The 56,834-nt window shown below is 62.6% G+C and carries 50 protein-coding genes, 1 pseudogene and 1 riboswitch (1 of these 52 running past the window's edge); of the genes and pseudogenes, 31 read left to right on the plus strand and 20 right to left on the minus strand.

The window, feature by feature from the left end; genetic code table 11:
• Positions 1-375: pseudogene (locus HMPREF2943_RS12375) on the minus strand (beta-ketoacyl synthase N-terminal-like domain-containing protein); the annotation flags it as partial.
• A gap of 484 nt (positions 376-859) precedes the next feature.
• On the opposite strand from HMPREF2943_RS12375, the gene HMPREF2943_RS05415 reads away from it, so the two are divergent.
• Positions 860-2,020: an RtcB family protein gene (locus tag HMPREF2943_RS05415; protein WP_070645764.1), complete on the plus strand. Its 1,161-nt coding sequence runs from the start codon at positions 860-862 to the stop codon at positions 2,018-2,020.
• A 137-nt stretch (positions 2,021-2,157) separates the two neighbouring features.
• Here HMPREF2943_RS05415 and HMPREF2943_RS12495 read toward each other — a convergent pair whose 3' ends face one another.
• Positions 2,158-3,435, minus strand: coding sequence for a Fic family protein (locus tag HMPREF2943_RS12495; protein WP_070645765.1), 1,278 nt, complete (start codon positions 3,433-3,435; stop codon positions 2,158-2,160).
• A gap of 390 nt (positions 3,436-3,825) precedes the next feature.
• A complete protein-coding gene (locus HMPREF2943_RS05425) occupies positions 3,826-12,801 on the minus strand; it encodes a type I polyketide synthase (protein ID WP_070711016.1) in 8,976 nt (2,991 codons plus the stop codon).
• A gap of 300 nt (positions 12,802-13,101) precedes the next feature.
• On the opposite strand from HMPREF2943_RS05425, the gene HMPREF2943_RS05430 reads away from it, so the two are divergent.
• The gene (locus HMPREF2943_RS05430; RefSeq protein WP_141754778.1) at positions 13,102-14,100 is read left to right on the plus strand and encodes a hypothetical protein; all 999 of its coding nucleotides are present in this window, start codon (positions 13,102-13,104) and stop codon (positions 14,098-14,100) included.
• Here the strand turns inward: HMPREF2943_RS05430 and HMPREF2943_RS05435 are convergent.
• On the minus strand, positions 14,097-15,836 hold the full coding sequence (locus tag HMPREF2943_RS05435) for a long-chain-fatty-acid--CoA ligase (RefSeq protein ID WP_070711018.1): 1,740 nt from the start codon (positions 15,834-15,836) through the stop codon (positions 14,097-14,099). The genes HMPREF2943_RS05430 and HMPREF2943_RS05435 overlap by 4 nt on opposite strands.
• 168 nt (positions 15,837-16,004) lie before the next feature.
• Positions 16,005-17,714 (minus strand): long-chain-fatty-acid--CoA ligase, encoded by a 1,710-nt coding sequence (locus tag HMPREF2943_RS05440; RefSeq protein ID WP_070711019.1) that lies wholly within the window; start codon positions 17,712-17,714, stop codon positions 16,005-16,007.
• 76 nt (positions 17,715-17,790) lie between these two features.
• Between HMPREF2943_RS05440 and mshA the strand changes: the two genes are divergently transcribed.
• From mshA to HMPREF2943_RS05460, 4 genes are all read left to right on the plus strand, one after another.
• The gene (mshA, locus tag HMPREF2943_RS05445) at positions 17,791-19,056 is read left to right on the plus strand and encodes a D-inositol-3-phosphate glycosyltransferase (protein WP_070443953.1); all 1,266 of its coding nucleotides are present in this window, start codon (positions 17,791-17,793) and stop codon (positions 19,054-19,056) included.
• A gap of 89 nt (positions 19,057-19,145) precedes the next feature.
• Positions 19,146-19,895, plus strand: a complete 750-nt coding sequence (locus HMPREF2943_RS05450; protein ID WP_070645831.1) for a phosphoglyceromutase — start codon at positions 19,146-19,148, stop codon at positions 19,893-19,895.
• Positions 19,896-19,970: 75 nt separating this feature from the next.
• Complete coding sequence (locus HMPREF2943_RS05455; protein ID WP_070443950.1) at positions 19,971-21,236, plus strand: sensor histidine kinase; 1,266 nt, start codon at positions 19,971-19,973, stop codon at positions 21,234-21,236.
• A complete protein-coding gene (locus HMPREF2943_RS05460; protein ID WP_070443947.1) occupies positions 21,233-21,931 on the plus strand; it encodes a response regulator transcription factor in 699 nt (232 codons plus the stop codon). Before HMPREF2943_RS05455 ends, HMPREF2943_RS05460 begins: the two co-directional genes overlap by 4 nt.
• Here the strand turns inward: HMPREF2943_RS05460 and HMPREF2943_RS05465 are convergent.
• Positions 21,928-22,809 (minus strand): DUF3109 family protein, encoded by an 882-nt coding sequence (locus HMPREF2943_RS05465; RefSeq protein WP_070645773.1) that lies wholly within the window; start codon positions 22,807-22,809, stop codon positions 21,928-21,930. The two genes, HMPREF2943_RS05460 and HMPREF2943_RS05465, sit on opposite strands and share 4 nt — an antisense overlap.
• A gap of 33 nt (positions 22,810-22,842) precedes the next feature.
• Here HMPREF2943_RS05465 and HMPREF2943_RS05470 point away from each other — a divergent pair, with 33 nt between their 5' ends.
• The 5 genes from HMPREF2943_RS05470 (at position 22,843) to HMPREF2943_RS12180 (ending at position 26,296) form a co-directional block, all read left to right on the plus strand.
• A complete protein-coding gene (locus HMPREF2943_RS05470) occupies positions 22,843-23,772 on the plus strand; it encodes a Ppx/GppA family phosphatase (protein WP_012714802.1) in 930 nt (309 codons plus the stop codon).
• 9 nt (positions 23,773-23,781) lie between these two features.
• Positions 23,782-24,594, plus strand: a complete 813-nt coding sequence (locus HMPREF2943_RS05475) for a hypothetical protein (protein WP_070443938.1) — start codon at positions 23,782-23,784, stop codon at positions 24,592-24,594.
• Between the two features lie 175 nt (positions 24,595-24,769).
• Positions 24,770-25,561, plus strand: a complete 792-nt coding sequence (proC, locus tag HMPREF2943_RS05480; protein ID WP_070443935.1) for a pyrroline-5-carboxylate reductase — start codon at positions 24,770-24,772, stop codon at positions 25,559-25,561.
• 200 nt (positions 25,562-25,761) lie between these two features.
• Complete coding sequence (locus tag HMPREF2943_RS05485; protein ID WP_010189818.1) at positions 25,762-25,950, plus strand: helix-turn-helix domain-containing protein; 189 nt, start codon at positions 25,762-25,764, stop codon at positions 25,948-25,950.
• 244 nt (positions 25,951-26,194) lie between these two features.
• On the plus strand, positions 26,195-26,296 hold the full coding sequence (locus HMPREF2943_RS12180) for a 30S ribosomal protein bS22 (protein WP_003855542.1): 102 nt from the start codon (positions 26,195-26,197) through the stop codon (positions 26,294-26,296).
• Positions 26,297-26,415: 119 nt separating this feature from the next.
• Here HMPREF2943_RS12180 and HMPREF2943_RS05490 read toward each other — a convergent pair whose 3' ends face one another.
• On the minus strand, positions 26,416-27,636 hold the full coding sequence (locus tag HMPREF2943_RS05490; protein ID WP_083313810.1) for an HNH endonuclease signature motif containing protein: 1,221 nt from the start codon (positions 27,634-27,636) through the stop codon (positions 26,416-26,418).
• Between the two features lie 197 nt (positions 27,637-27,833).
• Here HMPREF2943_RS05490 and HMPREF2943_RS05495 point away from each other — a divergent pair, with 197 nt between their 5' ends.
• On the plus strand, positions 27,834-28,412 hold the full coding sequence (locus tag HMPREF2943_RS05495) for an LURP-one-related/scramblase family protein (RefSeq protein ID WP_070711020.1): 579 nt from the start codon (positions 27,834-27,836) through the stop codon (positions 28,410-28,412).
• Here HMPREF2943_RS05495 and HMPREF2943_RS05500 read toward each other — a convergent pair.
• Positions 28,409-29,425, minus strand: a complete 1,017-nt coding sequence (locus tag HMPREF2943_RS05500; protein WP_070711021.1) for an HAD-IB family hydrolase — start codon at positions 29,423-29,425, stop codon at positions 28,409-28,411. The two genes, HMPREF2943_RS05495 and HMPREF2943_RS05500, sit on opposite strands and share 4 nt — an antisense overlap.
• Positions 29,426-29,531: 106 nt before the next feature.
• Between HMPREF2943_RS05500 and HMPREF2943_RS05505 the strand changes: the two genes are divergently transcribed.
• The 9 genes from HMPREF2943_RS05505 to HMPREF2943_RS05545 all read left to right on the plus strand — a co-directional run bounded on the left by HMPREF2943_RS05505 (position 29,532) and on the right by HMPREF2943_RS05545 (position 38,734).
• Positions 29,532-29,771, plus strand: a complete 240-nt coding sequence (locus tag HMPREF2943_RS05505) for a glutaredoxin family protein (RefSeq protein ID WP_070447908.1) — start codon at positions 29,532-29,534, stop codon at positions 29,769-29,771.
• Positions 29,772-29,876: 105 nt separating this feature from the next.
• Positions 29,877-31,253: a glutamyl-tRNA reductase gene (locus HMPREF2943_RS05510; protein ID WP_070711022.1), complete on the plus strand. Its 1,377-nt coding sequence runs from the start codon at positions 29,877-29,879 to the stop codon at positions 31,251-31,253.
• A complete protein-coding gene (hemC, locus tag HMPREF2943_RS05515) occupies positions 31,254-32,144 on the plus strand; it encodes a hydroxymethylbilane synthase (RefSeq protein WP_070447912.1) in 891 nt (296 codons plus the stop codon). It begins immediately after the preceding gene.
• Positions 32,145-32,323: 179 nt separating this feature from the next.
• The gene (locus HMPREF2943_RS05520; RefSeq protein ID WP_070447915.1) at positions 32,324-34,006 is read left to right on the plus strand and encodes a bifunctional uroporphyrinogen-III C-methyltransferase/uroporphyrinogen-III synthase; all 1,683 of its coding nucleotides are present in this window, start codon (positions 32,324-32,326) and stop codon (positions 34,004-34,006) included.
• A gap of 85 nt (positions 34,007-34,091) precedes the next feature.
• Positions 34,092-35,069: a porphobilinogen synthase gene (gene hemB, locus HMPREF2943_RS05525; RefSeq protein ID WP_070645783.1), complete on the plus strand. Its 978-nt coding sequence runs from the start codon at positions 34,092-34,094 to the stop codon at positions 35,067-35,069.
• A 10-nt stretch (positions 35,070-35,079) separates the two neighbouring features.
• Entirely contained in the window at positions 35,080-35,778 is a 699-nt protein-coding gene (locus HMPREF2943_RS05530) for an MFS transporter (RefSeq protein WP_070645785.1), read from the plus strand.
• On the plus strand, positions 35,775-36,272 hold the full coding sequence (locus tag HMPREF2943_RS05535; protein ID WP_070711023.1) for a tellurium resistance protein TerC: 498 nt from the start codon (positions 35,775-35,777) through the stop codon (positions 36,270-36,272). Before HMPREF2943_RS05530 ends, HMPREF2943_RS05535 begins: the two co-directional genes overlap by 4 nt.
• A gap of 38 nt (positions 36,273-36,310) precedes the next feature.
• Complete coding sequence (gene hemE, locus HMPREF2943_RS05540) at positions 36,311-37,351, plus strand: uroporphyrinogen decarboxylase (protein WP_070645787.1); 1,041 nt, start codon at positions 36,311-36,313, stop codon at positions 37,349-37,351.
• A complete protein-coding gene (locus tag HMPREF2943_RS05545; protein ID WP_070711024.1) occupies positions 37,352-38,734 on the plus strand; it encodes a protoporphyrinogen oxidase in 1,383 nt (460 codons plus the stop codon).
• On the opposite strand, the gene HMPREF2943_RS05550 is transcribed toward HMPREF2943_RS05545, so the two are convergent.
• The 5 genes from HMPREF2943_RS05550 to HMPREF2943_RS05570 all read right to left on the minus strand — a co-directional run bounded on the left by HMPREF2943_RS05550 (position 38,731) and on the right by HMPREF2943_RS05570 (position 42,508).
• Positions 38,731-38,985 carry a Txe/YoeB family addiction module toxin gene (locus HMPREF2943_RS05550; protein ID WP_070645789.1) on the minus strand — a complete coding sequence of 85 codons (255 nt, stop codon included), beginning with the start codon at positions 38,983-38,985 and terminating at the stop codon, positions 38,731-38,733. The two genes, HMPREF2943_RS05545 and HMPREF2943_RS05550, sit on opposite strands and share 4 nt — an antisense overlap.
• Positions 38,986-38,990: 5 nt before the next feature.
• Positions 38,991-39,248, minus strand: a complete 258-nt coding sequence (locus HMPREF2943_RS05555) for a type II toxin-antitoxin system Phd/YefM family antitoxin (protein WP_070645790.1) — start codon at positions 39,246-39,248, stop codon at positions 38,991-38,993.
• A 68-nt stretch (positions 39,249-39,316) separates the two neighbouring features.
• Complete coding sequence (locus tag HMPREF2943_RS05560) at positions 39,317-40,828, minus strand: ABC-F family ATP-binding cassette domain-containing protein (protein WP_070711025.1); 1,512 nt, start codon at positions 40,826-40,828, stop codon at positions 39,317-39,319.
• Positions 40,829-40,913: 85 nt separating this feature from the next.
• Positions 40,914-41,930, minus strand: coding sequence for an ABC transporter permease (locus HMPREF2943_RS05565; protein WP_070711026.1), 1,017 nt, complete (start codon positions 41,928-41,930; stop codon positions 40,914-40,916).
• A complete protein-coding gene (locus tag HMPREF2943_RS05570) occupies positions 41,930-42,508 on the minus strand; it encodes an ABC transporter ATP-binding protein (protein ID WP_070711027.1) in 579 nt (192 codons plus the stop codon). The genes HMPREF2943_RS05565 and HMPREF2943_RS05570 overlap by 1 nt, the downstream gene beginning before the upstream one ends.
• Positions 42,509-42,894: 386 nt before the next feature.
• On the opposite strand from HMPREF2943_RS05570, the gene HMPREF2943_RS05575 reads away from it, so the two are divergent.
• The gene (locus HMPREF2943_RS05575; protein ID WP_210388760.1) at positions 42,895-43,416 is read left to right on the plus strand and encodes a Fic/DOC family protein; all 522 of its coding nucleotides are present in this window, start codon (positions 42,895-42,897) and stop codon (positions 43,414-43,416) included.
• Positions 43,417-43,477: 61 nt separating this feature from the next.
• Here the strand turns inward: HMPREF2943_RS05575 and HMPREF2943_RS05580 are convergent, their stop codons facing one another.
• Complete coding sequence (locus HMPREF2943_RS05580) at positions 43,478-44,317, minus strand: NAD(P)-dependent oxidoreductase (RefSeq protein ID WP_070711062.1); 840 nt, start codon at positions 44,315-44,317, stop codon at positions 43,478-43,480.
• Between the two features lie 25 nt (positions 44,318-44,342).
• Positions 44,343-44,413: riboswitch (guanidine-III (ykkC-III) riboswitch) on the plus strand.
• An 11-nt stretch (positions 44,414-44,424) separates the two neighbouring features.
• On the opposite strand from HMPREF2943_RS05580, the gene HMPREF2943_RS05585 reads away from it, so the two are divergent.
• Positions 44,425-44,739: a DMT family transporter gene (locus HMPREF2943_RS05585; protein WP_070711028.1), complete on the plus strand. Its 315-nt coding sequence runs from the start codon at positions 44,425-44,427 to the stop codon at positions 44,737-44,739.
• Between the two features lie 33 nt (positions 44,740-44,772).
• On the opposite strand, the gene HMPREF2943_RS05590 is transcribed toward HMPREF2943_RS05585, so the two are convergent.
• The 4 genes from HMPREF2943_RS05590 to HMPREF2943_RS05605 all read right to left on the minus strand — a co-directional run bounded on the left by HMPREF2943_RS05590 (position 44,773) and on the right by HMPREF2943_RS05605 (position 48,951).
• Positions 44,773-46,068, minus strand: a complete 1,296-nt coding sequence (locus HMPREF2943_RS05590) for an ABC transporter permease (RefSeq protein WP_070711029.1) — start codon at positions 46,066-46,068, stop codon at positions 44,773-44,775.
• The gene (locus HMPREF2943_RS05595) at positions 46,065-46,739 is read right to left on the minus strand and encodes an ABC transporter ATP-binding protein (RefSeq protein ID WP_070711030.1); all 675 of its coding nucleotides are present in this window, start codon (positions 46,737-46,739) and stop codon (positions 46,065-46,067) included. Before HMPREF2943_RS05595 ends, HMPREF2943_RS05590 begins: the two co-directional genes overlap by 4 nt.
• Positions 46,736-48,346: a permuted SH3 domain-containing protein gene (locus HMPREF2943_RS05600; protein ID WP_070711031.1), complete on the minus strand. Its 1,611-nt coding sequence runs from the start codon at positions 48,344-48,346 to the stop codon at positions 46,736-46,738. The genes HMPREF2943_RS05595 and HMPREF2943_RS05600 overlap by 4 nt, the downstream gene beginning before the upstream one ends.
• A gap of 125 nt (positions 48,347-48,471) precedes the next feature.
• Positions 48,472-48,951: a hypothetical protein gene (locus HMPREF2943_RS05605; protein ID WP_070711032.1), complete on the minus strand. Its 480-nt coding sequence runs from the start codon at positions 48,949-48,951 to the stop codon at positions 48,472-48,474.
• A 203-nt stretch (positions 48,952-49,154) separates the two neighbouring features.
• Here HMPREF2943_RS05605 and hemL point away from each other — a divergent pair, with 203 nt between their 5' ends.
• From hemL to HMPREF2943_RS05640, 7 genes are all read left to right on the plus strand, one after another.
• Positions 49,155-50,489 (plus strand): glutamate-1-semialdehyde 2,1-aminomutase, encoded by a 1,335-nt coding sequence (hemL, locus tag HMPREF2943_RS05610; protein ID WP_070711033.1) that lies wholly within the window; start codon positions 49,155-49,157, stop codon positions 50,487-50,489.
• 32 nt (positions 50,490-50,521) lie between these two features.
• Positions 50,522-51,130 (plus strand): histidine phosphatase family protein, encoded by a 609-nt coding sequence (locus HMPREF2943_RS05615; protein ID WP_070711034.1) that lies wholly within the window; start codon positions 50,522-50,524, stop codon positions 51,128-51,130.
• A complete protein-coding gene (locus tag HMPREF2943_RS05620; protein ID WP_070711035.1) occupies positions 51,130-51,735 on the plus strand; it encodes a TlpA disulfide reductase family protein in 606 nt (201 codons plus the stop codon). Before HMPREF2943_RS05615 ends, HMPREF2943_RS05620 begins: the two co-directional genes overlap by 1 nt.
• Positions 51,732-52,538, plus strand: a complete 807-nt coding sequence (locus HMPREF2943_RS05625) for a cytochrome c biogenesis CcdA family protein (RefSeq protein ID WP_070711036.1) — start codon at positions 51,732-51,734, stop codon at positions 52,536-52,538. Before HMPREF2943_RS05620 ends, HMPREF2943_RS05625 begins: the two co-directional genes overlap by 4 nt.
• A gap of 12 nt (positions 52,539-52,550) precedes the next feature.
• The gene (locus HMPREF2943_RS05630) at positions 52,551-54,182 is read left to right on the plus strand and encodes a cytochrome c biogenesis protein ResB (RefSeq protein WP_070711037.1); all 1,632 of its coding nucleotides are present in this window, start codon (positions 52,551-52,553) and stop codon (positions 54,180-54,182) included.
• Positions 54,183-54,323: 141 nt separating this feature from the next.
• A complete protein-coding gene (ccsB, locus tag HMPREF2943_RS05635) occupies positions 54,324-55,355 on the plus strand; it encodes a c-type cytochrome biogenesis protein CcsB (RefSeq protein WP_070711038.1) in 1,032 nt (343 codons plus the stop codon).
• Positions 55,356-55,613 (plus strand): helix-turn-helix domain-containing protein, encoded by a 258-nt coding sequence (locus tag HMPREF2943_RS05640; protein WP_070447960.1) that lies wholly within the window; start codon positions 55,356-55,358, stop codon positions 55,611-55,613.
• Here HMPREF2943_RS05640 and HMPREF2943_RS05645 read toward each other — a convergent pair.
• A complete protein-coding gene (locus HMPREF2943_RS05645) occupies positions 55,610-55,918 on the minus strand; it encodes a hypothetical protein (protein WP_049154847.1) in 309 nt (102 codons plus the stop codon). The genes HMPREF2943_RS05640 and HMPREF2943_RS05645 overlap by 4 nt on opposite strands.
• A 43-nt stretch (positions 55,919-55,961) precedes the next feature.
• Between HMPREF2943_RS05645 and HMPREF2943_RS05650 the strand changes: the two genes are divergently transcribed.
• A complete protein-coding gene (locus HMPREF2943_RS05650; protein WP_070711039.1) occupies positions 55,962-56,303 on the plus strand; it encodes a DUF4229 domain-containing protein in 342 nt (113 codons plus the stop codon).
• 8 nt (positions 56,304-56,311) lie between these two features.
• On the opposite strand, the gene HMPREF2943_RS05655 is transcribed toward HMPREF2943_RS05650, so the two are convergent.
• Positions 56,312-56,834 carry the 3' portion of a 1,4-dihydroxy-2-naphthoate polyprenyltransferase gene (locus HMPREF2943_RS05655; RefSeq protein ID WP_070447966.1) on the minus strand. The gene runs 362 nt beyond the window's last position, so only the last 523 of its 885 coding nucleotides appear in the window; the start codon falls outside the window, past its right edge; the stop codon is at positions 56,312-56,314.

A 56,834-nucleotide genomic window follows, 5' to 3' on the forward strand; every position in this document is an offset into this window, starting at 1 on the left:
GCGCAGCCACACCAGGTTCGGCGCCTTCGGTGCGATGAGCGGGTCGACGCAATCCAGGGACACGTTCGCCGGGATGGAGGTGTGGGCGCCGTCGCCGTAGGAAGCGGCGTGGGCGACCACGGCGAGCACCGGAAGGCCCAGCTCTTGCGCGAGACTACCTCGCACAAGCAGGACGGTGCCGCCGCCCTCGCCTTCGAGGAAGCCGCCGCGGCGGCGGTCGTTGGCGCGGGAGATGAAGCGCTCGTCGATGCCCTTCGCAGCCATCGCTGCAGTCTCTGCGGTGGCGTTCATGTCGCCAAAGCCTTGCAGCGACTCGACTTGAACGTCGTCGATGCCGCCGGCGACGACGACGTCGGCCTTGCCCAGCGCAATCTTGCTGTATAACCCAGATAAAGATCCAGCCCACTCTCGACTAGGTCGAGGCGGGCTGAATGATTGAACAAAGCTTATCACGGCGCACGACACCCCGCCAGACGGACGAACAAATGAGCAGGCACTGAATGCGGCTGAATGGACGGTGTCAAGTTTTCGTGGCTGGGTGAATTTCCTTGCATCATCAATCGCATGCAGAAATCGCGTACATCGTGTAGGCTCACACGCAGCACTAACAGCCCGAAAGAAGAACAAGAAAGCAAAAAGGAGGCGAACCGCGATGATGACCTATAACAATCAGCCGCTAGGACGCCTCTTTAAGCAACTCTTCTAACAGGCTGACTTGACCATTCCCCGGGAAAGCGGCCCTGCTTATCCCGGACGTTGGTGCCAGCCGCGCGACCCGCGCGCACAGCTTACAAGTCAGCCGCCCAAGCAGGCCCTTTCTCACGAACTGCGTTACGCAAACGCAGAGAAAGGCTCTCTTATGCGCCTGCACAACTTCGCCTCCATTGTTGAAGACAAGACGGTGGCGCAGGCACAACTCGTCGCTGACCTGCCCTTCGTCCACCCACACGTGGCGCTCATGCCTGATGCCCACTTTGGCAAGGGCTCCTCGGTCGGCACCGTCTTCGGCACGCTGCGTGCCGTCATCCCGGCGGCCGTCGGCGTGGACATCGGCTGCGGCATGATCGCCGTGCGGACCCACCTCACGCACGCGGATATCCAGGACTTCGCTCTCGAGGACCTGCGCACCGCAGTCGAAGACTCCATTCCGCTCTCGCCCGGAAACTACAACGGCTGGATCATGGACCCGCGCACCGAGGCCCGCACGCGTGAGCTCGCGCAGCTGGCCCAGGACACCGGCGTGGACCTTAGTCATTCGAAGAATTGGCGTCAGCAGCTGGGCAGCTTGGGCGGCGGCAACCACTTCATCGAGCTGTGTCTCGACGAATCAGACCGCGTCTGGCTGTTCCTGCATTCTGGCTCGCGCGGCGTGGGTAACAAGATTGCACAGAAGCACATCAAGGCCGCGCAGCGCCACTGCAAGAAGCACTGGATCCAGCTCGCGGACAAGGACCTGGCCTACCTCGTCGAGGGCACGCCCGAGTTCGACTCCTACATTGCGGATCTCCACTGGGCACAGCACTTTGCGCTGCTCAACCGCGATGAGATGATGGATCGTTTCCTCGACTGCGTCGCCACCTGGTCTGGCGCGGATCGGGAGACGCTTGAACTTGAGCGCATCAACTGCCACCACAACTACACCCAGCGCGAGAACCACTACGGTAAGAACGTGTGGCTCACGCGTAAGGGCGCCATCAAGGCGGACGAAGGCGACCGCGGCCTCATCCCCGGCTCGATGGGCACCGCTAGCTACGTCGTGGAAGGCAAGGGCTACCCGCCGGGCCTCAAGTCTGCGCCGCACGGCGCGGGTCGCGTCATGTCGCGCACCCAGGCCAAGGCCCGCTTCACCGAGGCGGACCTTGCCGCACGCATGGAAGGGATCGTCTATCGTCCCGGCGCCGAGTTCGTCGATGAGATTCCGGACGCCTACAAGGACATCGACCGCGTGATGGCCGATGCCGCCCAGCTCGTTGAGGTCAAGCACACCCTGCGCCAGATCCTCAACGTTAAGGGCACCTAACCTGCGCCATGATGGGACCGTCACTTTTAGTGACGGTCCCTTTCAAGCTTTCCGATGTCCCCTCCTGCAGCGTCGCACCAGCACGACGCTTTGCCTTGTGTAAGGAAACGAAGGGCGTGACCACTAGTGATTACTGCTTATTTATCGCGAAGGGCTGGAACTGCTCGGCCGGTCGGAGGTGAAAGCCGAGTATTAAACTGCGTCGAGGCGAGTTGGCGTTCAGCATCGTCGACTAACATGAAAACATCGTCAGCGAAGTACCCGAGAAGCCCGCCCGCACCGATTACTTTCTTACGCAGAATGCCAGCGTCGGTGAGTGAATCGAGAGCATCTCGGGCCGTGCTTGTCGATGAAATCCCCAGCTCGGACTTCACGATGGGCACCGTGACCAAAGGCATGGCAGGAAGCTTCTTGAGCAGTTGGAACTCCGTCGAATTCGATTTCAATGCGCGCTTGCTTCCTTGCGTAGTGCGATGGCGATTGACCTTGTCCATCCATTCTGCTTCTAGGGCGGCGACGCTATCCGCAAGTTCAGCTGCTTTGGTGGTGGCGACTTGTGCTGCCTCGACGAAGAAAGAGATCCATGCCAGCACGTCACCCTCGCGGAATTTCGTGAGTCCGTCGACGTAACGGTCACCGAGCGTTGCCAGAACCATACTGACGGGGAGAACTGCAGCATCGGTGAGCCCTCTGCGCTGCAAAAGCGCGTGAACCATAGCTCGCCCCACGCGTCCATTCCCATCCGGGAATGGGTGGATGGTCTCGAACTGCGCATGAACGAGCGCTGCTTGAACAAGCGCGGCGTGGTCTGCCCCGTTGAAGTATTCAATGAGATCGTCGAGGAGTCCTGGGACTTGTGCAGGAGGCGGGGGGACAAAAGCCGCATCGATGGGGTGATAGTCAGACCCGCCAATCCAGTTTTGAGTAGTACGTACTCCTTGTAAAGGCTTTTCTGCAACGAGCGCTGTCTGCATTGCAACAATGTCATCCAGGACCAGCTCGTCTTTGTAAGCCAAGTCCGTATTGATGGTGTCGAGGATGGCGACATTGCGGGCGACAGCTGTTGCGGATTCTTTGAAACCTCGAATTTCGGAATCTGATTCACGCGCGAGGATCGCCATGGCCACTTTGTCGGAGTTGGGAGCGATTCCCTCGATCCTGGAGGAAGCGACGGCCTCAGAACGGAGCAGGAGTCGCGCAACTCCTTCAAGGGAGTGGGTATTGTCTCTCATCCCAAGATTGTGAATCTCCCGCTCGATGCGAACGATACGTCGTGAGAGCTCGGACGGCAGCTTCAAAGACATGTCTGCGAGGGGATCGGGAACAAAAGCATAATACTTCCCGCCTTGCTTGGCGCGTCTAGAAAGACCGCTGCCATCAGCAGGGATCCATTCCAATTCGACTGTCTTTGCCACAGTTGACTCCTGTCATGCGCTTGGGGCATCGGGGATAAGGCTTATCTCGGTAGATCGATATCTTAGTTTACTGGGATAGCTGTTATCCCGGTGGGCTGCGAGCGCAATGCGCCAGATAACTCTTATCGTGAGTCACTGCTTTGTTAAAGACTATTGGAAACAGAACGGTGCTGAAGGAAGCTATCAAGTTAGACGGCGGATTCTAAGCGCAATATTTGCTCCGTTTGAGAGGCATGTCGAAGGCCTCGAAGATGCGCAGCTTCAAGGAGAATTGGCTTCTCCTGATTGAAAAGAGTCGGTGAGCAAACATCGTCGCGACATAAAGCGAAACGATGCTTGGGCAAAAGTAAAGGGCCAGTTCAAGTACGAACTGGCCCTGATTGCTAGAGGCTACGCACTCGGGAACTCCCCGTTTGTGCCCAGGCGCGCATCGGCGTCGAGGAGCATGGAGATTTCCGCGGCCTTGTCGGCGTCTACGAGGCCGTAGCCGTCAATCATCACCTTGGCGTCGCGTGCCGGGAGGCGGCGGCCCTCGATGACCTTGAAGAGCGGGGCGCGGCCGAGCATGCCGGCCTCGAAGTGTGCGCGGCCAGTACGCAGGCGCTGCTCAGCGCGCTCACGCCACGAGGCGGCGGCGTCCGCCCCGCGCTGCTGGGACACGGCCTGCTCAAACACGCCGGGGTGGGCGTAAACGATGAGCGCGCTGACGTGGCCGAAGCCAAGCGAGGTCAGTGCCGCTGCCTTCACGCTGCGTCCCGCCGCTGCGAGGTCCAGCGGGGAGCGCAGCCACACCAGGTTCGGCGCCTTCGGGGCGATGAGCGGGTCGACGCAGTCCAGGGACACGTTCGCCGGGATGCGGTGCGTGCGGAAGACGTCGATGATGCCGCCGGTCTGGAAGAGCGCGGCACCCGCTTTGGAGTGACCGGTGAGCGTCTTTTGGGAGATGACGAACATCGGCTGATCCTCATCGCGGCCAATCGCTGGCCACAGCAGGGAGTGCAGCTCCGACTCGTTGGGGTCGTTGGCGTTGGTGGAGGTGTCGTGCTTGGACAGGACCGTGACGTCGTTGGGCGTCAGGCCCAGACCGCGCAGCGAGCGCGCCAGGCGGGAGTTCTCCCGGCCGCGGCCAGCACCCAGCGCACCCAGGCCCGGGGCCGGGATGGAGGTGTGGGCGCCGTCGCCATAGGAGGCCGCGTGCGCGACCACCGCGAGCACCGGCAATCCTAAGTCGGCTGCTAGTGAGGCACGAACTAGCAGGACCGTGCCGCCGCCCTCGCCTTCGAGGAAGCCGCCGCGGCGGCGGTCGTTGGCGCGGGAGATGAAGCGATCATCGATTCCCTTGGCGGTCATCTTGGCGGTCTCCGCGGTGGCGTTCATATCGCCGAAGCCCTGGAGGGACTCCACCTGGACATCGTCGATACCGCCGGCCACGACCACATCGGCCTTGCCCAAGGCAATCTTGTCCACAGCTTCCTCAATCGACACCGCTGCGGTAGCGCAGGCGCCGATGGGGTGAATCATGGAACCGTAGCCGCCCACCAGGGACTGCATGGTGTGCGCCGCGATGACGTTCGGCAGGGCCTCCTGCAGGATGTCGGACGGGCGCTCCTCACCGAGGAAGCGGGTGACGAAGACCTTGTGCAGGGATTCCATGCCACCGATACCGGTGCCCTGCGTGGTGGCTACTTGGCCCGGGTGGATGGAGCGCAGCAGCTCCGCCGGGGAAAAGCCGGCCTGGGTGAAGGCATCCACCGCGCTGACCAGGTTCCACACCGCCATGCGGTCCAGGGAGTCGAGCATGTGCTCTGGGATGCCCCACTTGGCGGCGTCGAAGTCATCCGGCATCTGGGCGGCGACGGTGCGGGTCAGCGTGGCCTTGCGCGGCACCTTGACGGTCGCACCCTGGCGGCGGGTGACCTGCCATTCGCCGTCCACCTCGACGATGCTGACGAACTCCGGGTCCGCTTCCTGGATATCGCGGGCGGTGGCCTCCGAATCCACGGTGAAGGTGACGTCGCGGTCCAGGAAGACGGTGGTCAGGTCAATGGAGCCGCGGTCGGTGAGGTGGTACTTATCCGTCAGGGTGCGCACGCCGGAGCGTGCGACGACCTCATCGCGGAAGCGCTCGAAGATGTCCTCCTCGGCGATCTCCTCATCGCTCTCCACGACGAACCAGCCCGGGTGTGGGTCCTCGCGCCATTCCACCAGCCCGGTCATCCAGGCCAGCTCCAGTACGCCAGCGGCGGTCAGTTCCGCGGAACCATCGCGCTGCAGGCCATACTCGGCCTCGAAGCGCGTGCGGCCGGAGCCCCACGAGGAGACCTCGCCGATACCGGCGATGACCACCATGTCCTCCAGGTCCGTGGTGACTTGGCCAACTTCTTCCTCCAGGCCAGGCTGTACTGCTTGTACCTGGTTGGGCAGTGCGGTGATGGTGGCGGGGGCGTCCTTTTCCTCATGTGCAGCTGCGCCAGTGGTTCCTGCCGGCTCCACATCTGCGGCGAGCTCCTTGAGGGAGAAGCCCTCCAAGCCGCCGGTGAGGTCCTTCTCCACCGGGGCGTGAGCTGCCTGCTCGCGCGAATCGGCGCTGGCCAGGTCCATGAGCTCGGCGGAAATCTCCTCCGGGCTCCACACCTTGATGCCGGCCTTCTCGGCAGCGGGCACCAGCCCATCGTTGCCGCCCATGAGGTGCGTGCCGGCGACCCAGCCGATCTTGGCCTGCGCCAGCGTGACACCCTGCGGCCAACCGGCTTCGACTTTCCACTTGTTGAGGATGGCATCGAGTGCTGCCTTGACCTCGCCGTAGGCGCCGTCGCCACCGAAGGTGCCGCGGTTGGGCGAGCCCGGCAGGACAACGTGGCAGCGCTTGTCCACATCCTCCTGGCTCAGCCGTGCCAGCCCCGCGATGGTGCGCTCGACGGACCACAGCAGCAAGCGGGCCTGCGCCTCGGTGGTACCGGAGGCATCCGCCAGCGAGCCGGATACGCTCGGCGCGGCGAAGGGGAAGGCCAGCGTCGGAGTGAGGGCCGGTTTGAGGATCTTGACCTCGTTGCCCACGGACTCGCGTTGCTCGGAGCCGATCCAGTCGATGAGCGCATCGATATCGCGGAAGCTCGACAGGTTTGCCGGGACCAGCCACAAGGCGGAACCAGCAGCCCCGTGCTCGGCGTAGAGCGTGCGCGCGAATTCCTTGCGGGCCTGGCTGACACGAGAGGCAGTCATGATGACGGTTGCGCCGCCCTCCAGCAGGCGCTCCACCAGCGCGGTGGCGATGGAACCAGGGGCAGCACCCGTGACCAGGGCAACCTCACCGGCATACGCGCCGGGGGTGGTGTCCATTGCGGCCTTGGCGATATCCTCGCGCTTCCACCAGCGCGCCTGACGCGCCAGATCCTCGCCGGCACCGCGGAAGCTGTCCACCGGGTACTCGGCTTGGCCCAGTGCCAGGCGGGCGAGGCGCTCGCGGGCGATGGCCCAGGAGTCGTCGAAAAGCACGGCCTTGTTCGCATCGAAGGAGGGCGTGACGGACTTGAGCCAGCCGGAGCCGAGCTCTGCCTCGACGGCATCGATGACGGTGGTATCAGGTGCCTCGATGAGCTCCGGTTCGGAGTCTAGGCCCAGCTGGGAAAGAACCTGGCGGGCGACAGTCGCCAGCACGCCGCTCTCACCAGTGACGGTCTCGGCAAAGGCATCGAGCGCAGCGGAGTCAACCACGGCACCGCCACCGGCGCCACCGGCGGCCGTGCCCTTGGATACGGATGCACCGTGGGTAGCGGCGACGGCCTGGACGGCGGCGTCGATCAGCTCGTGTGCTGCGGACTTGGAGGTAGCGCTCGCCGGCACGGTGCTCAGCGAGCCGCCGCGCACCGAGTCCTCCTCGCGGGAGCCCAGCAGAATCTCCGCCTCGACGTGGGCAACCCAGGACTCGGGCAGGCCCCAGGTGCCGGTGACGTAGTCCGCCACGGCGGTGGGCTTAAGGCCCGCCGCGCCGAAGAGCTGGCGTAGGCGCGCGCCGACGGCCTCACCCAGAACCGGGCCGAACGCGGAGTAGCCTGGGGCGGCGGTGGCGACCTTCTCGCGCAGCGTGGCCACGTCGGCATCGGCGGCGCCATCGATGGCGGGCACGCCGATTTCCGCGGACATGTCCATGAGCAGCTGGTTACGGCGAGAGGACACACCGTTGGTCAGCTCCTCCACGGTGTCGGAGTCCGCGATCTGGTCCACGCGGATCTTGTTCTGGAAGGCGAAGAGCACCATGATGGCCTCCGCAGCACCAAAGCGCAGCTCCGGGGCGTCGCCGGAGGCGGCTGCCGCGGTAGGCGCAGGAGCAGGTGCGGCAGCCGGCGCGGCCGCAGCCGGAGCCTCAGCAGCCTCGGCTGGTGCCTCGTTGGCTTGTGGTGCCTCCTCGACGTCGGATTCCGCAGCCGGTGCGGCGGCGGGGGCTTCGGAGACGTCGGCAAGCATGACCTGCTCCTGGTCGCGCTCTACGTTGAGCACGCGGATGGTGCCCTCCGGGATGCCGGCGACGGCCAGCGAGCGGGTAGCCAGGTTGGTCAGCGTCGGGGAAGAAGCCAGGCCGACCTCGATGATCTGCTCGACCTTGCCAAAGAGGAGCTCCTGGGTCTCAATCCAGCGCACAGGCGAAGCGAACTGCCAGGACAGTAGCTCGATGAGCAGCAGGCGGGCGAGCTCGTGCTCGGAAAGATCCTCCACCTTCAGCCCGTCCAGCTTGCCGGAGGGAGCCAGCGGTGCCACGGCGTCGACGAAGTCTTGGGTGAGCTCGAAGGGGCGGGCCACCAGGTTCGGGATATAGCGGCCTACCAGGGCATCGAGGTCCAGCTCCTGCGGCAGCAGCTCATCGAGCTTCTCAGCGAAGGCCGGCACGCCCTCGCGCAGCACACGGGAGTGGAAAGGAACATCAATCCCCGGGACCATAACGGCTGCGCGCGGGGCGATGGCATTGGCCTTGTCTACCAGGGCCTTGAGTCCCTTCTTGGTGCCGGCGACGGAGTACTGCTGGCCGCGGATGTTGTAGTTAACAATCTCCAGGAACTCACCGGTGGCCTCGGAGACCTCAGCCACCCAAGCGTCGACGTTGTCGGCATCAATACCCGCCATGTTCGGGCGAAGTGCGGCCATGGCGTACTCGGAATTTCCTTCAGCATCGCGCGGCACCAGGCTGCCCATGGCGGAGCCGCGGGAATAGACGATGTCGATGACCCCCTCGAGGTCGAAGATATTCGCCAGCGAGGCCAGTGCTGTGTACTCGCCCAGAGAGTGGCCGGCGAAGTAAGAAGTCGGCGCCAGGGTGTCCTCGGCGCGCAGGCGTTCGGTTTGGGCATAGGCCACGACGGCCAGGGCTACCTGCGTGAATTGGGTCAGGTGCAGCACGCCCTGCGGGTGGCGGAAGGTGGTGCCGCGGACGGTGAGCTCCGTCGGGTTCTCATCGATGATCTTCTGGATGCTAAAGCCCAGGTTCGCGCGGGTATGCGCATCGGCGCGGCGCCAGGCCTCGCGTGCCGCCGGGGAAGCTTGGCGGTCATCCTGGCCCATGCCCTCTGCCTGGATGCCCTGGCCGGGGTAGACGTAGGCCGTGGTCGGCGCGGCGAGCAGGGCTTGGCCGCGGGAGACGACTTCGCCGTCGATGCGGCAGGTGACTTCGAGTGCCTGGTGGATGCCCTTGCGGCCGACGCGCTCGACGGTGACCTCGATGTCATCGCCCAGCTGCACCATGCCGTACATGGAGTAGGTCCAGCCCACCACGCGGCCGTGGCGCCCGGCCACCTGTTGTGCGGCGGCCGAGAGCCACATGCCGTGCACCAGCGGTGCCTGCAGGTTAACCAGCTGGGCCGCGTTATAGGACGTGTGAATCGGGTTATAGTCACCGGAGACCAGCGCGAAGGGCGTCATGTCCTGCGGGGCGGTGACGGTGGCGCGGTCGACGAAGGAGCGCGGTGTCGGCACCACCTTGGTGGCGGACTTGCCGCCGCCCCACTCCGGTGCTTGGCTCGGTGCGGCGGTGCCGGTGGCGCGGCCGCGGATGGCAAAGCGGTGCATCTGCGTGGCCACGATGTCACCGGAGGCGTGATCCTTGAGCTCGAGCTCCACCGTGACGATGCGTCCGGAGACGGATTCCTCGATGGCAGTGCAGGAGGAGGTGACGTCGATCTGGCGGCCGTCGGCAAGCTGCTCCAGCGGCACGCGCAGGTCGATGACGTGGTCCAAGTGCACCGCGTTAAGCAGGCCTTCGATGACCGGGTAGCCATCCTCTAGGCGGCCGGAGCCGAGCGCGGCATAGATGGCCGGCCAGCACGGGCCGACCAGAACATCCGGGGTGCCGGCTTTCTCTGTGGAGGACTCACCGCAGGTCACCGCGCTGTGTGCGGAGAGCAGCGAAGCAGGGAAGTGGAAGGAGTAGCCGGACTCGACGGTGGGCATCTTAGTGATCTCATCGCCCTGCTCCGCCGTGGAGCCGACACCAGCCAAGCCCTCCAGGAGGGTGAAGACGGAGTTAGGCAGGCGCTCCTCGGAGACCACCGGGGAGCCACCCGTGGCTACATCCTCCGGCAGGTCCACAGGGACGGTGACCTCGCGAACGTAGAAGGGGCGCTGCTCCTCCGGCAGGTCATCCCAATAGGAGTCCGCCGTGATAACAATCTCCCAGTTGCCCTCGGCGTCCTGGCGCAGGTCGAAGGCGTTCTCATCCATCTCATAAGCCGGGTTGGCCATGAGGTGGCCGTGCCACAGCAGGGTAGGAGAAGTGCGCAGGAATGCGGCCGCATCGGCGGCGGAGTTCAGGCGGGAGAAAGCCTTCTGCGGGGTCGAGCCCTGCTCCAGCAGCGCATCCGTGGTGGCCTGCTCGAAGCGGGCAAGCAGGTCCGCCACGGGCTCGTTCTTCTTGGTAATGCCCGCCACGGCCACGGGGCCGGGGATGATGCGCACCTGGTCAGCGGTGTAGCGCTCATCCTGTGCCTGCCAGAGGGTGTCCTTGCCAAACCAGGACTTCAGGTCACCGTCCAGAGCCGGTACCCATGGCATGGGCTTGACGTGCTTGTAGTGCAGGGAAATCCACCAGGCGGCATCGCGCGCGGAGACCTCGGTGCTGCGTGCGGCGGGGTAAGCATCCAGCAGCTTGGCCACGGCCTGCGGGGCATCGTGGACATCCTCAACGCTGGTGAAGAGAGTTTCAATCTGGCCGTGATCTGCCGGGTTCAGGCGGGCCTCAACGCGGTGCAGGAGATCGAAGAAGCGGTCATCCCAGCTGGGATCCACGAACGGGTGGGCCAGCTCCACGAAGCGCTCGAGCCACTCCGCGTAGGTCATGGACTCCACATCGCCGAAGTAAGGCTTGCAGGTCTTGGCCAGGGCGTCGATGATCTCCTGGCGGTGGGCCGGGTATTCCTCGATGCTCAAGGAAGTAATCAGGCGCGAGGCTGCAGCGAAAGAATTATCCAGGTCGTGGATATCCGCTAACAGGTGGGACTGCGAGGATGCCACGCCGTGCGCACCGGTGCCGCGGCCGACCCATCCGCCGTTCTTGGAAGGCGAAATGCCTTCAGTGTTGACCAGCAGGTCCTTCACCGAATCGGTGGCCTTGGCTTCCTTGGTGGCCATGGCAACGGTGCCGAGGAAGACGGCGTCGACAGGCATGGTCGGCATAGCGTGCTTCTTCGCCCATTCACCGGTGAGGTAGGAGGTGGCGCGATCCGGGGAGGCGATGCCGCCGCCGACTGCCAAGTAGACGTTGGGGTGCTGGCGGATTTCGGCGTAGGTATCCAGCAGCATGTCATCCAGGTTGACCCAGGAGTGGTGGCCGCCGGCGTGGCCGTCCTCGACCTGCATGATGATGCGGTCCTCCGGGTAGGCCGTGGCGATGGCCAGCACATCCCGGATCTGCTTCGCGGTGCCGGGCTTGAAGGAGATGAAGGGGAAACCATCGGCGTGAAGGCGGTCCAGCAGCTCGCCAGCTTCCTCTACTTCCGGGATACCGGCGGAGATGCACACGCCGTTGAAAGCCGCACCGGCCGCGCGTGCCTTGGGCACGATGCGCGCCTGGCCGAAGTGCAGGTTCCACAGGAAGCGGTCAAAGAACATGGTGTTGAACTGCGCCGTGCGGCCAGGGCGCAGGTGCTGCTCCATTGTGGCCAGGTGGGCGCGGAAGACCTCATCGGAGTACATGCCGCCGCCGGCCATCTCCGTCCAGTGGCCAGCGTTGGCTGCCGCGGCCACGATCTCACCATCAGCGGAGGTCGGCGTCATGCCGCCCAGCATGATCGGGGACAGGCCCGTGAGATCGGAGAAGCGGGTCTGGGTATAGGTGCGACCATTGGGAAGCTCGATGGTGCGCGGGGCGAAGTCAGCGTAGTTCAGGGCCTTGGGCAGTTCAGCGCCCGGCGTCGCCAGCGCATCAAGCTCCTGCGGGGTGGCGGCCGAGACCACCGTGACTCCCGTGCCTTCCACCACGCGGCGGGTGATGTTCGCCAAGGCGCGGTCGAGAACAATGAGGTGCTCGGAGTCGAGCGCGGCGAGCGTGGCCGGCCAGTCGTGTTCGGTGACCAGGATGGCTTCGGCCTGGGTGCGGGCTTCGTCCACGTCGAGGCCGCACTGCTTAGCCAGCGTCACGGTGCGCTCGGCCGCTGGGGCGAGCACCGCGTTGTGGAAGGGAAGCGCTACGGGCAGCTCATCAAAGCGGGGGCTGAGCTCATCGCCGCCGACGGTACGCTTCTCCAGCTCGGCGTTGAAGCTCTTCACGGCCTCGTCGATGGCGGTGCGGGTGGCAGCCAGGTCCTCCGGGCTGCCGGACAGCGCAAAGTGGCGGCGGCCGTTGACCACGGCGATGGCGGCGGTGCCGTGCAGGTACTCGGTGATGAAGCTGCGCTCCAGGCCGCGAATGGACAGCATCTGGGAGCGCGGATCGGAGCCGTTGACCGCGCTGGCGGCCGTGCCCATCAGGATGGCCAGGGCCAGGGCTTGCGCTGGCTTGTCGACGGCCAACGCGCCCAAGCTGCCCTGCGAATGCCCAGCGCGCTCGTCGATGTCGACGCCCAGGTCACGCAGCTGCTCGATAGCGGCAATCTGGCCGAGGACGATGCCGGGGATGGAGACCGCCGGCAGGGCATCGAGGGACGTGGACTCGGTGGAACCCGCAATGAGCTGCTCGAGGCGCTCGAGCGCGCCGGGGCACGTGGAGGCGATGGTGCGTGCGGCGGGGCCGGTGAGGCTGCGTGCCTGGGCGAGGGTCTCGCGCAGGGTGTCAGCAGTGGCGGCAGACTGCGCGGCGGTGGCGATGAAACCCTGCCAATCGGAGCCTTGTCCGGCGAAAAGCACGGCCGGGCGGGGCATGGAATGCAGCATAGTAACAGGCATCTTTCCTCTTTTGAGCTGATGGGGAACGGTTTTATGAAGAGCTGTGGGCAAGATTAGTTAGCCCTACAGAACAATCATGATGTGCCACCGTAGTCGAAGCCTTCGCGCAAAGCGGCCTCCCGCGCGGAAAATGTGAGGTTTTTCTCACGTTTGGGTTGTGGGGGTACTCGCCGCGTCGCTGCCGCGCGAAGTTGCGCAACCTTTTGTATTCTTGGCCTCACTGCAGCGGCTCGGGGAGGAGCAGGGGTGGCTCAGCATCGGTTCGCGCAGCATGAAAGAAAAGAAAAACAAGGGGGGACTATGTCTCAATCAGCAACCGAGAAAACAAACAAGACACCAGCTCGGCTCAGCAAAAGCCGAGTCATCAAAACCATGACCAAGCTGGCCGGAAAGCTGGAGGAAGATTTCTCCACCGGCTTGCCTACCATCAAAATTGCGGGCGGATTCTTAAGTGTCGACGTCAATGAAGAGATGGGCGGCCTCTGTGTCCTTGGGTATTGGGGCGGTGCAGTGCGCTTCAACCCGGACCGGCAGCCTTTGCGCATGGAGGTCAATGATCTCAACGGCGGTGGAATCTCTGGCAACCTCGTTGCCGAGCCCTGTGGAAGCTCTACTATGCATACCCACCTGCTGGTCCTTGCGCCGCCTTATCTGCCGTCGACGGCCACGAATGCTCAGCTCAAGAGCATTATCGCGGGCTATGCGGCCGAAATGTCGGCGGTCTTCGCGCGCCTAGATGAGCAGTTTCCGGAAGAGCCCTCCAAGCCACGGAAGGGGTCTGGGCTTAAGCCGGTATCGCCCCACTATTTCAGCGAGGCCTATGGGGTTTCAGCGGTGGGGATGTGGCGGGTGCACGAGCGCGCCACGCGCCTGGCGATGATCGGCACGTCCGTTCACGTGGTGGACCACCGGAACGGGGCCGTGAGCATCCTCATCAATGAACACGCGATCACTATTGAATCCGCTCGTGATGGCTCCGGGGATATTGAACTCCGCCTCGTCACGCCCTCCGGCCGCTGTGCGTGCGACCTTGACGCGCTCGTGCGCTGGGCCGAGTTTATGAACGATGATCAGTATGTCTACTCCGCGCGCATCGAGGTGGTGAACCTCGATGGCGGCGATGGGCAGGACCTGGTCTTGGTGGCCACGGCCCGCATTCCCACGAAGTGGGGCTACACCGATGAGCAGCTGGATTGGCAGCTCAGCACGTTGGTGAGCCAGCTTGTCGGTGCTGGTGAAGCGTTCTACCGAACCTTCAACCCCACGCGCGTGATGCGCTATATCGACCGCGCGGCTTAGGCGGAAGCTTCTTTGCCGAGCAGTTTGAGGAGGTCCTGCTGCACTTCGCGGCGGCGGACCTTGCCAAGCTGGTCGGAGGCCAGGTGCTCGAAGTGGTAGAAGGTGCGCGGTACCTTGTAGCGGGTCAGGCGCTCGCGGCAGTAGTCCTTGAGGCCCTCTGGATCGAGCACCGCGCCATCCTCCAGGATGATGCAGGCCACGACATCCTCGGAGCCGTCCGCGCGCGGACGGCCGACGATGGCCACGTTGGTAACGTCCGGGTGCTGGCGGATAACGTCTTCCACTTCGGCCGGGTACACATTGAAGCCGCCGGTAATGATCATTTCCTTGATGCGGGAGACGATCTTGATGAAGCCATCGGATTCCATGATTGCCATGTCACCCGTGCGGTACCACCCTTCGTGGAAGGACTGCTCGGTGGCCTCCGGCATGTTGAAGTAGCCTTTGAACACCTGCGGCCCGCGCACGAGGAGTTCGCCCGCGGTGCCATCCGGCTGGGTCTCGCTGAGGTTGTCTGGGTTGCCGATGCGCACCTCGGTATCCGGGAAGGGGATGCCGATATAGCCGGGGCGGCGGTTCTTGTTGAGCGGGTTTGCGGCCACGATCGGCGAGGTTTCCGTGAGCCCATAGCCCTCCACGAGCAGGCCGCCGGTCAGCATCTCCCATTCCTCAACGATCTCCTCTGGTAGCGCTGCTGCGCCCGAGAGGCTGTTCCCGATGCCGTGGAGATCGATGTTCTGTTCCTTGGCTGCCTCCATAACCTTGGAGTAGATCGTGGGCACGCCCGGCATCCAGGTGGGGAGGCGCTTCTTCATGATGTCGAGGAGCAGAGGAACCTTCGGTGCAGGGGTGAGGACCAGCTCGCCGCCAATGTGTACGCCAAGGGCGGCGATGAGGGTGAGTCCATAGACGTGGAAGAGGGGGAGGGCGGCGAGCATGCGCTCGGGCTTCTTGCCCAATTCGGGCACCCACGCTTCCGCCATCTTCATGTTGCAGTACAGGTTGGAGTGGGTCAGCTCCGCTCCCTTGGGTCTGCCGGTGGTTCCGGAGGTGTAAAGGATTAGTGCGGTATCGTCGCGGTTGACCTTGGCGTCTTCGAGCTTCTGGCCCTGCCCGCCGATGGCGCGGCCTGTGAGCGTGCTCCACGGAACGGTGTTGGGGGCGGGAACTGAAAGCTCGGCCCGCTTGTCCTTAATGAAAGGAAGGGGCAAGCGCAGTAGCAGCTGCTTGGGGCGCGGCATGGCCTCAATCATGTTGACCGTAACGATCGTCTCCAGCGGCGTGGAATCACGCAGCTCCTCAAAGACCGGGCTCGCCTTATCCCAGACCACGGCCACGCGGGCGGCGTGGTCCTGGAACAGGGGCTCGAGCTCAGCAGCGGTGTAGAGCGGGTTATGCTCCACGACGGTCGCCCCGAGCTTCAAGATGGCATAGAAGACCGCCACGTGCTGGGGGCAGTTGGGGAGCGCTACGGCGACGCGGTCGCCGGGGCGAATGCCGAAGGCCTTAAGCCCCGCTGCGGCGGCGCGCACGTGGGTGTCGAGTTCGCGGTAGGTCATCTGGTGACCAAAGAACCACGTGGCGGGCCTTTCGCCGAATTTCTCCACGGTTTCTCGGTAGGAGTCCAAGAGCGTTTCGGTGCCGTAATCCAGATTGGGTTTAGTCCACTCAGGGTAATACTGGAGCCAGGCTTTCGTCTCAAAGGCGGAGGGGGCCTGGGCAGGGGATTCGGTCATGTTCGCGAACTCCTTAGGTGGTCAAACTTATTATGTGTGGAACAGTATAACCAACTTGTGACAGAAGTCTCGCAAAAATTAGCAAAGTTGCTTAGAGGAGTGAAAATATTATAACCCCGGTGATATGCGTCTATCGCGCAGGGATCGCTCCGGGGTTATGCAGCGCTATTATTCAGCCTTGAGGCGCTCCAGTAGATCCGCCTGAACCTCGCGGCGGCGAATCTTGCCCAGCTGGTCCGTGGCCAGCTTCTCAAAATGGTAGAAGGTGCGCGGCACCTTGTAGCGGGTCAGGCGCTCGCGGCAGTAGTCCTTGAGGCCTTCGGGGTCGAGCGCGGCGCCGTCGTTCAGCACGATGCAGGCCACGACGTCCTCCGAGCCGTCCGAACGCGGGCGGCCCACCACGGCGGCCTCCGCCACGTCTGGGTGGTCCAGCAGCGTTTCCTCAACCTCGCCGGGGTAGACGTTGAAGCCGCCGGTGATGATGATTTCCTTAATGCGGCTGACCAAGCGGATGAAGCCATCTTCCTCCATCACGCCCATATCACCGGTGCGGAACCAGCCATTGTGGAAGGCCTTCTCGGTGGCTTCCTCATCGCCGAAGTAGCCCTTGAAAATCTGCGGGCCGCGGGCCAGGACCTCACCTTCTTGGCCGTCCGGCATGGTCTCATCCAGGTTCTCCGGGTTGGCGATGCGAATTTCGGTATCCGGGAAGGGGATGCCCACGTAGCCGGGGCGGCGGTCGTTGCTCATGGGGTTGCCCACGATGATGGGCGAACACTCCGTCAGGCCATAGCCCTCCACGAGCAGGCCACCGGTGTACTTTTCCCACTTCTCCACGGTATTGACCGGCAGGGTCGAGGCACCGGAGAAGGCCGCGCGCACGCCATCGAGGGAGACGTCGTTTTCTTCCGCCTTCGCCACAATGCGCTCGTACAAGGTCGGCACACCCGGCACCCAGGTTGGGGTGTGCTTCTTCATGAGATCCATGATGAGCGGCATCTGCGGGCTCGGAAGCAGCACCAGCTCGCTGGCGATGAGCGGCGCCAAGGTGGCGTTCATGGTCAGGCCATAGGCATGGAAGAAGGGGAGGGCGGCGAGCATGCGCTCAGGGGAATCGCCCAGGCCCGGTACCCAGTGCTTGCCCATCAAGATATTGGAGAAGAGGTTGCCGTGGGTCAGCTCCGCGCCCTTGGGGCTACCAGTGGTGCCGGAGGTGTAGAGGATCAGCGCGGTGGTGTCCTTGGTGACTTCCTCCGGGGTGATGACGTCAGAACCATCGCCGCCGATCGCGTTGCCCACGAGGGATTCCCACGGCACCGTATTCGGGGCCGGGGCGGTGAGCTGATCGCGCTTGGACTTCAGCGGCGGAATAGGCAGGCGCAGGGCTAGGCGCTGCGGAGTCGGCATCGCGTTGATCATGTTGATGGAGACGACGGTCTCCAGGGAGGTCGTCGGGCGCAGCTTCTCCAAGGTGGAGGCCGTTTTATCCCACGCAATGGCGATGCGTGCGCCGTGGTTCTTAAACAGGCCCTCCAGCTCGTGGGCGGTGTAGAGCGGGTTGTGGAGCACCGCGATGGCGCCCAGCTTGAGTACGGCCCAAAAGGCGGAGATGAACTGCGGGCAGTTGGGGGCGACGATGGCAACGCGGTCTCCCGGGCGCACGCCGAAGGCGCGAAGGCCGGCGGCTGCGCGGCGAACCTGCTTGTCCAACTCGGCATAGGTCTGCGTGCGGCCGAAGAAGTAGGTTGCCGGCTTGTCGGGGTGGAGCGCGAGGTTGTTGTCGTAAACGTCGAGAAGCGTGGTGTCCCCGTACTCCAAGCTGTGCGGGGTCCACTCCGGGTAGTACTGGAGCCACGCCTTGGACTCGTATGCCGACATCGATTCACCTTTCGGTCGCGTAGGTTGAGGTACGGGCCAGTATAACGCGGCTCGTTTCGGGATACACTGGAAAATTATGCGCATCGCGATGATTTCCATGCACACCTCGCCCCTTGAACAGCCCGGTTCCGGGGACGCGGGCGGCATGAATGTCTATGTTCTTAACACTGCCCGCCAGCTCGCGCGCCTCGGCGTAGAGGTCGATATTTTCACTCGCGCCACGCGCCCCAGTCAGGGGGAAGTGGTGGACGTCGAGGAGCGCCTGCGCGTCATCAATATTGTGGCGGGACCCTATGAAGGCCTCAGCAAGGAGGAACTGTCCACGCAGCTGGCCGCGTTCACGGGCGGCATCTTCAACTTCGCGCGCTGTTTTGAGGTGGAGTATGACGTTATCCACTCCCACTACTGGCTCTCCGGCCAGGTGGGCTGGCTGCTGCGTGACCTTTGGGACGTCCCTCTTGTCCACACCGCACACACGCTGGCCGCGGTGAAGAACGTGCACCGCACGCTCGATGACACCCCGGAAACCGAAGCCCGCCGCATTTGCGAGCAGCAACTGGTGGATAACGCCGACATCCTGGTGGTCAACACCGCCCAGGAAACCCGCGATCTGATCGAGCATTACGACGCCTCGCCGGAGAATATCGTCGTGGTCTCCCCGGGTGCAGATACCGAGCTGTATACCCCGGGTACAGACCGTATGACGGAGCGCGCCCGCCGCCAGCTGGGCATCCCGCTGCACACCAAAGTCGTGGCCTTTGTGGGTCGCCTGCAAAAGTTCAAGGGCCCCGACGTGCTCATCCGCGCCGCCGCGGAGCTGATGGAGCGCGATCCGGATCGTCGCCTGCGCGTGATCATCTGTGGCGGTGCCTCTGGGGCGAATTCCTCGCCGGATGCCTACCACAACCTCGCTCGTGAGCTGGGGGTGGAGCGCGTCGTGCGCTTCCTGAGCCCGCGCCCGCCGCAGGAGCTCGTGGCCATCTATCAAGCCGCGGATATCGTCGCGGTGCCCAGCTATAACGAGTCTTTCGGGCTGGTAGCCATGGAAGCGCAGGCCTCCGGAACGCCCGTGGTGGCAGCGGCCGTCGGCGGCTTGCCTATTGCCGTCGCGGATGGTGACACGGGCTTGCTCGTTCACTCCCATTCGGCGCAGGATTGGGCTGACGCGCTAGAGCAGTTGCTTGACGACGACCCCCGCCGCATCGCCATGGGCGAAGCCGCCGTCGATCACGCCCAGCAGTTCAGTTGGGCAGCGGCCGCCACCCAGCTGGAGAATATTTATGCCGATGCGATGAGTATCGAGATTCCGGACTGTCATGCGCGCCGGGCAATCGGATACTAATCCCACATAAATGGGCATAAACCCACACTTAGGGGTGATGTGCTCGGGTTCACAGGCGAGCCGCCGAAAAACGTGGCATGCTGGTGTTTATGAGTAACGGAAAGCTGATTCTACTTCGACACGGACAGTCCGAATGGAACGAGTCCAACCAGTTCACCGGTTGGGTTGATGTCAACCTCACCGCCAAGGGTGAGGGCGAGGCCAAGCGTGGCGGCGAGCTGCTCAAGGAACAGGGCATCTTGCCGAATATCGTCTACACCTCCCTGCTGCGCCGTGCCATCCGCACCGCCAATATTGCGCTCAACGCTGCGGACCGCCACTGGATCCCGGTCGTGCGCGACTGGCGCCTCAACGAGCGCCACTACGGCGCCCTGCAGGGCCTCAACAAGGCAGAGACCAAGGATAAGTACGGTGAGGAGCAGTTCATGGCATGGCGCCGTTCTTACGGCACCCCGCCGCCGGAGCTGGAGGATGGCGCCGAGTACTCCCAGGCCGGTGACCCGCGCTACGCCAACCTGGATCAGGTTCCGCGTACCGAGTGCCTGAAGGATGTCGTCGAGCGCTTCGTTCCTTATTTCGAGGAGGAGATCCTCCCGCGCGCCAAGAAGGGTGAGACCGTTCTCATCGCCGCACACGGCAACTCCCTGCGCGCGCTGGTCAAGCACCTGGATCAGATCTCCGATGAGGAGATTGCCGGCCTTAATATTCCAACTGGTATCCCGCTGGTCTACGAGATCACCGAGGACGGCTCCGTGGTGAACCCGGGCGGCACCTACCTCGATCCGGAAGCTGCTGCTGCCGGTGCTGCCGCCGTGGCCGCTCAGGGTGGAAAGAACTAAACACCGAGCAAGCTGCGTGCTGCGCACAATCCCCAGGGAGCATATACTCCTTGGGGATTCTTTGTAGGGGCGTGAATGATTGTGGAACTGGTTTTAGCTTTTCTTGCCGGCGTGGTGGCCTGTGGTCTGGCCATTCCGGTGCTGGCTCGGTTCCGTGAACGCATGGAGCGCCGCCGCGTCCGCGATGCGGACGCCAACCAGGTCACCAGTGTGAGCCAGGTCCTGCATCTCGCCGTGGCGGGCTCGCCGGCCGGTATGACGGTGCTCTCGCGCGACAAAGAGGTCATCTTTTCCAACCCTGCGTCCCATCAAATGTCGATGGTGCACGACCGTGCCGTGAACCCCGATATTTGGAAGGTCGCGGAGGAGGTCTTCGACGATAAGGAGACTCGAACGCTGGACCTTGCCATTCCCAAGCGGCGCACGGGTAACCGCGTGATTCAGGTACGCGCGGTGGTTCAGCCGCTGACGCTGAACGACGATCGCTTCGTCATCGTCTACGGCACCGACGAGTCCGAATCGGTGCGCATGGAATCTGCCCGCCGTGACTTCGTGGCTAACGTGTCGCACGAACTGAAGACCCCAGTCGGCGGCATCGCCCTGTTAGCCGAGGCCCTCCTCGAAGACACGGGGGATCCCGAGCATGTCGAGTACTTCGGCAGCAGGGTGCAAAAGGAAGCCGCTCGCATGGCCGAGATGGTCAGCGAGCTCATTTCCCTGTCCAAGCTGCAAGGTGCGGAGGCGCTGCCAGAAATGGAGCCGCTTGACCTCGATGACGTCATCGATGAGGCCATCACCCGCAACCAGCTCGCCGCCGATTCCCACCACAACCAGCTCACCCGCGGCGAATCCGCAGGTGTTCACGTCATGGGAGATAAATCCCTCCTGGTTACGGCGATCTCAAACTTGATCTCCAACGCCATCCACTATTCGCCGGATGAGCTTCCGGTATCGGTGACGCAGAAGGTCGTCGGCGGGAAGGTCGTGCACATCCGAGTCACGGACCGCGGCATCGGCATTGCTCCGGAAGACCAGAAGCGGGTATTTGAGCGCTTCTTCCGCGTGGATAAGGCACGCTCCAGGCAGACCGGCGGGACTGGCCTTGGCTTGGCCATTGTGAAGCACGTCGTGGCTAATCACGGCGGCAATATCAAGCTGTGGTCACGCCCCGGAACTGGCTCGACGTTTACTATCGAGCTCCCTATATACGCCGAAGAGAAGCCAGCGGATAATCTTATTAACCGGGATAATATAGAAGACGGAGCCGTCAGCTCTGCCGCCCCTGGTTTGCAGCGCGCTGTGGCGCGTGTAGCAGCTCGTCGAAAGGATAAAGCGCAATGACCACCATCCTCATCGTTGAAGATGAAGAGTCGCTGGCCGATCCCCTCGCCTTCCTCCTCCGAAAGGAGGGATTCGACGTTCTCCTTGCCCCTGACGGGCCCAGCGCGCTCGAACAGTTTGCGGCACATAACGTAGACATCGTCCTGCTGGACCTCATGCTGCCGGGAATGTCTGGAACGGACGTCTGCAAGCAATTGCGCACGACGTCTTCTGTGCCGGTGATTATGGTGACCGCGCGCGACTCGGAGATTGACAAGGTTGTGGGCCTGGAGCTCGGCGCGGATGACTATGTGACTAAGCCTTATTCCTCCCGCGAGCTCATCGCCCGCATCCGCGCTGTGCTGCGCCGTGGCCAAGATGTCTCCTCCGAGCACGCTGAGGAGGAGCCCGACGAGCAAATCCTGGAAGGCGGCCGCGTGCGCATGGATGTGGAGCGCCACACCGTTCTCGTGGCCGGCGAGCCGGTATCCATGCCGCTCAAGGAGTTTGACCTCCTCGAATACCTACTGCGCAACGCCGGACGTGTACTGACTCGCGGCCAACTCATTGACCGCATCTGGGGAGCGGATTATGTGGGCGATACCAAGACCCTCGATGTTCACGTCAAGCGCCTCCGCTCCAAGATTGAGGCCGAACCTTCCCGCCCACAGCAGCTCGTGACGGTGCGCGGCCTGGGCTATAAGTTCGAGGCTTAAACGCGGGGGTCAGCCGGGTGCCGCGGGAACTCGACTCCGGACCGTGCCCGGGCCTCGCAGTGTGTGGCCAGGATGTCGTAGCACTCCTCTCCGAGTAGCGCGATCAGCTCGGTTTTCTGCGACTTCCACAGCGGTTCTTCCGCGATGTGGCAGGAGGGATCTGCCGAGCAATACCAATCAAAGTCCTCTCCGCCGTTACCCCACCCGCGGCGGTCATATTCGCCGATAGTGGTGCGCAGGATTTCCTCCCCGTCGGGGCGCTCCTCATAGTCCTCGTGCCGGCGAATCGGCAGCTGCCAGCACACCTCGGGCTTGACCACGGTGAGTTCCTCACCCGCCTCGAGCGCCCATTGGTGGATAGCGCAGCCCGCGCCCGTGGGCCAGCCGGCGCGGTTGGCAAAGATGCAGGCGCCGTCGACAAGCGGCGTCTTCAGGGCCGGTTCCGGCTCGCCATCATCGCCGTCGAGCTCATCCCACTCCAGCCAGGGCTCCAACTCCTCAGGTTCTCCGTGCTCCAGGAACTCATCTACCCCCGCAGGGCGGTGCTGCCAGAAGCGGGCGGGCATGCGCGCGACGGCGTCGCGAAGCTGCTCCCGATCCGTCTCATCAGCCATGTAGGCGCCGTGCACGCAGCAGCCGACATCGGGCTGCTGCTTATCGATGCCGTGGCACCTCTCCGTCCCAAACTGGCAGGCATAGTGCGATTCGAGCCAGGTCAGGTCGATGGAAAAGATGTGGAGTGGATCGTTTGGATCCGTAAATTCAAACCACTCTCTGGGGAAGTCGGGGGCCTTTTCGCGGCCGGCCAAGATGGACGCCGCCGCCGGGGAGGAGGCGGGAAAACCCAGGTAAACTTCATTCGATTTCGGGCGATTCACACCTACCCACGGTAGACCTACTACTCTAGAGGCGTGCGATTAGGTGTATTAGACGTCGGAAGTAATACCGTCCACCTCGTTGCGGTCGACGCCGCAACCGGTGGGCGGCCTTCGCCGATGAGCGATTGGAAGACCCCGCTGCGTCTGGTGGAACAGCTAGACAAGGACGGCAACATCCACGAGAAGGGCATGAAGAAGCTCATCTCCGCCGTGGGTGAGGCCGCTGAGCTGGGCCAGAAGCTGGGTTGTGATGAATTCATCGCTTTTGCTACCTCCGCCGTGCGCTCGGCCACGAACTCGGCCAAGGTTCTCGATGAAGTTGAGAAGCAAACCGGCGTCCGCCTAGAAATCTTGTCGGGCGAGGAGGAAGCGCGTTTGACCTTCCTCGCCGCCCGCCGGTGGTATGGCTGGTCCGCTGGCCGCATCACCAACCTCGATATCGGTGGCGGTTCGCTGGAGCTGTCCACCGGTACCGATGAGCATCCGGAAATGGCTTTCTCCCTCGACTTGGGAGCTGGCCGCCTGACTCATAATTGGTTTGATACCGATCCTCCGCAGAAGTCCAAGGTAAATTTGCTGCGGGATTACATTGACGCGGAACTGGTCGGCGTGGCCGATAAGATGCGCGCCCTGGGCCCTGCGGGATTGGCCGTGGGAACCTCGAAAACATTCCGCACGCTGGCCCGTTTGACCGGTGCTGCGCCCTCGTCTGCGGGTCCCTACGTCAAACGCACCCTTACGGCGCCGGGTTTGCGTCAGCTGATTTCCTTCATCTCCCGTATGACTGCAGCTGACAGGGCGGACCTTGAGGGTGTAAGTTCTACCCGATCGCATCAGATCGTCGCCGGTGCTTTAGTGGCGGAGGCGAGCATGCGTGCCCTGGGAATCGAAAAGCTGGAGATCTGCCCCTGGGCTCTCCGAGAAGGTGTTATTTTGCGCCGTACCGATAAGGGACTGGAATAGGAAAGAAACGTGGCTGACAAGAAACAGTTGACAGTTGCGGAGCTGCTGGCCCGTAACGCGAAGGACCGACCCGGCGAGGAGAAGACCCCGCGCCGCCGTCGCCGGAGCCTCGATGAAGGCGGCATCTCAGTTGCGGAGCTGACCGGCAATCTCGAAAAGGTGAAGGCAACCCCGGCTGAGGCAAAGCACTCGAACGTCTCCATCGATGAGACGGCCCCGGTGATTCCTGCTCCGAAGAAGGAGACCAAGAAGGAGTCCAAGGAAGAGACTCCGAAGAAGGAAGCCCCCAAGCAGGAAGCAGCCCAGAAGGTGGACAAGCCCCAGGCCGCTGCCGTTCCTGTGGAGAAGCCCGCGGAGTCCGAGTCCAAGCCTTCCCAGCCTTCTGATGATGACACCCGCGTCATCCAAAAGGTCAAGGACGAGCCAGAGAAGCCTGAGGTAAAGACCGCCGCACCGGTCGATGAGAAGCCGCAGGACGCCGCCGAGGACACCTTCACCACGGGTGAGCTCGAGGCAGTCGATGAGGACGTTGACGAGTATGACGAGGACTACGACGAGGAAGACGAAGGCAAGCTCAACCCCTTCGCCGTCGTCCTGCTCGCCCTCGTGGGCATCGTGCTCGGCGCCATCGTGTTCAAGGGCTTCGAGATCCTCTGGGATCGCTTCGACCGCCTCGTTGTCCTGGTGCTTGGTGTGGTTGTCACCGGTGTCATCGTTGGCATCGTCCACGCACTGCGTACCAGCCGCGATGGTCTTTCCATGTTCCTCGCAGCCGTGGCCGGCTTGGTGCTGACCTTCGGCCCGCTCCTCGTGGTGATGTAAGAACCAGCTCCATAGGACACCTTCTCATAAGGCATCTGTCACAAGGCATCTGTTAAAAGGTATCTTTGCCCTGAAAACGCCTTCTGGCAGATGCCTTTTGCATGCGCGGGGTCAGCCTGCGTGCACAGCCTTGACCTGGTGGCCGCATCCTAGCCTTTCTGGCACCCTGGATAGCATGACAAAAATTGCAGTACTTGGTGGAGGACAAATCGGCGAAGCCCTAGTTTCCGGGCTGGTGAATGCGGGCTATGACGCCGCGGACATCGTGGTGACCAACCGTCGTTCCGAGCGCAGCGAGGAGCTAAAGAGCGCCTATGGCGTGTCGGTCACGAGCGATAATGCTGCGGCTATCGACGGCGCGGAATACATCTTCGCGTGCGTGAAGCCCTATGCCATCGAGGAGCTCCTTGAAGGCCTCGACATCCCCAAGACGGCCGTGGTTGTGTCCATGGCTGCCGGCCTGACCCTCGAGACGTTGGAGAAGGCCGCCGGCGAGGGCGTGCCAGTCGTCCGCGTCATGCCGAACACCCCCATGTTGGTGGGCAAGGGCATGTGCACCTGCGCGGGTGGTTCCCACGTCACCGAAGAGCAACAGGCTGGCGTGGTCAAGCTTCTGGAAGCCGTCGGCGAGGTTGCTGTCATTGAGGAGAAGCACATCGACGCCGCCACCGCACTGGCAGGCTCTGCTCCCGCGTATTACTTCCTTGTCACCGAAGCGCTGATCGACGCCGGTGTGCAGCTCGGCCTCACCCGTGACGTCGCCGAAAAGCTAGCCACCCGCACCGCCCAAGGCGCGGGCACCATGCTGGCTGAATCCGGCAAGGATCCGGTGGCTTTGCGCGCAGGGGTAACCTCCCCGGGGGGAACCACTGCTGCCGCCCTTCGTGAACTCGAGGAGTCTGGCCTGCGGGGCGCGTTCTTCCGTGCCGCCGAAGCATGCACCCAGCGTGCGCAGGAACTTGCTTAAAATTTCCCGCCGTTCTGGTAGCCCTGTGGCATATGTTGTCACACGGGCTTGATGGGGAACAGCGGTGCGAAAGAGGAAAAAATTAGCTCTTGGGTCGCATTAGTCACACGTTTCACGCTAAGCTGGCAGGAGCGCGTGCGTGATAGTCCTGTGGGAGGGGAAGCCTACAGCGCGTCACGTGCTGAAGGGTTAAATAAACTATGACGAATGAAGATAAGGGAACTTTCCTGACCATCGCCGAAGTTGCGGAGATCATGCGTGTCTCCAAGATGACGGTGTACAGGTTGGTTCATGCAGGTGACATGCCGGCCGTGCGCGTGGGACGCTCCTTCCGCGTCCACGAATCTGCCGTCAAGGAATACCTTGAGGCCTCCGTATACGGAGCCTAGCGTTCACCTCTTTCTGGCAGCGCCCACCACTGCGGACCACTCGCGGTCCGCGGCGGTGGGCGCTGCCCTTAGTTTTGGTGCTGGGCAGGCCGCTAGGTAAGATAGTGAACATTCGTTTCGGCACTGGTATGCCTGTGTCTCCCTGTTTCGCAGGGGCCGCCACGAGTGCACCGTGTGTGGTTTCATTCCAGGCGTTGCCGGCCGGTTTACGTACGTACTGATACCGAAAGTGAGGAAACCTACTATGGGTTCTGTCATCAAGAAGCGCCGCAAGCGCATGTCCAAGAAGAAGCACCGCAAGATGCTGCGTCGCACCCGCGTTCAGCGTCGCAAGCTGGGCAAGTAAAGCTTCGCCTGTAACTCCCCGCATGGTCCTTTCAGGATCGTGGCGGGGAGTTTCTGTTATCTTTTCTCCTTCCCGCCGTTTCGGATGACTGCGCCGTCGTTTCAGACGACGGGAGCCGCTTAGAACGGAATGTCCTCCTGCGGGGAGGTCGGGGTACGGAGTTCCTCGGCAGCGGCCTGTGCTTCCTTAGCTTCTTGCTGGGCGCGCTCGCGGGTGGCCGAAATCTTTTGAGCCACCGTTTGTGCCCAACGCTTCGTTTTCTGTGCCAGCGGGCCAGTCGGCTCCGTCATAGCCCAGGTCCCGTCTTCGTAGAGCCACACGATGTCCCCGGTGTGCGGGTCCATGATGTAGTGCGCGCGCCCATCAGTCTTCATATTGTGGTGGTGCTGGCACAAACTGGCCAGGTTGCGTGGGTGCGTGGCGCCGCCGTCGGCGTAGTTGACGCGGTGGTCCATCTGGCACAGGTAGGCCGGCCGGTTGCACCCCGGAGCGCGGCAGGTGCCATCCCGGCCTTCCACGTATGTGCGGATGAGCTCCGAGGCGATGTAGCTGCGCGATTCCGGTGGCTGCGAGGAGAGGTCGCGCGTGCGCGTGACAGGCATGTCCTGTGACGTCCACCCATGGCCTTGGACGAAGGTGGGGGCGTTGTCGATATCGCTGGCTTGGTAGGTGTGCAGAATGACAGTCGCCGGCGGCGAGATACTACCGGCGATGAGCTTTTTCAGGGCATCAGCCTGTGAGAGTCCGTTCTCCTTTGCCGCTTGTTTGATGTAGCTATCCAGAATCATGCCCGTGGCGCTATCGGTATTGAGCTCAAGGATGCCGCGCTGGCCAGTATCGGTGAAGGTATACGTATCTTTCTGCGGGGAATTGCGAAAGCTAAAAGTCTTGTCAATACTCTTGCAAATATCGCGCAGTTTGCGCCCAATCTGCGCCGGGGTGGGAAAGACCTGATTCGGGGAGGTGGGGGTGAAGAAGGTGATCAGGGCATCGTCGATAAGCGCGAGCGTTTCTGGCGGCAACGCGCCCAGCTTTGTCAGGGTGCGGTCAATAGTGATGAGGGCCTTCATATCCAGCAGGAACTGGCTGTCCTGTAACGCCTTGACCTGCGGGAGCTCCGTGAGTCGGTGCACGGCCAGGCAGCATTCGCTCACGGTATAGTCGCCGACGCCAAGCTTGGCGACGAGCCTCTGGCACGCGACATCAAAATCCTCATCGAGGTCTGGCATGGCAGCTACCCACGAGCGGTAGTCTGCGCGGCGGGCGGCGCTGCGCTCCACAGCGAGGGCGCAGTCAGGGTTCATATGGGAAAAGTAGGCGGTTTGGGTAGCAGTATTCACGATGTCCTCTAAGCTTCTATCTCGATTCTATGTTCTAACAGAACTATAAAACACGCTTCTGACATCTATTCTGACCTGCGTCTATGCTAATAGTTGAGTGGGTGTTATGGGGTGTATATTTGCCTCTATAAACTAGGCGGGGGAGTGTCATCCTTCTGGCCCCACAGGAGCCCATCACGTACGTAAAATGGCGAACTATGTTGCCTAGACTCCTCACCCTTGACAGCCTGGTTATCTCACAGACCAAGTCCTTCATGCAGGATGAATTCCTGATCGCCGATGAACAAGGCGTGCCCGTCGGGACGATTCTGCAGTCGACGAGCCTGAAGGACATGTTCTTCAACTCCTCCCGCAGCCTCGAGGTTGCTTTTACCGATGAGCAAGGTAATCCGCAGCAGCCGCTCATGGTGATTAAGGATCCGCCGAACTTCGTGCGGGATACCTATGAGGTGTACCTGCCGGGCGTCGAGAAGCCCATGGCGGTCGTAACTAAAAAATTCTCCCTCCTGAAGACGCGCCTGAGCTTGGAAATGGAGGGCTTCCCGGAGATTGAGATTGAAGGCGATGTCTGGGATTGGAATATCACGATTACTAGCCAAGGCCAGCCTCTAGCGGAAGTTCGCAATGAGTGGGCGGGCGTGGGCCGGTTCCTCGCTGGGAAGAATACGTACCGCCTCAGCATTGCGCCGGGGCTCGACCCACAACAGCATGCCGGGCTGATTGGTGCGGTCATGTGCATGGACATGCTGCGCACCAAGGCACAGGGCAGCAGTTAGCGGCGCACGAAGCGCCAGCTGCCATAGGAGAAGAGCGCGGTGGCTAGCGCGGGGAGGCCATAAGCGCGCACGGCCTTGCGCACGGAGCGGTAGTCGCGGATGAGCCAGCCTTTTTCCTCTGCAATATCGCGCAGCTTGGAATCCGGATTAATGGCCACGGGGGTTCCCACCATGGAAAGCATCGGGACATCGTTGGCGCTGTCGGAGTAGGCGGTACAGCGCTCAAGATCGAGGTTCTCCAGTGTGGCGAGCGCCGCCACGGCGTGCTTCTTACCCGGCCCGTGGAGGATATCGCCCACGAGGCGGCCGGTGAAGCGGCCATCTTTGACCTCCGCCACGGTGCCGAGCGCGCCCGTGAAACCGAAACGCTGCGCCAGAATCTGCGCCAGCTGCACGGGGGTGGCCGTGACCAGCCATACCTGCTGGCCAGCGTCGAGGTGCATTTGCGCCAGCTGCTTCGTGCCCGGGTAGGCCTTGCGGGCCATGGATTGGTCCACGATGCTCTCGCACAAAGCCACCATTTCCTCCACTGAGCGGCCCTTGACAAACTCGAGCGCTTGCACGCGCCCTGCGGCCACGTCGGCGGCGTTCTCCGAACCGGAAATCCGGAATTTTAGCTGCTTCCAGGCGATGGGCAGGATCTCTGAGAGCTTGAAGTAGCGACGCCGCGCGAGGCCCAAGGCAAAAGACACGAGCGAGGACCCTTGGACCAAGGTGTTATCCACGTCGAAGAAGGCGGCAGCGCCGGTGTCCTGGGGGATGTCTGGGTCGGGCTCAGTGATGGAGCGCGCGCCGGCGGATTCGAAGGAGCCCCGAACGGAGTCCACACCAGAAGAAAAAGCATCCAGGTCGATGCCGAAGAGGTGCTCTACCGCCGCGGCTGCCGACGCCTCACCGGCCGCCCTCTGGTGCTCTTCACCCAGCGGGGCGAAGGCCTGCTGCTCCAGGAAATTACGCAAGTTTCCCCTGCTTGCGGTCCAATTGGCAAGGAACTCACGGGGAGAATCGGGCATACCAGGAGGGGGCGGGAGAGGCACGCGTTCAGCTTTCATAAGGCGGGAAGACTAACGTGTCCATAGTAAACCGCGAACCGTTCTACGTCCTATCGAGGAGTTCTTAATGTCTCACGTCGTCGAGCTGATGGTGCGTACCACGTGCGGCTCCTGCGCGCGCGTTCTGGAGCAGATTACCCCGGTGGTCCGGCAGGCTGGGGCAGAGCTTAAAGTGCGCAACGTCGATGAGGATGCGGAGCTGGCCATGGAATATGGTGATCGCGTCCCCGTTGTGGTGATTGATGGCGAGGAGTTCTCCTGCTGGGAAGTGGACAATGAGGAGCTAGCGCAGGCGTTGGTGGAGTAGCTTTCCTCGGGGACTCCCGCGAGTTTCGGAAACGAGCTGAAAACTAGTAGTCTTTTGGATGATCTATGTCATCCAAAGGGATGATGCAAAACTGGAGGGTAGTGCATGAGTGTGCTCGTCGTGGGCATGTCGCATCAGTCGGCGCCGGTGGCGCTGCTGGAAAAGCTGAGCATGGACGAGACCGTGCAGAATGACACCTGCCGGGCCATGGTATCGGCAGGCTCGTTGACCGAGGCGATGATTATCTCCACCTGTAACCGCCTCGAGGTTTATACCGTCACGAGCTCTTTCCACACGGGCGTCCAGGATGTCGTGCGCAACCTCGCTGAAGTCTCCGGGGTGGAAGAGGAGAAGCTGCGCTCCTATCTTTATGTGCGCTATGCCGACGCCGCCGCCGAGCACCTCATGATGGTGGCCTCCGGCTTGGACTCGATGGTGGTGGGTGAGCAGCAAATCATCGGCCAGGTGCGCACCGCCTACCAGTTTGCTTCGGAGCAAGGAACCGTCGGCCCGCGCATCCACGCGCTGGCACAGTCCGCGCTGCGTACCGGCAAGCGGGTGCATTCCGAAACTGAGATCGATGAGGCGGGCTCCTCCATGGTCTCCTTTGCTTTTGATCAGGCGCTGAGCCGCATGGGCAGGGAAGATCTCGCGGGCAAGCGCGTTCTCATCTTGGGTGCAGGTGCAATGGCCTCGCTGGCGGCAACGCACGCGGGGCGCCTGGGTGCGCACCTGATTATTGCGAACCGCACCATTGCCCGCGCTGAGCGCGTGGCGCAGCACGCCCATGAGGCGGGCGTGTACGCAGACGTTATTGAATACTCGGAACGCGCCCAAGCCCTGCGCGATGTGGACGTGGCGATCTCTGCCACCGGAGCCCAGGACTTCACTATTACGGCGGCCGACGTCGAGCGCTATCACGTGGCCGACCGCGAACTCATGCTCGTGGACCTGTCTCTGCCACGCGATATTGATGACGCCGTGGCAGAAGCTGAGGGAGTCGACCTGGTCAATATCGAACGTCTCAATAACTCGCTGCAGGCGGCCGATACTGATCTGGCAGCGGGTAGCAGCCCACACGCGCAGGCGCGGCGCATCGTCAGTGAAGAACTGGAAGCCTATGCTTCCGAGCAGCGCGTCCGCGACGTCGTCCCAGCCGTATCGGCACTGCGCAAGCAGGCGGCAAACCTGGTCCAGTGCGAGGTGGCGCGGATGGAGCAGAAGCACCCCGAGTTGGACGAGCGCCAGATGGGAGATATCAATCGCGCGCTCAAGCGCGTTGCGGATAAGCTGCTCCACGAGCCCACGGTTCGTGCGAAGCAGCTCGCAGCTAACTCTGGCACCGTAAGCCATGAGACCGCGTTGCAGGAACTCTTTGGACTCCACCTGGAGGGCAGCGGCGTAGCAGTAGACATGGCAGATCTGCCGGATGCCGCGCAGATGGAAGCCGCGGAACGTACTAAGGAAGAAAAGGACGCATAGATGTTGAAGATCGGTACCCGAGGATCCCTCCTGGCCACTACTCAGTCGGGCCACGTGCAGGAGTGGTTGCAGCAGGAAGGCTATGAGGCCGAGTTGCACATCGTTACCACGCAGGGTGACGTCAACATGGCTCCTGTGGAGCGCATCGGCGTGGGTGTGTTTACGCAGGCCCTGCGTGAGGCCGTTGACCGCGGCGAGTGTGAGATCGCAGTGCACTCCTTCAAGGACCTGCCCACGGCTGCCGACGAGCGTTTCGACCTCGTGGTGCCGCAGCGCCAAGACGTCCGTGAGGCGCTCATCGCCCGTGATGGTCTGACCCTCAAGGAACTGCCGGAGGGCGCACGTGTGGGTACCTCCGCGCCGCGGCGCATCAGTCAGCTGCGCGCTATGCGCCCGGACCTGGATATTCGTCCGCTGCGCGGCAATATCGATACCCGCATGGGCAAGGTCACCAGCGGCGAGCTCGACGCCGTCCTCCTGGCCTACGCTGGCCTCGTGCGCGCGGGCTATGCTGATCGCGCCACCGAGGTTTTCGATCCGGAGGTCTTCATGCCCGCACCCGCGCAGGGCGCGTTGGCCATCGAGGCTGTCAAGGGAACTGAGGCAGCGAAGGCCATTGCTCTGCTTGCCGACGCCCCCGCCACCGCCGCCACCCGCGCCGAGCGCACCGTGCTCTCCCAGCTGGAGGCCGGTTGCACCGCGCCGGTCGCTGCCACTTCCCACTGGGAAGGCGAGCAGCTGGTCGTTCGCGGCGGTGTCTTCGCCCTCGACGGCTCCCGTCAGCTCATCGCTCAGGCCCAGGGCTCGGCAAGCGAGGCAGAAGAATTGGGACGTGCAATCTCCAAGGAGCTCTTCGCTCAGGGCGCTGCGGACGTGCTGGCAGCGGAATAACCGCACGTAATTTTTGCTTTGGGGCCTTTTCCTTTAGTGTGTATCTAGCACACGATCATTGAGAGCAATGATTTAGGCCCCCTTAACTCGCGAGTGAGGGGCTTTCTTGTCTCCACTCCCGCGCCTGCCACAGCGGTGGCACCGGGGCACTCGGAATCCACAAACTAGAAAAGAACCTTATGAGCAATGCCGTTCCGGATACCCAGCCTGAGCTGGGTAAGTCTGATCTGGGCAAAGTCGTCTTCGTCGGTGCCGGACCAGGTAATCCCGACCTGCTGACCGTTCGCGCCCGCGAGGTTCTGGAGACGACCGCCAACGTCGTTACCGACCCGGGGGTCTCGCAGGGCGTGCGTGACATGGTGGCGCAGCAGGTGCCGGTTCCGCAGGAGCTTCTCGACGCCGCCGAGGAAGAGTACGAGCGCATCTGCGCCGCCGCCAAGGAAGCGGGCGCGCGCCGTAAGCCGCCGCGCCCGGCACCGCCGACGGCGGCGGTCTTTGAGGAGGTCGAGGGGGACGTCGTCAAGCAACTGCGTAACGCGCTCGAGCGCGCCGAGGGACACGACGTGATCCGTCTGGTTACCGGTAACCCGCTCAACCGTGAGTCCATCAAGGCGGAGATCACCGCCGTGGCCAATGCGGGCATGGAATTCCAGGTAGTCCCGGGTATGTCTCTGCCTTCGACGGTTCCCTCCTTCGCAGGCATTGCTCTCGGTGCGACCTATACCGAGGCCGACATCACGGAAGGCGCGGACTGGGATGCGCTGGCCACCGCGACGCAGCCGCTGGTTTTGCAAGCTACGGCAGATGACCTGCCGGTTATTTCCGCCGAGCTGGTGGAGCGCGGGATGCCCGCGGAGACGGAAGCATACGTCACCGTCCACGGCACCACGCGCCTGCAGCGCACGCACGAGACCACGCTGGGAACACTCGGCAAGCTTGACGCTGAGCTGCCGGGCGAGCTCGTGGTCACGCTGGGGCGCAGCTTTGATGATCGCTCGAAGTATTCCTGGTGGGAGAACCGTTCGCTCTATGGTTGGCGCGTGCTGGTGCCGCGCACGAAGGAGCAGGCCGCAGCGATGAGCGCCCGACTGGCTGGCCACGGCGCCATCCCGCAGTCGGTGCCCACCATCTCCGTGGAGCCGCCGCGCAACCCGGCGCAGATGGATCGCGCCATCAAGGGCATTGTCGAAGGTCGCTATAAGTGGGTCGTGTTCACCTCCGTCAATGCGGTGAGCGCGGTGTGGAAGAAGATCGCGGAACTCGGCCTCGATGCCCGCGACTTCGCCGGCGTGCACCTCGCTGCGGTGGGGCAGAAGACCGCCGATGCTATTCGCGCCAAAGGCATGGTCCCGGAGCTTTTGCCGCCGGCGACGAAGCAGAACGCCGAGGGCCTCGTGGAGGTCTTCCCCAACTACGTTGAGGATATCGACGCCGTGGGGCGTGTACTGCTGCCGCGCGCCGATATCGCCGGCGAGGCGCTGGTGACTGGCCTGCTGGACTTGGGCTGGGAAGTCGATGATGTCGTGGCCTACCGCACGGTGCGTGCGGCCCCGCCGGCGGCGGAGATCCGTGACATGATCAAGACCGGCGGCTTCGACGCCGTTGCCTTTACCTCGCCGTCGACGGTGCGCAACCTCGTCGGCATTGCCGGCAAGCCGCATGCCCGCACCATCATCGCCTGCATTGGCCCCTCCACCAAGGCGGCGGCTGAGGAGGTGGGCCTGCGCGTGGACGTGGTCCCGGAGGTCGCGGATGTGCCGATGCTTGTCGACGCCCTCGCTGACCACGTCGCAGCCCTGCGTGCTGCCGGCAACCTGCCAGCTCCGCGCAAGAAGCGCCGCTCGCGCAAGAAGACGGCGTAGACCGCTTCTGGGCGGGCATGTAAGGGGCGACTAGAGTCGGGAAGGTAGTTCAATTTTCTCGTAGCTCAAAGGAGAGTTTTTACTCATGAGCATTGCTCGCCGCCCCCGCCGCCTACGTCAGAACCCGGCTTTTCGGGATTTGGTTGCGGAAACGTCGCTGCGCCCCTCCGACCTTATCCTCCCGATGTTCGTGGTCGACGGTCTGAATGAACCCCGTGACATCCCCTCCATGCCGGGCGTGCAGCAGCACAGCCTGGATTCCCTCAAGCGTGCCGCGCACGAGGCTCTCGATGCGGGCGTGACCTGCGTTGACCTCTTCGGCGTGCCGCGTGAGGAAGACAAGGACGCGACCGGCTCCGTGGCCTGGGACCCACAGGGCATCCTCAACGTGGCGATTGCGGAGCTGCGCCAGGAATTCGGCGATGACCTCATTGTCATGGCGGATACCTGCCTCGATGAGTTCACCTCCCACGGCCACTGCGGCGTGGTCGATGACCAAGGCCGCGTGCTCAACGATGAAACCGTGGAGCTTTACCAGGATATGGCCCGCTCCCAGGCCCGCGCTGGTGCACACATGGTCAGCCCGTCCGGCATGATGGATGGACAGATTGCCGCCATCCGTGAGGCCCTCGATGAAGCCGGCCACGAGGATGTTGCGATCATGGCCTACTCGGCCAAGTACGCCTCGGCCTTCTTCGGCCCCTTCCGCGATGCCGTGGGTTCCTCCCTGGAGGGCGACCGCCGTACCTACCAGCAGGACCCGCGCAATTTCCGTGAGTCCATGCTGGAGGTAGACCTGGACATCGAGGAAGGCGCGGACATCGTCATGGTTAAGCCTGGCCTGCCGTACATCGATGTGCTGGCCGGTGCTGTCGAGCGCTCCTCCGTGCCGGTAGCTGTCTACCAGGTCTCCGGCGAGTACGCGATGATTCAGGCCGCTTCCCAGAACGGGTGGATCGATGGCGAGGCCGTTATGCTGGAGTCCTTGACCGCGTTCAAGCGTGCGGGCGCGGATCAGATCCTGACCTACTTCGCCACGGACGCCGCCCGCTTGCTCAAGTAAAAGGAGAATCGTGACGTTCAGCCCGAACACTACGCCGTCGGCCCACAGGCCGGCGAAGCAGGATACGGAGCCGGATAAGGAGCAGACCAAGCGCACCGAAGCCGTCTCCCTCATGCTCAAGGTGTGGACCGTTGCCTTGGTGCTCGAGGTGGTGCACCTGGTCTTGAGTATCGTGCTGACCCTGCTGAATAGGGAAGAGCTCTTTGCCCAGGCCCGCACTACGGCGGAGTCCGCAGCGGAGAAGTCCGGGCAGGACGTCAGCGATGCCCTCGTACAGCTCGTGGGCTATGGCTCGGTGGCCTTCAGCTCGCTGATTTCACTCGCCATCGTGGTGCTGTTGGGCATCATGCTGGGCTTTATACACAAGAACTCCAAGGCAGCCGGTACTGGCCGGCGCCTGTGGTTTGCCTTCTCCCTCTACTTTGGCCTCCGCGTGCTCATCGTCTTCATCAGCAGCCCCGCCGGGGCGAGCGCGCCGGATTGGCTCTTCCTGCTTGATGGTGCCGTGCAGATCCTCGTCGGCGTGGCGGCCGTGATGGGCTTGATGTTCTCCACCAAGGAAGAGGTACTTGAATACACCGGCGAAATGGAGCAGCTGCGCCAGATGCGCAAGGAGATGGAGGAGCAGCGCCGCCAGGAAAACCTGGAGGAGCGCGAGAAGAAAAGCAAGGACAGGGAGAAAGAGGACAGCAAGGACGGCAAGCGATGAGCGAGCGCCCCGGCCCCGCGGACTATAACCGTCGCCCACGCCGCCCTAAGAAGCAGGGCGAGCAGGACTTTTCCACTTGGCCTTCCCAGCTGCGCATTGCCTACTGGGTCTGTGTCATCGCCGCAATCGTCATGCTCACCGCCGGGATGGTGGGCCTCTTCGGCTCCTATACATCGGTGACGAACACCCAGCTCAGCCCAGAGCAGGTGGACTATATCCGCTTCAACACACGTTTCACGGCCATCTCCAACGTGGTGGGTGCCGTCGTCATTGCGGCGTGCTCCGCGCAGCTGGCGAGTGGCTCGATATGGGCGCGTCGCATCATTACCGCGGTGTCTGCTTACATCATGTTCGTCAGCATTGCGGCGCTGATCGCGGGCGTGGGCGGGCTGCTCTTGTTGCTTATCCCGATGGCGCTCATGGTGGCCATCTACTTCCTCTTTCACCCGGATTCGACGGCTTTCATTAAGGCCCGCCGAGCCCAAAACTCCTGATTGGCGCCTACTCCAACTTTTGATTCATAATGGACGGTATGTCTCGACTGTCTGATGCGCCGCTGATTGCTGCCGCTACTGGCCACACGCCTTCCCGCCCGCCCGTCTGGTTCATGCGCCAGGCGGGGCGCTCTTTGCCGGAGTACCGCAAGGTACGCGAGGGAATCAGCATGCTGGATTCCTGTTTCATGCCGGAGCTCCTGGCGGAGATCACCCTGCAGCCGGTGCGTCGCCACGATGTTGATGGCGCCATCCTGTTCAGCGATATCGTTGTCCCGCTCAAGGCAGCGGGCGTCGGCGTGGAGATCGTCCCCGGCCGCGGCCCCGTCATGGATGCACCCGTGCGCACCAAGGAGGACGTGGCCAACCTGCCTATCCTCGACGTTGATGTGCCAGAGGTACGCCAGGGCATTGAGATCATCCTGAGCGAGCTCACCGACAAGCAGGCCCTCATCGGCTTCGTCGGCGCGCCCTTCACCTTGGCCAGCTACCTCATTGAGGGCGGCCCCTCGAAGAATCACGAGCGCACTAAGGCTCTGATGCATTCCGATCCGGATACCTGGCACCGCCTCATGCAACGCCTCACCCCGACGATCATCTCCTTCCTTCAGCTCCAGCTGGATGCCGGCATTGACGCCATGCAGCTCTTCGATTCCTGGGCGGGCTACCTCAACGAGCGCGATTACCGCGAGTTCGTGCTGCCTTATTCGGAACAGATCCTCAAGGTTGCAGAAGGCCGCGTGCCGCGCATCCACTTTGGTGTGGGGACCGGCGAGCTGCTCGGCGCGATGTCGGAGGCTGGTTCTGAGGTCATGGGCGTGGACTACCGCGTGAGCATGGATGCCGCCGCGGCCCGCGTCAACGCGGACATTCTCCAGGGCAACCTCGACCCGGCTCTGCTGTTCGCCGGCGAGGATGCGGTGCGCAAGGAAGTACACGCCATCAAGGCAGAAGTAGATGCCGCCCGCGCGGCAGGGAACCTGCGTGGACACATCTGGAACCTTGGCCACGGCGTGCTGCCGACCACGGAGGCGGAGGCCATTACCCGCGCCGTCGCCATCATTCACGAGGAGGGCTAAATGAAGATCGCGATCATCGGTGCGGGCCTAGCGGGCCTCACCGCGGCATGGGAACTCAAGCAGAACACGAAGGGCCCCCACGACATCTTTGTCTTCGAAGCAGCCGACCGCATCGGCGGCAAGCTGCACACCGTGGCCTTCAACGGCGGCCCCACGGACATGGGCGCGGAGGCCTTTATCCGCCGCCGCCAAGACGCCGTGGACTTCTTCACGGAGCTGGGCCTGCAGGATTCCTTCGTGGAGCCCAATCCGGAGCTGCGCCCGCGCGTGTATACCGGTGGCGCGCTGCACTTCCTGCCGCAGGGCGGGGTCATGGGTATTCCTTCTGAGCCGCAGGACTTCTTCTCCGAGGCGACCAACGAGCGCATCACCAACGAGCAGCCCTTCGAGTGGGAAATTGGCGGGGATGTCTCCGTGGGTCAGCTCGTGCGCCAGCAATATGGCGATGACGTGGTAGACCACGTGGTCTCCGCGCTGCTCGGTGGCGTTTACTCCTGCTCGGCCGATGACCTGGGCCTGCGCGCCACGGTTCCGCACCTGGCGGCCACGCTGGACTCACTGGCCAAGGAAGGACCCGTCACGCTGTCGGCAGCTATCAAGCAGATCGAGTCTGGCCGCAGCCCGGCCGAAGGTTCCGTCTTCGGCACCTTCAAGGGCGGCTACGCAGAGCTTTACGAGGCCCTGGCTGAGAAGTCCGGCGCGCAGATTCACCTGGACGCCTTTGTTTCTGGTGTGACGCGCAAGGGCGATGCCTTCGAGGTCAAGGGCGCGCCGGGGGATATCGGTCCATTCGACCGCGTGCTCTTTGCCACCCCGGCTCCCACGACGGCGCGCCTGCTCAAGGCCGTGGCCCCCGAGGCCGCCCAGAAGCTGTCCACCGTCCAGCTGGCCTCCTCTGTGGTCGTCGGTTTCAACTTTGCCTCCGCCACGGATCCGGAGGGCAATGCGCTTCCCGACGCCACCGGCATCCTCGTCGCCTCCGACGAGCCCGACGTGCGCGCCAAGGCCTTCACGCTCTCTTCTAACAAGTGGCCGCACCTGAACGAGCGCGAGGGCTTCCTCGTGCGCGCCTCCTTCGGCCGCTTCGGGGATGATGCCCTCGTGCGCGCGGAGGAGGATGATCTCGTGGACTATGCCCTCGATGACCTGCAGAAGATCACCGGTTTCGACGGCCGTGCTAGTGGCGTGGAAGAGATCTACACGCAGCGCTGGTTCGGCGGCATCCCCCGCTATGACGAAAAGCACCTGGCCACCGTTGCCGCCGTGCGTGCCGCGCTTGCCGACGTCCCCGGTATCGCCACCGCCGGCGCCTGGGCCGATGGAGTCGGCGTGCCCGCTGTCATCGCCGGCGCCCGCGCTGCCGCGCAAGTACTCGTTAGCTAGTAGTGGTATCTGCACCCAGCAATCTCAATTGTCGCGCCCTTAATGCGATAGATCAGTCGGTGCTCTTCGGTAATTCGCCGAGACCAGAACCCGGACAACTCGAATTTGAGAGGTTCGGGTTTTCCTATTCCTTCGTTGCCGTTTCGCGCAATGTCCTTAATGAGGTTATTGATTCTCTTGAGGAACTTCTTGTCGTGAGACTGCCACCAGAGGTAGTCCTCCCATGCTTCCTCTGTCCACGAAAGAATCATGGAGCTTAATCTTCCTCAATGAGCTCGTGTTCCGTTGCTTTCCCCGTATTGAGGCTCTCAATGGAGTCAAGTAGGCGCTGGGCATTGCGAGGGGAACGCAGAAGGTAAGCAGTTTCGCGAAGAGAGTTGTAGTCATCGAAGGAAACGATGACTGCAGACTCATGACCATTGCGAGTGATGATGACTTCCTCGCGGTCATCAACAACCGACTGCAATACTTCGGCGTACCGTGCTCTCGATTCCGAGTAAGACATGGTCTTCATAAGCGATCTCCCTTCTTGTACAAGAAACTGTACAACGAAAAGAGGATGGGCGCTAGAGAAGTTTCAGTTTATGGGGCCACGTGAACAGCGCGCGTCAGGTTGAGCCGCTCGCACACGTGCTCATCGTGGCTGACCAAGATGAATGCTCCGCGGTAGCTGGTGAGCACCTCAATTAGCCAGTCGGTGGTGGGGATGTCGATGTTGTTCGTTGGTTCGTCGAGAAGCAGGAAGCGCGGGGCTGGATCGCTGAGCAGGACGCGGGCGATTTCGACGCGGAAGCGCTCGCCACCAGAGAGTTGTCCCACCGGCTGGTGGATCTTGTCGTTGATAAAGAGCATCTGGGCCAGCTGGTCGCGCAGGAACTGCGGGTCTGCGCTGGGGTTGGCTGCCCGCACGATGTCGAACACCGATTTCTCTTCAGGCAAGACGATGCGCTGGCGGATGTATCCACAGGGCAGCGCGTATTCGACGTCGCCGCGGACAATGCGGTTGAGGAAGGTGGTCTTGCCGCTGCCGTTGGGCCCGGTGAGGCGAACGCGCTCGGGGCCAGTGATGCTGAGCAGATCGCTGACGAGCACTCGGGTGCCCGCGGGCAGCTCTGTGCCGGGGAGGTCGATGTGGACATGGGTGTCGTCGCGAAGCGCGCGCTGTGCCTTGTCGTGCGCCGACTGGGCGGCAGACACTGCATCGTTGGCCTGTTGAGAACGCCCAGCGGCGGAGCGCTCGGAACGGTTCTTGTCATTGCCCATGGCCATGCCGGGTTTGCGCTTCGAGTTGGAGAAGTTCTTGCCGCGGCGGGCATCGCGGGCAATGCGGGTCTGCATAGCGGCGCGCTCGCGGATCTGTTTGCGGTGGTTGGCCTTGGTTTCCCTGACCTTGGCCTGCGCGGAATCCTGCTCGGCATCAATCGCTGCGCGGTAAGAGGAGTAGTTTCCCTCGAACTCGCGCAGCGTTCCGTGGTAGAGCTCAGCGATGCTGTCCGCGTGCTCGAGGAGTTCGCGGTCATGTGAGACAACGAGAACCGGCATCGGCGCGGTGCGAATGAGCTCGAGCAGGCGCTGGCGTGATGAGGAGTCCAGGTTATTGGTGGGCTCGTCGAGGATCAGGAAATCCGGCTTGCGAAAGAAAGCGGCGGTCAGTGCCACCGTGACGGCTTCACCACCGGACAAAGTCCCTATAGTGCGATCTAGCGGGAAGGGGATACCTGCGGCGTCGAGAGTCGCTTCGATGCGCTCTGCCAAATCCCACTGCTCACCAACAGCGGCGGCGAGGTCGTCTGAGTATTCGCCAGCCTCAATGCGGTCAATGGCGCTGAGGATCTCTGTTGCGTCAAAGACATCGGCGATGGTGTCAGACGTGTGGAGGCCTAGGTCTTGGTCGACATAGATGACTGAGCCCGCGGATACGGTTCCCGAAGTCGGAGCAATGAGGCCTGCAAGTACCTTGGCTAGCGTTGATTTTCCGGATCCATTCGCCCCGACCAAGCCCGTGAAGTGGGAGGAAAAGGAGCCGGTGAGGTCCGTGAAACAGGGGGTGCCGTCGGGCCAAACGACGGTGAGATGAGAAAAAGAAATAGGCATGAAGAAATCCACCTTCGAGTAAGTCGCGCAAAAAGAGTGACGTCGAATTAGGAAAAAATCTTCATGCCTGAAAGGCTAGCCCCGGCTAATACCCGAGCGCAAGGGCCGCCACGCCAAAACCGAGGGCGCCGCGGGCAATGTAGTGCAGCACCTCGGGGGAGAAGGAGACACCGAAACCGCCGCTATCCAGCATGGACATGCTGTCTACCCGTGCCGGGCGGGAACGCTTAAACGACGCCCAGCTAAGACCGGCGATGATGAGCGCCACTGCGATGGCGGAAAGATTCCACACCAAGAGGAGGATACCGGCACCAAGGAGTGCCGTGCCCACAGAAGCTATAAGGGGAAGGCCCCAGTCGGGCCATGCATCGTCGCTGACGCGGCCGAAGGAGGCGGCGCGCCCAACCGCCGCACCGACGATGCTCCACGCGGACATGAAGCCGACGATGGCCAGCGCCCCGAACTGTGGGGCGAACCCCAACGACAAGCCGAGGGCCGCGAGCGCACCGACGCCGATGTACCACCGTCGTCCCAAACGACGGAAGAAGAGACTCATTAACGTCGATGGCGCATGGGCGCGACGAGGAATCCACGCGGATTGGCTCGCAATGGCATCAGAGGTGACTTCCGAATCGAGAAGGCTTAGGCCAGAACCGCCGACCAGGCGCGTGCGCCCAGCGCTGAGTAGCGAAGCCAGCGTGAACGAGCGCCACCCCACGACGAAACGTAGGGCCGGGACTACCAGCGCGAACCACGGGGATAGCCCGGTGGACACGCAGATGCCGAGGCCCAAGACCCCAAAGCCGACCAGCTGCGCCCACGTGATCCAGTCCGTACCGCGGAGCCGGCCGCGCGGGCGATCAACGTACACCCAACGCTCCCTGGATAACGCACGTAGGGGATAAAGCGTCTCGGCGAACACGATGAGAGCGAGCAGTCCCACGATGCCGGCAATCGGAGCGATACTAGTCAGCGTGATGCGCGCCGGGATGGCAGGCGCGACGGCGCCGACTTCTTGCCATCCTGTGTAACCGAAGCCGATGACGATGCCGGCGAGAATGAGGTACCAGATACCGTCGCCCAGTCGAGATAGAGCGCGCATCACAGCTGCACCACCTCGTCGCATGCCTGGGTGATGGTGTCGGAATGTGAGGCCACGACGATGCAGCGATTCTCTTCGTCGGCTAGGTAGCGCAATTCGCTGGCGAGGAACTCGGTCCAGGCGGCGTCGAGGTGGCGCTCGGGCTCGTCGATAAGTAAAGCACGCGCCGGCTGGTACAGCTGCGCGGCCAGAAAAACGCGCTGGCGCTGGCCCGAGGACAGGCGCGAGGCGGGGTGCGGAAGGAGCGGCTCAAGCGTCCAGAGCTCGCAGAGCTTGGCGACGTCCACCCCTGCCGCTTTCCCCACCAAGTCCAGGTGCTCGCCAACGGTGAGGTCGGGGAGGAAAACCGGCTCGGCCACCGTAATCACAGCACCCGGCTGTTCCTTCGTGCCGATAGGATGTCCGTCCCACTCCACTGATCCATCGAGAGGGGCAAGTTCTCCGCCGAGCGTGGCCAGCAACGTGGATTTACCGGAACCGTTGGGCCCAGCGAGGCCATAGATGCGGCCTGGGGCGAAGTTCTTTTCAAGGTGTCCAAGGGGCGTGGAATGCCCATAATCGGCGTCGATGGAAAGCATTGCTGGGCGGCGATCTCCTTACATTGGGCGGCTAGACAATAGTTAAAACTTATTGATGAAGTTTAGCAAAATGCACGCCCTGAACGTTGTCCTAGTGATGGGAAACGCCCTTGGGATTAGTGTTATGAGCTGCTAAAATGAGAGAAAATGTAGTTGAAAACTCGGGAGGGCAGCAATGTCGGAGCCTATTCAAATTGAAAGCAGCAGTAGTAGCGGCCGTGATCCGTTAGCGTTGAGTGATGCTGCGTTACGTTTAGCAGGCCACGATGTGACTGATGAGTACGTGCGCCAGCTAGGCCGCGAGATAGCCGCAGGGACACTATCTGCCGACGAAGCAATCGCTCGTGTACGGCGTGCTTCGCTGAAGTAGAGCGCGGGGGAGAAACATGAGCGGGGGCTGGGAGAACTATTTCATTCCAGGGACCAAGGTTCTGAAGAATCGCTTGGGGTTAGATGACGCAGAAGAACTACGGATCTTGGAAGAAAAGCTTGTATTTCTTCGGATGACCGAGTTGGACTCGGCACCTGTGGAAGGTGCTTTTGATTATGCGCATTTCAAGGCCATACATCGACATCTTTTTCAGGATGTGTATGAATGGGCGGGTGAAGAGCGAACTGCCCCTACAGACCAGTTCATGATTAAGGCTGGGCATGCCTACTACCCGGCGGGACCGGAAATGACGAAGGCAGCAGAGAAGCTGTTTGCGGGGCTTGCGAAGGACAATTTTCTGCGTGGTCTAGGGTTTGATGATTTCGTAGCCAAGCTGGCGGAGCTGTGGGGTGAGCTCAATGTGGTGCACAGCTTTAGGGAAGGGAATACCCGCACACAGACGGTGTTCTTTGACGCGCTGGTTACGGCGGCAGGATATCAACTCCGCGCGCTTTCACAGTCAGGACACTGGAGATAACGCGCAGCTGGAGGAGGTGCTGCGCGGGATCGTCGCACCGCAGGGCGGCTAGAAGCCGGGTTTATCCCTTGTTGCGGAAGACGAAGATGGAGGAGAAGTCCTGGTCGCCGTGGCCCATGGCCTGCTGCTCCTCAAAGCGCTCGATGGCGGCGGCCACTGCCGGCAGCGGCTTGTTGGCGGTCATCTCCATGAGCTTGGCGTCCTTGCACAGGGCGTCCACGGTGAAGTCACCCGGAGTGGTGTTGCGCTCGCCGGTGATGAACGGGCCCTTCATGTTCTTCATGAAGGCCAAGCCGGTGATGTCGAGCATCTCGAGGACGACTTCGGAATCGAGACCCTCAGACTCACCGAGGTGGAGTGCTTCGAGCACGCCCTCCGCGGTTACGGCAAGGGCCAGGTTGGCCAGGAGCTTGCCAATCGCCGCGGTGGCGGCGGACTCCACGCCGATGAGCTTGTTTTCATCGGCCCAGGACTCGGCAATGGTCATGGCGAGCTCGCGGCGGTCGTCGTCAGGCGTGCCCACATAGACGCCGAGCTTGCCTTCGCGCGCCGGGCCCAGCGAACCAACGACGGGCGCGTGGACATAAGAGTCGACCGCTGCGGCGAACTCGCGGGCGGCATCGGGGGAGACGGTCGTGGTATCGATCCAGGTCACGCCCTCGGGGATGAGGTTGGTATCAATGACTCGCTCACGGATGTCATCGGGGCCAAAGAGCGAGGTGATGATGACCTCTGCGCCCTCCACGGCGGCGGTGGGGGAATCGGCGAGGGCAGCGCCGGCGTCGACCAGCGGCCGCTCGCGCTCGGCGGTGCGGTTCCACACGGTGAGCTCATGGTTCTTGAGGAGGTGTCGGGCGAGCTCGGTGCCCATACGGCCAGTACCAAGGAATGCAATCTTCATGCCGCCCAGTGTGCCATTATTGTGGGCAGGCTCGCCGCGATTCATGCGAGCCCCGGACGAGGGAGCCGTACCCGGTGACGCGACAAGACGGCCAGAAAGGGCTGGCTATGTCGTGGTTCGTGTTGATTTTCTCCGGTGCCTTTGAGGCTGTGTGGGCAGCGGCGCTGGATAAGTCGGAGGGCTTTAGCCGCCTGTGGCCCTCGGTGATCTTTTTCGTTGCCTGCGCCATTTCCATGGGTGGGTTGGGCTGGGCCATGAAGTCCATCCCCGTGGGCACGGCCTACGCGGTGTGGGCCGGCGTGGGCGCGGTGGTCACTGTGGTTTACTCACTCGCCACGGGACACGAGGCGGCAACCGTCTGGAAGGTGCTGTTCCTCGCCATGATCATTGGTGGGATCGTGGGCCTGAAGGTGGTGCATTAGGAGGCGTCGTCGTTTGAAACGACGACGCGGGATTTATTCGTAGCGCAGTGCCTCAATCGGGTCCAGCTTTGCGGCCTTGCCCGCAGGGTAGTAGCCAAAGAAGAGGCCAATAGCCAGCGAGAAGAGCAGCGAGAGGATAACCGCCCAGAGCGGCGGTGCCACGAGTGAGCCGATGGCGGCCGCACCCGCCATGCCGGCGGCGGTGCCGATGGCGATGCCGATGAGTCCACCGATGAGGCAGACCACGATGGCCTCCGTGATGAACTGGATGCGGATATCGCGGCGGCGTGCGCCAAGCGCCTTGCGGATGCCAATCTCGCGGGTGCGCTCGGTGACGGTGATGAGCATAATGTTCATCACGCCGATGCCGCCGACGAGCAGTGAGATACCGCCGATGGCCGCGAGCACCAGGCTCATCGTGGTGAAGATCTGGTTCAAGGACGCGAGGTCATCGCTGAAGTCGGTCACTTTGACCATGTAGTCCGGGTTGTCCTTGTAGTAGCTATCGAAGACGCGCTGCAGGTTGCTGGCTACCGCGGCCTTGTCCAAGTCTGGGTTGCCGCGAACGGTGACCTCGCTGAAGGCGGTGCCGGCACCGGGGGAATCGGAAAGCTCGGCTTCCAGCGGGTAAGGAACGAAGGCGGATTGGCTGGGGCCACCGCCTACAAGAGGGCCGGTTTGCGGTTCTTCAAAAACACCGATGACGGCGAGTTCAATAGGAGAGGCCTCTTGGCTTTCAAAGCTCACGTATTGGCCAATAGCGTCTTCAGGAGCGCCGAAGAGCTTGGTGGCGGTCTCCTTATCCAGCATGGCAACTGCCCGGCTGGAATCAATATCGTCTTCATTGAGGAAGCGACCGGCCACGATGGAATAGGAGGAGCCTGAGACATAGTCCGGGTTGGTCGGGCGGACCAGGAGGTTGGCAGTTTTCTCTTGTTCGTCGCCTTCGGCGACGAACGCGCCGGAATAAGCGCTGTACTCGCCGATATTGATGCCGACGATCTGATTTCCCATGACCTCTTTGGTGCGGTCCAGCATATCCGGGGTGAGCATGGAGGATTCGTCTTCCACAAAGCCGCCGCCCATGAAAGGATCGTCGGCTTCTTCCTCTTCGCCTTCTTCAGGGCGCTCCTTGACTTGGACAGTGAAGTTATTGGCGCCGACCTTGTCCAAGTCTTTTTGAACCGAGGCCTGCAAGGAATGGCCGAGCGTGACGATGGCGATGACCGCGGCGATGCCGATGATGACACCCAAGAGTGTTAGCGCCGAGCGCATCTTGTTGGTGCGCAGGCTCGTCAGCGCCATCTTGGTGGATTCAGCAAAATTCATGACAGCACACCGTCCTTCATCGTGACGGTACGGCTGCATTCATCAGCCAATTCCGGGTTGTGGGTAATGAACAAAATGGTCTTTCCATGCGTGCGGTGCAGTTCGTGGAAGAGGTCCATGACCATGCGGCCGGTCTGCGAATCCAGCGCACCGGTGGGCTCGTCCGCCAACAGAATCTCCGGCTGGTTGGCCAAGGCGCGGGCCACCGCCACGCGCTGCTTTTGACCACCGGAGAGCTCATTGGGCAGGTGATTCATGCGGTCGGACATGCCGACCATCTCCAAAAGCTCTTCCGCGCGCTGGGTGCGCTCGTGGGCCGAAACGCCCGCATAGACCATGGGCATCTCCACGTTCTTCAGCGCGGACATGCGGCCGATCAGATTGAAATTCTGGAAGATGAAACCGATTTTTTGGCCGCGGAAGGAGGCTAGTTTATCGTCGCCAAGCGCCAGCGCATCCACGCCAGCCAGCTGGTACTCGCCAGCGGTGGGGCGGTCGAGGAGGCCGATGATGTTCATGAGCGTGGATTTGCCGGAGCCAGACTGGCCCACGACCGCCACAAACTCGCCCTCCTCGACGTTGAAGTCGAGGCCCGGGATGACGGTCAGCTCGCTGTCGAGGCCCTCGTTGAAACGTTTGACGATTCCCCGCATCTCAATGAGGCGGCTCATGCGTTCTCTTCCGCATCATCGGAGCCATCGATGGAGGCGGACATGCCGACCATGTCCTTGTGCGTATCCGCCTGGCTGATGACGGTCTCGCCCTCCTTGAGGCCGGAGGAGATGGCGGCGGAGAAATCAGATTCGCTGGCGATCTTCACCTCGCGGGCCTGGATCGTGCCATTGTCGATGACGAGGACCTTCTTCTTGCCGCCTTCTTCATAGATGGCGGAGAGCGGCACGGTGATGGCGTCCTTATCCTTCTTCGTAATGATCTTCACCTTCGTGGTGGAACCGAGGCGCAGGCCTTCGCGGTTGCCATCGACGCGGATATGCACGGGGAATTCGGGCTTGGAGGAACCAGATGGTTTGCCGGAGCCGCCGCCTGCACCGGCCTCGACGTCGGGTTGCTCAGCGGTAGGAGAGATGAAGGTGACCTTGCCTTTGTACTCCTTGCCAGGGCTGGATGGCGAGGTGAATGAGACTTCATCGCCGACCTTGATGCGGGCGATATCGCCCTCCTTGACCGTGGATTTCACCAGCAGGGAGGAATCATCCGCCACGGTGAGGATGGGGCCTTCGGCGGGCATGCCGGCTTGGCCATTAACGGCGGTGACAACGCCCGCCAGAGGGGAGCGCAGGTCGGCTTGGGAGAGTCGGTACTCTAACGGCCCATTTTCCTTGGCATTATTCGCGCTTGCCGACGCCGCCGATTCCACCGCGTGGTTCACCGCCTGGGACTGGGAAGAAATCTGCTGCTCGATGGCCAGGTTGCTGGCTTGCAGCGCGCGTTCGGCATCGGCAACCGCTTGGTAGGAGGAAGCGGTGGCGCGCTGTTGCTCGCCCAGCTCGCGGTCGATACCGCGGAGGACGCGGCCATAGGATTCCTCGGACTGCTTGAGCTGGCGCTCAGAGTCCTGCACTGCCTCATCGGAGTCCAGATAGCTCAAGAAAGCGCTGGCGGTGTTGAGGCCGGAGGGATCCTCGGTGGCGGTGCCGAGGGAGGCCAGTGCGGACTGGAAAGACTTGGACTCCGCATCGCGCACGCCGGAGCGCGCCTGCTCGACGGCGGCGCGGGCTTCGGCAACCTCGGGGCGGTCGCCCTTGGCGGCGAGGGCATCATCGAGCTTGCGCTGCGCCTCGGCGTACTCGGTCTGCGCCGAGTTCACGGCGGATTGTGCGCTGTTGACCTCCGGGTTGAGGCCTTGGTCGAGGGAATCCTGAAGCTGGCGCAGCTGGAGTTGGGCGTCCTCGATTTGGTGGACGGCCTCGAGCTTTCCTGCCTCTTGGGAGGTGCGCTGGGCTTCGAGCTCGCGCTCGGTTTCGGTGGTGTCCATGCGGCCGAGGAGCTGCTGGGCCTCGACGCGGTCACCCACCTTCGCGTCCAAGGACTGGATGGGGCCGGTCAGCGAGGTGGTCAGCGAGAGTTCGCGCTCGGCAGAAACGGTGCCGGTGGCGGAGACGGAACTGATGAGGTCTTCTTTTGCGGTTTTCGTGACATCGGTTGCGGTGAGCTGAATATCGGAAGACCCACTGGTCAGTGCGTACATTCCACCGCCGCCTGCGAGGAGAACCGCGGCAATAGCGCCAGCAGTGATGCCGAGAGCTTTCTTGTTCATGAATCCCTTACTGTCAGGTTAACGCCGTCATTGAAAATCGGCTTCAGATTAACTCTTGGGATTGCTTCCTGTCATGTACAGCGGGGGAATATAGGAGGTAGATCAGGGTCTACCCTTAGAGGTTTTTAGAAGGGAACATCGATGCGGATATCCTCTGCGCGCGGCAGCGGGGGAAGCGTCGGCATCTGGTCGATGCCGTCCTGGACTTCTGGAGGGATCGGTATAGAGGTGGGGATCTGCGGCGGCGGGGGAAGCTCGGGCTGAGGTTTGGGTCGCTGCGGTGGGGCCGGGCGCGGTGCTGGTGCGGGCGCGGGCGCTGGGGCACGGACGGTGACGGTTTCTACCTGTGGTGATGGTGCCTCAACCGTCGTGGGTGCGGGAGCTGGTGCCTGGGCTTCAGGTTCTGGTTCGGCTGGGGCTGGCGCGATGGAGGTGGTGTCGCCCAAGCGGTTGACCGGCTGAGGTAGGGCATTCGGCTCCCAGGACGTCGGTGGGGCCGAGGTAATGGGACCGGGCTCGCTTCGCGGAGCGGTTTCTGCCTGCGTGGTGGCACAGGCAGACAGCGGAAGGCAGGCAAGAATGATAAGAAATCGGCGTGAAGCCATGGGAATCCCCCTTAAGTAGTGCCTCTCCGCAGCGCACCCCAGCGCCGAAATAAAGAAAGGCAGAATCAACAGTGTGCTGCCAGCATAGCGCCACAGTGGCGGGTGCGCAGCGCGAGCGTGTCGAGGGCGCGCGCGAGGCTTTGGAGGAGCGACCGTGGGACACGAGGGGACTCCAACTTTTGTATAGGGCTAAAACCGATACAATGTGGGCTATGCCTAACACCAGCCAGCTAAACCAGCAGAATACGTCCCAGTCCGCCGAGTGGTTCGAGCGCGCCACCAAGGTCACCCCGGGCGGTGTGAATTCCCCGGTCCGCGCCTTCGGATCCGTGGGTGGCCAAGCCCGCGTCATCGCGCGCGGTGAAGGCTCGCGCCTCTGGGATATCGACGGCAACGAGTACGTCGACCTGGTTAGTTCCTATGGCCCGATGATCCACGGCAACGCCCACCCGACCATCGTGGAGGCGGTGCAGAAGGCGGCTGCCGACGGCCTCTCCTTCGGCGCGCCCACCGAGGGTGAGACGCTGTTGGCGGAGCACATCGTCAAGCGCACCGCCGTGGAGCAGGTGCGCCTGGTCAACTCCGGTACCGAGGCCACCATGTCCGCCGTGCGTCTGGCCCGCGGTTTCACCGGTCGTGCCAAGGTCCTGAAGTTTGAAGGCTGCTACCACGGCCACGTGGACGCGCTGTTGGCATCGGCTGGCTCCGGCGTGGCCACTTTCGCGCTCCCGGATTCCCCGGGCGTGACCGGCGCTTCGGCCGCAGATACCATCGTCGTCCCGTACAACGATCTAGATGCTGTCCGCGAGGCCTTTGCCGCGCACCCGGGAGAGATCGCCTGCATCATCGCGGAAGCAGCCGCCGGCAACATGGGCACCGTGGCCCCGGAGGAGGGCTTCAATGCCGCGCTCAAGGAGATCGCGCATGCCGACGGCGCCCTGCTCATCCTCGATGAAGTCATGACCGGCTTCCGTACCTCCTACAAGGGCTGGTTCGGCGTCGATGGGGTAGCGGGTGACCTGGTGACCTTCGGCAAGGTGGTCTCCGGTGGCCTGCCGGCCGCTGCCTTCGGTGGTCGCGCCGACGTGATGGCTTCGCTGGCACCTTCGGGCCCTGTCTACCAGGCGGGCACGCTGTCCGGTAACCCGGTAGCGATGGCCTCCGGCCTAGCATCACTGGAGCTCGCAAACGAAGAGCTGTACCCGCGCCTGCAGGCCAACGCGGGCCGCCTGACCGGCCTGATAACGGCGGCGCTTGATGCCGCCGGCGTGGCACACCACATCCAGCGCGCAGAGACGATGTTCTCCATCCGCTTCGCCGAGGGCCAGGGCCGCAACTTCGCCGATATGCAGGCCGCCGATACCTGGCGTTTCGCCCCCTTCTTCCACGCACTGCTGGAGGGCGGCGTGTACGTCCCGCCGTCAGCCTTCGAGACCTGGTTTGTGTCTGATGCGCTCACGGACAAAGATTTTGAGGTAATCGAGGCAGCTCTCAAGCCTGCCGCCCAGGCCGCTGCCAGCGCGCAGCGTCCGCACTAAACCAACCATGTTGAGGGGATAGACACAGGCATATGTCCACCACCATCGTCCACTTCGTCCGCCACGGCGAGGTTTATAACCCGGATAAGATCCTCTACGGGCGCATCCCGGGCTATCACTTGTCCTCCCGTGGGCATTCCATGGCCGCACGCACGGCGAAAGCCTTTGAGGGCCATGACGTGACCTACCTGGCGGCCTCGCCGCTGCAGCGCGCGCAGGAAACCGCGCTGCCGATTGCGCAGGTGACGGGCTTGGAGGTGGACGTCGACAAGGGCGTCATCGAGTCCGGCAACCGCTTCGAGGGCCTGCGCACCAAGGGCTGGAACTCGCAGCTGTGGAACCCGCAGCGCTGGCCGCTCATGGTCAACCCGCTCAAGCCTTCGTGGGGCGAACCTTTCGAGGAGATCGCCGCGCGCATGATGGACGCCGCCGAGCGCGCTCGTTCCAAGGCTGAGGGGCACGAGGCCATCGTGGTCTCCCACCAGCTGCCCATCGTCATGGTGCAGCGCACCGTGTTGGGCAAGCGCCTGGCCCACGCGCCGTGGGACCGCCAATGCGCTCTCGCCTCGGTGACCTCGCTGGTCTACCGCAACCGCGAGATCATCGATATCTTCTACTCCGAACCGGCACAGGACATCTAATGGCGCACAGAACTATCCGCGCCGCCGTGGCCGGTGTCGTTGCCGTGCTGAGCCTGGCTGGCTGTACACAGAGCGAAGAAAACGCACAGAATGCCGTTGCTTCCGGCGGCACCTTCGAGTTCATTTCACCCGGCGGGCAGACCACCATTCGTTACGAGGAAGCAGACCGCAAACCACTCAAGGATTTCTCCGGTGAGGACCTGCGGGATGAGTCCACGACGATCAAGCTCTCGGATTTTCAGGACCAGATCGTCGTCCTCAACTCCTGGGGCCAGTGGTGCGCGCCGTGCCGCTCCGAATCGGATGACCTCCAGGCCATCCACTCGGAGCTGCAAAAGCGCAAGGTCGGCACCGTGCTAGGCATCAACGTCAAGGACTTCAACCCGGAGATCTCCCGGGACTTTATGGCCGATAACGGCCTGGAGTACCCCTCCATCTACGATCCGCCCTTCAAGACGGCCGCGGCCCTTGGCGGCGTTCCTACCTCCGTGGTGCCCACCACCATCGTGTTGGATAAGCAGCACCGCCCCGCCGCAGTCTTCCTGACGGAGATCACGGAGAAGGATGTCCTCGAGGTCGTCGACGAGCTGGAGAAAGAACAGTGATCCTTGCCGCTGACGGCGTGGGACAAAGCTTTGCTGATGCCGCCGTGTCCGGCCCGCTCCTTATCGGAGTGCTCGCCGCCGCTGTGGCCGGGTTGGTCTCCTTCGCCTCGCCATGTGTGGTTCCACTGGTTCCGGGTTATATCTCCTACCTCGCCTCCGTGGTGGGCGGAGAGGTTAGTTATGACGAGGAGCTGGGGGTGGGCGTCGGCAAGCGCCGGCGTTGGGCCGTGGTCGGTGCCGCAGCACTCTTCGTGCTGGGCTTTACCATCGTGTTTGTCCTCGCTACGGTGTCGGTTTTCGGTGCCATTTCGGCGCTGACGCTCAACGCGGACACCCTCATGCGCGCCGGCGGCATCATCACCATTCTTATGGGCGTGGTGTTCATGGGCGTGGTGCCGGTGCTGCAGAAGGACACCCGCATGGCCCCGCGGCGCTGGACCACGTGGCTGGGCGCGCCCCTGCTCGGCGGGGTTTTCGCCCTGGGCTGGACCCCGTGCCTGGGCCCCACGCTGGCCGCCATCCTGTCCGTTTCTGCCGGCACCGAAGGAACCACAGCGCTGCGCGGCACGATCCTGATCATCGGCTACTGCCTGGGGCTGGGCCTGCCCTTCCTACTCGTGGCACTGGGCTCCGCCAAAGCGATGCGCACCGTGACCTGGATGCGCAAACACTCCCGCGCCATCCAGATTGTTGGCGGCATCGCCATGATCCTCGTCGGCTTGGCGCTGCTGACCGGGCTCTGGGCAGATTTTATCAACGCCATCCGCCAGTGGACCGTGTCCTATGGCGCGACGCTGATTTAAAGGAGAATTTTCGTGAGATACATCCGCAAGGCCTGGCATTGGCTGACCAGCATGCGCACCGCGCTGGCACTGCTCTTCCTGCTGGCCATTGCTGCCATTCCGGGCTCGCTCCTGCCGCAGCGCTCGCTCAATGAGTCCAATGTCAATGACTTCATTGAGACCAACGGTAAAGTGGCAGAGATCTACGATAAGCTGCAGCTTTTCGACGTCTTCTCCTCCGTCTGGTTCCAGGCCATCTACGTGTTGCTCATGATTTCCCTGGTGGGCTGCATCATCCCGCGCTCCTGGGATCACTACAAGGCCTACCGCACCCCGCCGACGCGCGCACCAAAGTTCTTGAATAAGATGCCGCTGAACGCCACCGGGCATTCGGAGAAATCCCCGGAGGAGATCGCGGCTGCCACCAAAACCATGTTGAAGAAGTGGCGCGTCAATGCGGTCTCCCCAGACAAGGACCGTGCGGGTGCGCAGTCCTTCTCCGCGGAGCGCGGTTATGCCCGCGAGCTGTGCAACCTCATCTTCCACATCGCGCTGGTGGCTATCCTGCTGACCATGGCAGCCGGGCGCCTGGTGCACTATGAAGGCCAGGTCATCGTGGTGACGAAGAAGAACTCCCAGGGCCAGACCCAGGAACAGCCACAGTCCACGGAATTCTGTAATACATCAACCTCTGTCTATGACTCCTTCCGCGCCGGCCCGCTGTTCGACGGCACCGGCCTGCACCCCTTCTGCTTTAAGGCCCACGACTTCACCGCGGACTACCTGCCCAATGGCCAGGCGGAGATGTTCACCTCGAACGTGTCCTATGCCGCAGGCGACGATATCTTCACGGATCCGGAGACCTGGGAAGACTACCAGCTGCAGGTCAATCACCCGCTGCGCATTGAGAATAACCGCGTTTATCTGCAGGGCCACGGTTTTGCGCCGACGATGACGGTGGAGTGGCCCAACGGCGAGAAGCGCACGCAGACCATCCAATTTCAGCCCAATGACACCACGTTCTTCCTGTCCTCGGGTGTCATGCGTTTCGACCCGCCGGCGGGCATGTACCCGGACCTGTTTGAGCGCCGCCAGAACCAGATCGCCATCCAGGGCCTGTTTGCCCCGACCGCCGAGTGGTCCGGCGAGAGCGGCAAGCTGTTGCAGTCTTCCTACCCGGCGATGCTGGACCCAGCCGTGGCTATCGATATCTACCGCGGCGATGCCGGCCTGGACACGGGTACCCCGCAGTCCCTCTTTTCCCTTGACACCAGCCTGGTCCATTCGGGGCAGCTGCAAAAGATCGACCGCGTCAACCTGAACCAAGGTGAATCGGTCACGCTGGACGACGGCACGAAGATCACCTTCGATGGCGCCTCCGAGTTCGCGAACTACCAGGTTTCCTATGACCCCTTCCAAAGCTGGGTTCTGGTGTCCGCTCTGGTCATGCTGGTATCGCTGGTTGGCTCGCTGGTGATTAAGCGCCGCCGCGTGTGGGTGCGCATCCGTCCGGGTGCCAATGGCGGCACCGACATCGAGATGGGCGGCCTTGCCCGTACCGATCGCGCGGGTTGGTCTGAGGAATTCCACGAGCTTCACCGTGAGCTCTTGGAGTTGCCGGATCCCGATGAGGTGGAGGAAGACGAGCTCTACTCCGCCGACTAAAGGAGCGGAGTGTATCCGTCAAAAGTTGGATACTGCTGGGAAGGGGGGGTACTCTTATGAGCACCATAAATCTCTCCGCTCATGCAGCCTCGTGCGTGAAGCACGGTGTAGGCACGATTGTGAAGGCAAGGTTTCCCACTCATGCAGGTTGATCAAAATCTGTCCAACTTTTCCGACATCGCGGTGCAAACCGCGTTCGTCGTTTATGCTCTCGCCTTGGTGTTGTCCCTGGTCTACTACGGCCGGATGCACAGCATCATCGAGGCTATGCGCTCCTGCACGAGTGCTGTGGCGCAGCAGCGCGAACTCGCCAGCGTGGGGGCCTCGGCAGACAGTGCCGTGCTTGGCGACGTCCCCCCGACAGCCAGCGCTGGTCCCGATGCTGACCTAGATGCGGATCTGGCGAAGAAGCGGGAGAACGCCGACAAGCTCGGCGGCATGACGCAGATGCTCCTGTGGTTGGGTATCGCCTTACACTTGGCGGCCATTGTGCTGCGCGGTCTGGCAACGGGGCGCTTCCCGTTTGGCAACCTTTACGAGTACGTGCTCATGGTGACCGCCGGCGCCATGGTGGTGGCGACCATTGCCATGCAGCGCAAGGAGTGGCGCACCCTGTGGCCGTGGCTGCTCACGCCGATTCTGGCGTTGATGTTCTATGGCTCCACCAAGCTTTATGCGGAATCCGCTCCGGTGGTCCCGGCACTGCAGTCTCACTGGCTGCCGATTCACGTCACCGTGGTTTCACTCGGCGCGTCCATCGGCGTGGTCTCCGGTATTGCATCTCTGCTTAGCGTGCTGCGTGAATTCCAGCCGAAGGGCGTTGAGTCTGGTTTCTTCGGTGCGCTTGCCCGCCCGCTTCCTTCGGCTAAGAAGCTGGACCGCTTGGCTTATCGCTTGGGCGTGGTGGCGCTGCCGACCCTGGGCCTGGGTATTGTGCTGGGCGCTATTTGGGCCGAGTCCGCATGGGGACGCTACTGGGGCTGGGACCCGAAGGAGACCGTCTCCTTCGCCACCTGGATCCTCTACGCTGCCTACCTGCACGCCCGCGCGACGCCGGCCTTCCGCAAGGCCGCGCCGTATATCAACATCGCGGCGATGCTGCTCATGATCTTCAACCTGTTCTTCATCAACATGGTTGTCTCCGGCCTGCACTCCTATGCGGGGCTGAACTAAATGGCGGAGACCCCTAAGCCGCGGCACAAACAGGGCAAGCCGGCGGGCGATAACCCGCAGCTCATCGCTCTCGGTGAGGGCTTTGCGCAGCGCCGCCGAGAACTCGGTATCTTGCAGCAGGCGCTGGCTGAGAAGGCCGGGATTTCGCGCTCCACGCTGCACACCATCGAGCACGGCGGCTCTGGCGTGCGCTGGGAAAAGGTGATTGCGGTGGCTGAGGCCCTCGGCCTTGAGATGACCTTCGAGCCGAAGGCTTAGGCTTCGTCGGCTTTATTGTCTTTGTCCTCGGGGGCCTTGGGTTTCTGGGAACCTTGTGAACCCTGTGAGCGACGGCGGCGCTCTTCTTCTTGGCGCTCTGCCTCCCGCTCCCTGGCGCGGCGCTCTTTGAAGCGCTGCTTCTCTAGGTTCCACAGGAACTCTTCGTCATCGTCTGGGCCCTTGATTGCAGGGCGCTGCGGCTGCTGTGTCTGCTGCACCTTCTTATTCCAACTCGACGGACCAAAGGCCTTCCATACGAGGACCGCCGCGAGGACAAACAAGAGTAGTAGTATCAATCGACCCATGCGTTGTATTCTACGGAATGCCCGCAAAGCAAAAGTGAGAATTATGAGTCAGACAGAAAACACCACCAACACTTCCCAGAACCCCGAACCGCCCCAGCCGGACCCGGCGCTCAAGCGCCGCTCCCGCGTCGCTTTGTGGAAGTACGGGGCTGCCCGCGTGGTGCTGTTCATTGTGCTCACCGCGGTAATTCAGCTGCTGGCCATGGCGGTACTCGGGGCCTTTCCGCTGTTGGTCTCCGCCCTGTTGGCGTTGTTTGTGGCGCTGCCGCTGTCCATGCTGATCTTCTCCACGTGGCGCATGGAAGCCACTCAGACGCTGGCGGAGTACTCCGCGCAGCGCAAGGCCCACAAGAAGTGGGTCCAAGAGGAGCTGGCCGGCCGCTAAATCGGTGGTTAAACCAGAGCCAGCGCTACAGCGTTGATAACCGCCCACACCAGCATTGCGCGGCCGGCCATGCCAAGTACTGGGATGAGTTTCGGGCCGCGTGCGCCGCGGTTGACGGTGCGGATAGCACCCAGCGCGAGGGGGAAGTAGAGCAGCGAAGCGAGCGCGGCCCAGGAATCGAAGGCTAGGCCGATGGTGAGTAGTACCGGCAGCAGCAAGAGTGTCATGAATAGCGTGCGGGACTTTTTATCACCTAGGCGCACCGCCAAAGTGATCTTGCCGGTGGCCTTATCGGAGGGGATGTCCCGGATGTTATTGGCCAGGTTTACCGCCGCACTCATACCGCCGATACCCACGGCTAAGGCAAGGCCCGTCCACGTGATGCGGCCGGCCTGCGTGTACTCGGTACCTAGGACCGCGACGAGTCCGAAGAAAACGAAAACGGCGATTTCCCCAAACCCGCGGTAGCCGTAGGGGTTCTTGCCACCGGTATAGAACCAGGCGCCGGCGATGCACACGGCGCCGACGAGG

This window comes from Corynebacterium sp. HMSC072D12, assembly GCF_001813925.1.
In the GTDB taxonomy this organism is placed as follows: Bacteria; Actinomycetota; Actinomycetes; order Mycobacteriales; family Mycobacteriaceae; genus Corynebacterium; species Corynebacterium aurimucosum.

Coding starts and splice junctions, on each gene's coding strand:
- HMPREF2943_RS05640 (WP_070447960.1), top strand. CDS start 55,356: ATGGCGGAGACCCCTAAGCCGCGGCACAAACAGGGCAAGCCGGCGGGC.
- HMPREF2943_RS05545 (WP_070711024.1), top strand. CDS start 37,352: ATGAAGATCGCGATCATCGGTGCGGGCCTAGCGGGCCTCACCGCGGCA.
- HMPREF2943_RS05485 (WP_010189818.1), top strand. CDS start 25,762: ATGACGAATGAAGATAAGGGAACTTTCCTGACCATCGCCGAAGTTGCG.
- hemB (WP_070645783.1), top strand. CDS start 34,092: ATGAGCATTGCTCGCCGCCCCCGCCGCCTACGTCAGAACCCGGCTTTT.
- hemE (WP_070645787.1), top strand. CDS start 36,311: ATGTCTCGACTGTCTGATGCGCCGCTGATTGCTGCCGCTACTGGCCAC.
- HMPREF2943_RS05590 (WP_070711029.1), bottom strand. CDS start 46,068: ATGAATTTTGCTGAATCCACCAAGATGGCGCTGACGAGCCTGCGCACC.
- HMPREF2943_RS05550 (WP_070645789.1), bottom strand. CDS start 38,985: ATGATTCTTTCGTGGACAGAGGAAGCATGGGAGGACTACCTCTGGTGG.
- HMPREF2943_RS05580 (WP_070711062.1), bottom strand. CDS start 44,317: ATGAAGATTGCATTCCTTGGTACTGGCCGTATGGGCACCGAGCTCGCC.
- HMPREF2943_RS05450 (WP_070645831.1), top strand. CDS start 19,146: ATGAGTAACGGAAAGCTGATTCTACTTCGACACGGACAGTCCGAATGG.
- HMPREF2943_RS05460 (WP_070443947.1), top strand. CDS start 21,233: ATGACCACCATCCTCATCGTTGAAGATGAAGAGTCGCTGGCCGATCCC.
- HMPREF2943_RS05620 (WP_070711035.1), top strand. CDS start 51,130: ATGGCGCACAGAACTATCCGCGCCGCCGTGGCCGGTGTCGTTGCCGTG.
- HMPREF2943_RS05495 (WP_070711020.1), top strand. CDS start 27,834: ATGTTGCCTAGACTCCTCACCCTTGACAGCCTGGTTATCTCACAGACC.
- HMPREF2943_RS05415 (WP_070645764.1), top strand. CDS start 860: ATGCGCCTGCACAACTTCGCCTCCATTGTTGAAGACAAGACGGTGGCG.
- HMPREF2943_RS05570 (WP_070711027.1), bottom strand. CDS start 42,508: ATGCTTTCCATCGACGCCGATTATGGGCATTCCACGCCCCTTGGACAC.
- HMPREF2943_RS05565 (WP_070711026.1), bottom strand. CDS start 41,930: ATGCGCGCTCTATCTCGACTGGGCGACGGTATCTGGTACCTCATTCTC.
- HMPREF2943_RS05615 (WP_070711034.1), top strand. CDS start 50,522: ATGTCCACCACCATCGTCCACTTCGTCCGCCACGGCGAGGTTTATAAC.
- HMPREF2943_RS05440 (WP_070711019.1), bottom strand. CDS start 17,714: ATGTCGGCATACGAGTCCAAGGCGTGGCTCCAGTACTACCCGGAGTGG.
- HMPREF2943_RS05595 (WP_070711030.1), bottom strand. CDS start 46,739: ATGAGCCGCCTCATTGAGATGCGGGGAATCGTCAAACGTTTCAACGAG.
- HMPREF2943_RS05425 (WP_070711016.1), bottom strand. CDS start 12,801: ATGCCTGTTACTATGCTGCATTCCATGCCCCGCCCGGCCGTGCTTTTC.
- HMPREF2943_RS05555 (WP_070645790.1), bottom strand. CDS start 39,248: ATGAAGACCATGTCTTACTCGGAATCGAGAGCACGGTACGCCGAAGTA.
- HMPREF2943_RS05560 (WP_070711025.1), bottom strand. CDS start 40,828: ATGCCTATTTCTTTTTCTCATCTCACCGTCGTTTGGCCCGACGGCACC.
- mshA (WP_070443953.1), top strand. CDS start 17,791: ATGCGCATCGCGATGATTTCCATGCACACCTCGCCCCTTGAACAGCCC.
- HMPREF2943_RS05650 (WP_070711039.1), top strand. CDS start 55,962: ATGAGTCAGACAGAAAACACCACCAACACTTCCCAGAACCCCGAACCG.
- HMPREF2943_RS05500 (WP_070711021.1), bottom strand. CDS start 29,425: ATGCCCGATTCTCCCCGTGAGTTCCTTGCCAATTGGACCGCAAGCAGG.
- HMPREF2943_RS05520 (WP_070447915.1), top strand. CDS start 32,324: ATGAGCAATGCCGTTCCGGATACCCAGCCTGAGCTGGGTAAGTCTGAT.
- HMPREF2943_RS12180 (WP_003855542.1), top strand. CDS start 26,195: ATGGGTTCTGTCATCAAGAAGCGCCGCAAGCGCATGTCCAAGAAGAAG.
- HMPREF2943_RS05535 (WP_070711023.1), top strand. CDS start 35,775: ATGAGCGAGCGCCCCGGCCCCGCGGACTATAACCGTCGCCCACGCCGC.
- HMPREF2943_RS05645 (WP_049154847.1), bottom strand. CDS start 55,918: ATGGGTCGATTGATACTACTACTCTTGTTTGTCCTCGCGGCGGTCCTC.
- ccsB (WP_070711038.1), top strand. CDS start 54,324: ATGCAGGTTGATCAAAATCTGTCCAACTTTTCCGACATCGCGGTGCAA.
- proC (WP_070443935.1), top strand. CDS start 24,770: ATGACAAAAATTGCAGTACTTGGTGGAGGACAAATCGGCGAAGCCCTA.
- hemC (WP_070447912.1), top strand. CDS start 31,254: ATGTTGAAGATCGGTACCCGAGGATCCCTCCTGGCCACTACTCAGTCG.
- HMPREF2943_RS05455 (WP_070443950.1), top strand. CDS start 19,971: ATGATTGTGGAACTGGTTTTAGCTTTTCTTGCCGGCGTGGTGGCCTGT.
- hemL (WP_070711033.1), top strand. CDS start 49,155: ATGTGGGCTATGCCTAACACCAGCCAGCTAAACCAGCAGAATACGTCC.
- HMPREF2943_RS05435 (WP_070711018.1), bottom strand. CDS start 15,836: ATGACCGAATCCCCTGCCCAGGCCCCCTCCGCCTTTGAGACGAAAGCC.
- HMPREF2943_RS05575 (WP_210388760.1), top strand. CDS start 42,895: ATGAGCGGGGGCTGGGAGAACTATTTCATTCCAGGGACCAAGGTTCTG.
- HMPREF2943_RS05585 (WP_070711028.1), top strand. CDS start 44,425: ATGTCGTGGTTCGTGTTGATTTTCTCCGGTGCCTTTGAGGCTGTGTGG.
- HMPREF2943_RS05430 (WP_141754778.1), top strand. CDS start 13,102: ATGTCTCAATCAGCAACCGAGAAAACAAACAAGACACCAGCTCGGCTC.
- HMPREF2943_RS05600 (WP_070711031.1), bottom strand. CDS start 48,346: ATGAACAAGAAAGCTCTCGGCATCACTGCTGGCGCTATTGCCGCGGTT.
- HMPREF2943_RS05505 (WP_070447908.1), top strand. CDS start 29,532: ATGTCTCACGTCGTCGAGCTGATGGTGCGTACCACGTGCGGCTCCTGC.
- HMPREF2943_RS05605 (WP_070711032.1), bottom strand. CDS start 48,951: ATGGCTTCACGCCGATTTCTTATCATTCTTGCCTGCCTTCCGCTGTCT.
- HMPREF2943_RS05510 (WP_070711022.1), top strand. CDS start 29,877: ATGAGTGTGCTCGTCGTGGGCATGTCGCATCAGTCGGCGCCGGTGGCG.